This window comes from Paraprevotella xylaniphila YIT 11841 (assembly GCF_000205165.1).
GTDB classification, from domain to species: Bacteria; Bacteroidota; Bacteroidia; order Bacteroidales; family Bacteroidaceae; genus Paraprevotella; species Paraprevotella xylaniphila.
The window spans coordinates 1-50,325 of the sequence record NZ_GL883809.1 but is presented as its reverse complement, the minus strand read 5'-3'; the positions used below and the strand labels follow the sequence as shown (position 1 = coordinate 50,325).

Here is a 50,325-nt window from a genome sequence, read left to right as displayed (position 1 = left end):
GCGTAAAGACGGTGTTACATTGAATTTGGAAGTGACTTTCGCTTGTTTTTTTGCTTAAGAGTTTAAAGTCTCACGAAAAAGTATTACCTTTACGCGCAGAAACCATAAATCTATTTGATATGAAAAGAAAAATACTTAGTTTAAGCTTATTTTTGATGTTGTTCTCCTGTACATTCCAACTTCAGGCACAGGAATACGTGCAGCAGACAGATTTGCCCACTATTTATATCGAGACGGAAGGCGGCCGACCTATAGTGAGCAAAGAAGACTATGTGGATGCCGTGTTGCATTATGTAGACAGTAATGGCGTGAAGACGTACGATGCATTAGGTGTTAGGGGACGTGGAAATTCTACTTGGAATTTGGATAAGAAACCTTATAGGATAAAGTTTGCCGAAAAGCAGGAATTCATGGGGCCGGAACGGGCAAAGGCGAAGAGTTGGACACTGTTGGCTAATTTTGCAGATAAAACTTTGCTTCGTAATGCTGTGGCTGCCTGTATCGGAGATTTTGCCGGACAGCCTTTTACGGCCGGTGCCCAGTTTGTGGATTTGATACTGAACGGTACATATTTGGGTAATTACCAACTATCCGACCAAATGGAAGTAAGAAAGAAGCGTGTGGATATTGATGAACAGGATGAGATTCCTACGGAGGGTGCTAATATAACCGGTGGATACTTTTTGGAGGTTGATGGTTTTGGTGCGGCTGAACCTGTACATTATAAAACGAAACGTAATGTGTTGGTAACGGTAAAATCTCCGGATGAAGAGGTGATTATTCCTAGACAAATAGAGTATATTAAGAACCACATGCAATTGTTCGAAGATGCCTTGTTTTCTTCGGATTTTGCAGATCCGGAAAAGGGATATCGTCCTTATGTGGATTCCTTGACTTTGGCCAGTTTGGTATATTTCAACAGAGTTGACCGGTAATGTGGACGGTTTCTGGAGTACCTATATGTACAAGAAGAAAGATGACCAGAAATTCTATTGGGGACCTTTATGGGATTACGATATTGCTTTCAATAATTGCAACCGCGTGGGAGATGTATCAGAGAGCTTGATGATAAATAAAGGTTTTGGAGGAGACTTGACACAGAAGTGGGTATTACAAATGTGGAAAGATCCTTGGTTCGTACAGTTGATAAATCGGACGTGGAAGGAGTATCTGGCACGTGGGATAGAAGAGCACGTCATGGATTATATCGACAGTATGTCTGTAGTTATAGACCGTTCGCAAGCCATGAATTTCCAGAAGTGGCCTATCGACCGGCGGGACTATAATGAGATTGTGCTTTTTAGTACATATCAGGAGGGGGTAGATTATTTAAAATCATTTCTGCATACGCATTGCGCATATTTGACGAATACTTTTGCCAAAGCAGCGGAAGAGATGGGGAGCATGGAAGAACCTACTCCGGAGTTTACGTTGGATACGGGATTTTATTATCGTCTTTTTAATAAAGGTACAGGCAATGCCATTGATGTTTTAGACAGCGAAGGGGATAAAGTATGTACATGGTCGCCGGCTCGTGAGCGAGAAACCCAACAGTGGGAGATTCTGGCGGTAGGAGAATACTATCAGATCGTCAATCGTGAAAGCGGCTTGGCTTTGTACGACTGTGCCGTGAAAGAAGGAGAAATTTATAAAACAGGAACACAGTTGGAGTTACGTAAACCGCGTAGTTCCCAACACCGTCAACAATGGAGTTTTGTACCGGTAAATACAGGCAACACTTACATATTGGTCAATAGGCTGACCCAATTGGCTATAAATAATGCGGGAGGTTCTGCGGAAAATGGAAATAGTGTGTTAAGTTGGACCAATGATTCGGAGAACAGTTTGAAAGATACCCGGCAATGGCGTATTGAGAAAGATGAAGCAAAAGGGGAGACCTCAGTGGAATCGTCTGGTCGCGAGAGTCAGTATTGGGTATTGTATAATCCGGACACAAAACAGTTGCATTTTGAGTCCAATGACATGAAGCAAATAGACGGGCATGCTTCCATTTATGCGGCAAATGGTGAATGTGTCATGCAGTTTAGAATAAGCCAGACAGCAGATTTGTCTTCTTTTAGAAAGGGTATTTATATTCTTACTTGGATGGAAGAAGAAACAAAACGTACGGTGAAAGTAGCCATTAAATAGCAAGTGTGTTCCATATACGTTGAGGAACGAGATTCTCAGGGATGAGGAAGAAACAATACGCCATTTTGAATACGTACGGTTTCTTCCTCAATCATTTGGTGCAGAAGCTGTGCTGTCTTTTCACGGGGAATGCCCGGGAAAGTCATTTCCGACACACTGTGCTTCTGGCCGTCCTTTAAAGTCTCCAGTATAAGTGCGATGATTTGTTTGTCCGTAGCATCCGTATGCGGATGAGATTTCCGTTTCCGGCAAACGTCACATTGTTCGCAGGGGGGGGCGTCTTTTTCACCGAAATAGTGCAAAAGGACTTTGCTACGGCAAAAGTCAGCCTCTTCTGCATAGTATAACATGGACTCAATCCGCTCTTTAAAATTTTTCTTGCGTTCGTCGTACACGGAAGGAGGGAATACGATACGTTCCTTTTCGATGCGTTTACAAGAGAAGGTGATATAAGGCGTTTTTTTGCGGGGGATGTAATGGAGGATTCTGGCCCTGCCAAGTGCCAACAGTCCATGGTAAACCTGGTCTGTGGTCAGCCCGGATAAAGCCGCAATACGCCGTTCGTCCATAAAGACATAATCGCTGAACACGCCTCCATAGCTGCGTAAAACCCATTGGATGAGTTGTTCCTGTTCTGCCTCGAGTTCATGAATGCGGTATAGCTCGTCGCGGCGGAGCAGAAAGTGTATGCGGGAGGCGTTGTCTTGTTCTTCCGTATATTCGATATAGCCTGCCCGTTCCAATAAATGTAGCGCACTGTCGGTCTGGACCGGAAAGTGTTTGAAGTTACGGCAGAATTCGTCTAAGTCGAATTCGCGGGTTACGTTGTAACCGTCTCCCATGGCCATCTGGTAATAATAACAAATGTGTTCGTACACATCCCGTATGGCATCCTTGTCCGGAAAAGTATCGGGGATACGTTTCATCAAGCGTGTACGGTCGTGTCTTTGGTATAGCAGTACTGCGTAAGCCTGTGCGCCGTCACGTCCGGCCCGCCCCGCCTCCTGGAAGTAAGCCTCTATGGAGTCCGGCAGGTCGAGATGGATGACCAAACGTACATCCGGCTTGTCGATTCCCATGCCAAAAGCATTGGTCGCTACCATAATCCGTATTTTGTCCTCTTGCCATTGATGTTGGCAAAGGTCTTTTTCCGCATCGTTCAGTCCGGCATGGTAAAAGGTGGCGGACATACCGGCTGCTTGTAATTTCTCCGTGGTTTCCCGGGTATTCCGTCGGCTTCTGGTATATACGATGGCCGCTCCCTTCGTACTATTCAGAATATGGATGAGTTCCCCAAACTTGTCTTCTGTATGCCGGACAATGTAAGCCAGATTTTTCCGCTCAAAACTCATACGGAAAGCATTCTCTTCCCTGAAGGCCAACTGGCGTTGGATGTCCTTGACCACTTCAGGCGTAGCCGTGGCCGTCAGGGCAAGAACCGGAATGTCCGGCAGGATTTTACGGATTTCCGCAATCCGGGTGTACGAAGGACGGAAGTCATAGCCCCATTGGGAAATGCAGTGCGCCTCGTCCACCGTAAGGAAACTCACGGGCATGTGGCGTACTTTTGCGAGGAAGATATCCGAGGCTAACCGTTCGGGGGATACATAGAGGAACTTGTAATTGCCGAAAATGCAGTTCTCCAACGTAACGAGGATTTCCTCACGTGACAGTCCGGAATAGACGGCAGCAGCCTTGATGCCTCTTCCGCGCAAGTTACGTACCTGGTCTTTCATCAAAGCGATAAGCGGAGTGACCACGATACAAATGCCTTCACGGCTAAGCGCAGGCACTTGAAATGTAATGGACTTGCCGCCACCGGTTGGCATAAGCCCCAAAGTATCCCGTCCGTTTCCGATACTTTCTATGATTTCCCGCTGTATGCCGCGAAACCCGTCATACCCCCAATACTTTTTCAATATGGACAGATAAACGTCTTCCATGCGAGGATCTTGTGAAGCTTATTCTTTACCGGAGGGGCGGATGTCCTCTATCTGAAGTTGCACTTCGCCCCGTTTATGTGTGTTTTCTTCGATAGTGTAGCAAATATCGAAAGAACGTTTGGTCTTGATGTAACGGGCCTGTGAACTTTGCCCGAAAGCGATGCCGTTCATGACGTTGTTGCTCTTGTTGTCCACCAATTCCAATTTGATATGTTCTTGTTCGCGTCCTACGACCTTGCTCGTCCCGTAGTCATATACATGTTGCGTGCAGAACAGCGGTTTCGTATTGTCCGGTCCGAAAGGGTTGAACTTTTTAAGGTCATGGTGGAATTTGCGCGTGATGTCCTTGAAGTCTATTTGCGCGTCGATGTTCAATATGGCCGAAGTCTGTTCCGGCAGGATATGTGTTTCCACGTAAGCTTCGAAACGCCGGTGGAATTCCGGTACGTTTTCCACTTTCATGGACAAGCCCGCAGCATACGTATGTCCTCCGAAATTCTCCAATAAGTCCCGGCAACTTTCGATAGCCTTGTAGACATCGAATCCCGAGACGGAACGCGCCGAACCCGTGGCCAGATTGTCCGTGCGGGTCAGTACGACCGAAGGCCGGTAATAGATTTCCGTCAGGCGTGAGGCTACGATGCCGATAACCCCCTTGTGCCACTCTTCGTTGTAAATGACGATGGATTTTTGTTCGCTTTGTTTGTCCAGTTTCTCTACGATACCGTTTGCTTCCTCCGTCATAGACTTGTCCAAGCCTTTGCGCATGTCGTTGTAGCGGTTGATTTGTTCCGCCATTTCATGCGCTGTCTGATAGTCTTTTTCCACAAGCAACGCCACGGCCTCTTTTCCGTTTTGTATGCGTCCCGAAGCATTGATACGCGGTCCGATTTTGAAGATGATGTCACTGATGGTCAGCTCCCGTTCCGACAAGCCGCATACGTCGATGATGGCCTTTAGCCCGATGCTCGGGTTGGCATTCAGTTGCCGTAGGCCGTGGTAGGCCAGGATTCGGTTTTCTCCCATAATCGGCACGATGTCCGACGCAATGCTGACGGCACAAAGGTCCAATAACGGGATAAGTTGGCTGAACTCGATGCCGTTGCTTTGTGCGAAAGCTTGCATGAATTTGAAACCTACGCCGCAGCCGGACAAATGGGGATAGGGATAAGTTGAGTCGAATCGTTTGGCATTCAGAATCGCCACAGCCGGCGGAAGGATTTCGTCCGGTACGTGGTGGTCGCAGATAATGAAGTCGATACCCTTTTCCTTGGCGTATGCAATTTCATCTACGGCCTTGATGCCGCAGTCGAGCACGATAATCAGTTTGACCTCGCTTTCGTATGCATAGTCGATTCCTTTGACCGACACGCCATACCCTTCTTCGTAACGGTCGGGGATATAATAGTCGATATTGGAATAATATTGTTGCAGGAACTTGTAGACCAATGCTACGGCCGTGCAACCGTCCACGTCATAATCTCCATAAACCATGATTCTCTCCTTGCGTCCCAAAGCTTTGTTCAGGCGCTCTACGGCCCTGTCCATATCGGTAAACATGAACGGGTCGTACAGCCCTGTGAGCGAGGGACGGAAGAATTTCTTGGCATCCGCCACCGTCGTGATATTGCGTTCTATCAAGAGACGACCGAGAATGGGGCTGATGTTCAGCTCTTTGGCCAATCTCTCAGCCGCTTCCTGTTTTTCCGGTGTAGGAGGTTCTAATTTCCATTTATAGTTCATTATATGTATTTTTTTCCTTTTTATGCTATCTCCGGGCGTGAGGCTTGTCACGTGGCCACACGGTTATTCATGTAAAAGTAGGAAAAAAATATAAGAAAACCGCAGTTTCCCCATCTTTTTTGGAAAACTGCGGTAGCTTTTTACTCTCTTTATGAGAAAGCGGTTGTTCCTCTGTCTTTTTTAATTCAGCCCCAATTTTTTCCGGATTGGTTCGGGGATGGCATTTTTGTTCACTACGATATTCATGGTTTTGTAGGCAACGAATGCTTTCGAAGCGTACCAGATGCCTTTGTAAGTTCCGGCATCGCCCCACGAGTTCTTCACCATGTAGTATTCTTTTCCGTTCTGGTCTTTGGCGATACCGTAAATCTGCATGCCATGGTCATCCGTCGTTTCCCAGTTGTCGTAAGCCGTCTGGCGCATTTCCTGAGTGACTTTAACCTCCGGAAGCGGTTTGGAAGTCAGTTTCTTGACGATTTCCGCACGTTTGCTGTTGTTGCTCAATCCGAGCCAACGGGCTGCGTCTGAACCTACCAAGTCTTCTGCCTGCTTCACGTCCGGCATCACGGCGATACCGTTGCGTGTGAAGCCTGTCTCGCTCACGTCCGAACCCCACGCGATGGTAAACCCGTTGTTAATGGCATAGTCGAATACCTCCATCAATTCGTCGATTGGCAAGTTGTAGGATTGCGACCAACGCCAGTTGTCTTGTACTTCGATGACAAAAGGTTTGTAGAACGGATGATGGGTATAGGAAGTCAGGGACACGTAATCGTCCATGTCCAGGCCCAACGACTGCATGTAGCTTTGCGGAGTGTATTCCTTGCCTTTGTAAGTGAATTTCTCGGGGCATTTGCCCAAGTAGGCATCATAGATACCGCAAAAAGCCTGTTTCCATACGGGAGACAGTTTTTTCAGGTTGCTCGTGGCCAAAGCATCTACGAAGGCTGTGGCTACGAGGTCCACCTCATTGTGGTTGGGCAGTGTGTCGCCGTAAAGCGTGCCCGGCTCCGGCATGGCTTCTTGCGGTACGATACCGTAATTCTGCATGCAGTAGATCACGTCGTAGAAACTTCCTCCTTGCGCGAACGAGACATCGCCGTGCGTGCGGACGGTTTGGGCGGCACGGTCTTCCATCGTTTTGTGTACGACGAACATTTCGCAAAGGTCATGTTCGCCTTTTCCCATGCGGAGCAGTTCGGATTCGAAAAAAGACAGCGTGCTGAAGCACCAGCACGTACCGCTTTGGTTCTGGTTCTTGATGGAAGTGATAGGGTTTTCTTTCACCGTGGTAAAGACGAAACCGGTGTCGGCTTTTTCCACGTGTTTCTTGGCCGATACGCCCAGTGACAGGCAAGCACATGCGATAAATAAAAGTTGTTTTTTCATTTCGGATATTTTAGTGATACATTAATTAGTCCTTTGTGCCATAAACTCTTCCACGTCTTCTATATGGTACGGGATGCGTTCATGTCCCAACATGCGGCAACCGTTTGCTGTAATCAGGATGTCATCTTCTATGCGGATGCCCCCGAAATCCTTGTAGGTTTCCAGAAGGTCGAAATTGATGAAATCCTTGTTGATTCCTTTGCTTTTCCATTCATCAATCAGGGCCGGGATGAAATAAATGCCCGGTTCGTCGGTCATGACCCAACCTTCTTGCAAACGGCGTCCGCAGCGCAGGCAGTTCGTGCCGAATTGCGTGGACGGCTGCACTTCGTCGTCGAAGCCCACATACTGTTGCCCCAATCCTTCCATGTCGTGCACGTCCATGCCCATCATGTGTCCCAGGCCGTGCGGGAAGAACATGGCGTGCGCTCCGTTGCGTACGGCTTCTTCCGTGTCGCCTCTCATCAGGCCGAGTTCTTTCAGGCGGTCGGTCATGAGGCGGGCTACACTCATGTGCACGTCCCACCATTTGATGCCGGGGCGTGCGATGTCCAGTACGTGGTCATGGCAAGCCTCCACGATGCTGTAAATATCCCGTTGGCGGGAGGTAAACCTGCCGTTGATGGGAGTGGTGCGCGTATTGTCCGAGCAATAGTTCTCGTTGGTTTCCGCTCCTGCGTCGCAAAGCATCAGCCGTCCGTCTTCCAAAGGGCGTGTAGAAGGGTAGCCGTGCATGATTTCCCCGTGCATGGAGAGAATGGTGGGGAAACTGGTCATGCAACCTTTGGCCGAGGCAATACCGCTGATGGTGCCCGCGATGTATTGTTCGCTCACTCCGGGGCGGCAAAGGCGCATGGCCGTCGTGTGCATCTCATGGCCGATGGCGCAGGCCCGCTCGATTTCCTCTATTTCGGCCGGTGTTTTCACAGCCCGTTGTTCGATGACCGCCATGATGAGTTCCAAGGATGCCTCCTCGCGTTGCCGTGAAGGATGTATGCCTGTCAGGTCCATGAGTTGGATCATCAGGTCGTGGCGGTAAGGAGGCAGGAAGTGGATTTTCCGTCCTTGGCTTCGGGCTTTTCTTACCAATTCCTCCAGACGGCTCATCGGGGCACTGTGTTCCACGCCGCTTTGTGCGGCAAGGTCGGCCACACTGTCCACGCCACCGAACCATACGATGTCTTCGATGTCAATATCGTTGCCAATCAGGTATTCCTTGTGGTTGTCTATGTCGATTACCCCCACGAGTCCTTCGCGGTGCTGTCCGTAAAAATAAAGAAAACTACTGTCTTGCCGGTATTTGTATGCGTTGGCCGGATAATTGGACGGTGCATCGTTGTTCCCGAAAAGCAATATCAAGCCTTCTTTCACCTGACGTTGCAGCCGGTCGCGTCGGGCCATATATGTTTCTTTGTCAAATAACATAAACGTAGTTTAAAGATGAAACATTTAATAAAGTATGCAAAAATACTGATTTCATTTGGGATTTTCATTAACTTTACTCGTAAATTAGGAATAATTATGGAGATAGGCAAGCATACGGGTTTAGTGTTGGAAGGAGGGGGCATGCGCGGAGTTTTTACCTGCGGGGTGTTGGACTGGCTACTCGACCATCACGTTGATTTTCCCTACACGGTGGCCGTGTCGGCAGGGGCGTGCAATGGCTTGTCTTATATGAGCCGCCAACGCGGGCGGGCGAAGTACAGTAATATCGACATGCTTAAAAAATACAAATATATCGGTATGCGTTTTTTGTGGACGCAACATAGCATACTGAACCAAGAACTGCTGTACAAGGATTTCCCGGAGCGCATCGTGCCTTACGATTTCGAGGCTTACCGGGCCAATCCCGGGGTGTTCGAGATGGTGACCACCAATTGCCTGACGGGGCGTGCCAATTATTTGTCGGAGAAAGAGAATTATAACCGGCTGATACGGATAGCCAAAGCTTCTAGCAGCTTGCCATACGTTTGTCCCGTGGTCATAGTAGACCGGGAGCCGATGTTGGATGGTGGAATCGTGGATTCCATACCGGTGGAGCGGGCGATGTCGCTCGGTTATGAACGCAACGTAGTCGTGCTGACGCGCAACCGAGGCTATCGCAAGACGGGCCGGGACATCCGTATTCCTTCTTTTATTTATCGCCGTTTTCCCCGTCTGCGGGTGGCGCTCAGCCACAGGTGCGAATGTTATAACCGCCAGTTGGAGCTGATAGAGCAACTTGAGGATGAAGGAAAGATTCTGGTGGTGCGTCCGCTTGAAAAACTCGAGGTGGACCGTCTTGAAGACAATATAGGGAAACTGACGGCCTTGTACGAAGAAGGATATGCTTGTGCCGAGACGGTTTTAGGAACGTGTATTTTTAATGAATAACGAAAGATGACAGAAGAGCAAGAACAGAAGCCTGCGGTGGAAAAGAATCCGCATATTTATAAACCGGCATATACGAAACAGGAAGTGGACGAGCTGACGCATTGGTTTGAAGAGCGGATGGACCGCCTTCCCGCGACGTTGCGGTTGAACGAGGCAACCACTACTTCCGACCTTCCCCGTACGGTGAAAGCCCTGTTGGCGGTGTTGAAAGTGCATAAAGAGGATATATCTGTGACTTTCAGCGGATACATGTCCCATTTGGACTTGATTCGTTTGCGGTTGAAAGAACAAGGCCTGGAGTAAAGAGCAAAAGGGGAAGGCAGATGAAAAGACGGATACGTACGATATGGGCGGGCGTTTTGTGCCTCTCTCCGGTGTTGGCATTGCAGGCCGGATGGGGAGATTTGCAGGAACAGTTGCGCCGTATGGTGGCAGACAAGAAAGCGCAAGTCGGAATAGCCGTTATATTGGACGGGAGGGACACGCTGACGGTGAACAATGACGTGCGCTTTCCCATGATGAGCGTATTCAAGTTCCATCAGGCTTTGGCCGTGGCTGACGCTTGCGGGCAGCGTGGCGTTTCTTTCGATACGTTGGTGCATGTCCGGCCGGACGATTTGCACCCGGATACGTACAGTCCGTTACGGGACAAGTATCCGGACGGAAACCTGTCTCTTTCCGTGGGCGAGCTTTTGAAGTATACTTTGCACCTGAGCGACAACAATGCCTGCGACATTCTTTTCCGGGTGTTCGGAGGCCCGGCTGCTACGGATGAGTATTTACGCAGCATGGGCTTGCGGGATTTTGCCATTGAAGTCACGGAGGACGATATGCACCGCAATCTGGCGGATTGTTACCGGAATTGGACGACTCCGTTAGAGGCGGTACGCCTGTTGGAATGGTTGGTTTCGGGTAAGGCGGCTAAGGGAGCATACCGGGATTTCATAGAGCAAACCATGATTTCCTGCCAGACGGGGCGCGACCGTCTGCCGGCACCGCTTGCCGGTACGAAGGCGGTCATCGGGCACAAGACTGGTACGGGCGACCGTAACGGAAAGGGACAGGTTATCGGGACAAACGATATCGGTTTTGTTTTCCTTCCGGACGGGCATCGTTACAGTATTGCCGTGTTGGTCCGCGATTCGGAAGAAAGCGAACAGGCCACAGCCCGGATTATAGCTGATGTTTCGGAGGCTGTATACCGGTATGTAAGCGGGGAGCGTTAAGATCAGGAGGGCGGGATGCAGCTTACAAGAGTTTGCTTCATCCCTTTTGTAAAGAATAAGTTTCGATTGCCATATCGCAAATAAAGAAGTGGTAAGTTGTTGTAAAATAGTATATTGCAAGTTCTGAATCATTCTGCGCCAGATGAAAAATCGTTTGGCTTAGATTGATTTTTCATTTGCCTGAGATTGATTTTCCGTTCTGCTCTTATCGGTTCGACGTTCTCTACCGAACGGAAAGATGTAAATAAAAAAACAGGGGACGAATCACTTCGGCCCCTGTTCCATACATTAACTTAATTTCAATAAAACCTAATTTCGATAAAAACTAATTAACCTATGAAAAACATTCATTGCATGAGTATTTTCTGCACCTTTTTCGTGCCGTCGCTCATCCTGTCCTCGCGGATGTAAATGCCGCGTTGTGTCGGACGGGATATGCGCATGCCGTTCAGGTTGTACCATGCGGTACCGACCACGGTGCTCTTTTCATCGGCCACGTTGTCGCTGATGCCGTCGCTGATGTCTACGTCGTCCAAGCCTTCGGGTCGGTTTGCCTCTCCATCGCCAAGGTAATACAAGTGGAAGTCGTCGATGAGCACCCAGTCATTGACGAGCGTGTCGGTTTTCTGTATGCCGAGACGAACCGTTTCACCTTCTTTGACATGGAAATACGATTCCATTTCATAATATCCCTGGTTCATGGCCGTACGGGCACCTTTCCGGTCGTTGATGACGCAATTGTACACCCGTCCTGAGTTGGGGAAGAGACTGTCGGGCAGCACGATGTCGGCTTCTGTGAATTTACCGTTCTGCACGCATTCGAAGAACGAAGGCAGGGGGTTCGAATAGTTGGCACTTTCCGTTTCGGCATACACCTTGGCGTTCTGTTGTTCTTCGCCTTCCCGACGTGCGAGTGCAGCCGCTTCGGCACTTCCGGCACGGTAGAAGCCGTAGAGCGTCACTTTGTAATATCCCGGGTGGAGACGGTACATCTTTTGGTAGATGTGGCACGTGTCGGTGTTGTAGAATTCAAATACGGAGTCGTTTGCTTCCTTTTTGCCGTTTATGAATTCTGTGGTCCAACCGGCATCGGTGAAGGCCACGGAGTCCTTTTCCTCAAATACTTGTTGGAAATCGGGGTTGACGAGCATGTCCGTCACATCGGTCGGGGTGTCTTTGGTTGCTGTTCCCACGTCGATGCCTTCATACACCATTTGGCTGTATGCCTCGTTCATGTCGCTGATATATTGTTCGGTCTGTGGGATGTCTTTGAACTTCCCGTTTTGGCTGAAGACATCCATGACTTTGTAAACCACATCGGCCAATATGCCTTCGTCATAATCGGCAAATGCTCCGCTGTTGATTTGTTCGTCATACATGAGGGCTGTTTTATGCAATGCCTCGACCTTTTCCACTGAATTCCGGTTCAAAGTGATGGCCTCGTCCAAAGCCTTAATCTGTGCGGTGTAGATTTCCTCGGTCAGTTCGCTTTCCAAGGTCTTCTCGGCATCTTGAATGGCTTGGCTCAGTGCGTTATACGCTTCTTCTGTCGTAATGGCTTTGTCATCCAGTACGGTGTTGGCTTCTGTTATTTTGGCATTGAGTGCGCTCACGGCTCCTGTCATGACGGTTGCCCCAAGGTATTGGATGTGGAAATTGTCGAACAGGGTCCAGTTGTTGGAGTTCGGTCCCGTGGGCATGGAGATTCCGAAACGTAGTTTGCCGTCTTCGCCCACATAGCATGTGATAGTGGTAGTATAGTCGGTACGGTCGTTGAAGGCAAAGGCGGCTTCTCCTCCGGCAACCCCGTCGGGTATCCATTGTCCGTCAAGTTCCGTGCCGGTGCCGGATATTTGCACGGCATTGTTGGCCAGCTCTTCCTTTGAAGCGTAATGATATTCGTATAGATGATGCAGTTTTTCTTTTGCTTCGTTCCCGAAAAGATAAGAAAGGACATCTTTTTTGGGGTCTGCGGCGTTATACGAAGGCGCGATGTCGGCATTGGCCCCCTGACGGTTGTAAGCCTGTACGGAAATTGAATAAGAGCCTTTGGGCAAACCGGTGAGTTCTTGATAGACTTCGTAGGAGGAGCCTTGCCATACCTCTGCCACGTTGTTGCCGTATTTAAATTCTCCGTCACCGGTTTTGGTCCATCCCGAATTGTTTCCGGTGAAGTCCAAATTGGTGGCCATCCCGTCGGCATTCTGGGTGTCGCCTGCGATGAGGGCTTCGCATACGCAGGCTTTGAACATCCGGTCGGCGCGTGGCCGGATGCTGTCGATTTCCAAGGGATTGAAAGTCCGGCCGTCATGGATTTCTTCCAGTTTATACAAGAAATCCTCGTATGGAATCAGGCCTTCTTCGGAATAAGGGCTGGCATCGTAGGTGTCACTCAGTTCTTTGGTCAGTTCTTCCAATTTCTCGTATGCGGCCACGTCGAGGTTCAGGGTGTCCATGGCAAGCATCAGGTTGTTGAGTGCTTTTCCCAAAGCCTCGTCATCTACATTTGGTGTTTCGGCTGTTTGTTGTGCCAAGCTGAGTGCCTGGTTGAACCTTTCTTCGTTGGTTGTCGAGTATTTGATTTGGTTTTCATCATATCCTTTTTTCAAATTTTGGGCTTCGGTGATGGTTTGGGATAGCTGCCTTGCCAACCCGCCTTCTTCCATTCCTAAGTATTCCAAATTGAAATTATCGACACAAGCCCAGTTGCAATTCGTGTTTTCGGTTTTGAAACCGACGGTGAGGTCCCCGCCCGCCAGGAAGAATTCCAAAGTAGCCAACCGTGGGGTCGGTGCGTCGGTAACGTAACCGTCGTTTCCCCTGATGGCACCGAATTCAAGTGTATGCGCTTCGCCTTTGTATTCTGCCCCTTGTATTCGGGCATAAATGTAGATGCCTTCCGGCGTAAGTGCCATGTCGCCTTGTTGGTAGCCGATGGTATGGGCTGAGAGACGGTATTTTCCGGAAGGGAGGTCGGACAAGGTTTGCGATATGTCCATCGAATTCCCCAGGTTGCCGCCTCCTCTTACCCATTTTTCCACGAAGTTCTTCATTTCGTATTGGTGGTCTTGGGTGGCGTAGAGGGTGGCTTGCCAACCTACGCTTTCACCATTTATGTCCCAATGCTCGGTATTGGATTCGAATGCATTGTTTTGGATTTTTCCGGTGAAATCGGCCGGATGTTCTTCGTCCACGATGGACAATTGGTGGTCTGTGATGGCTTGTTGCAGTTGTTCGGCAGCTTCTCGCGCTTGCGCTGCCGTCGCATGGTCATCGTTGTATATGGTCTCGTAAGTCGAGATGTCGGTGTAACCCGCTTCATTGGCTTTTTCCAGTTGGGCCAGAAGGGTTTTCTTGGCTTGGTAGATTTCGTAAGCTTCCGGTTCTGCGAATTGCCAGTCTGTTTCTGCGTTTTGGTATCCCTCCTGCAATGGGTCGATGAAAGGATGAACGATGGTTGATTCCACACCGTCGATGCCCCACATGCCGTTCATCGTCACGGCGTTGGCGGAACTTAGTCCGTATAGGGCATCTTGGTCTACAATCTTGATGCGGTAGTAGCCGTTGTCTTGCGGCAGGATTTGCCATAGGGTGTGCCCTTGGGTGCCGCAGTCTACCCATGCGCTCGTTTCGTTGCTTGCATAGACTTCATGGAAACCGGAGTTGCTTGGTGCCTTTAGCATGTTGAACGTCCATCCTTTTCCGGGTACAACTGGGGGTTGGCCCATCAGGGGAGCGCGTTCTTCACCGTAGGTCAATGTGATTTCTTGCCCCGTTTCGTCCACGCTGAGCCTCGTGTTGTAATCATTGCCGTTCGTGAGGAACTTTTTTGTAGCTACATGGTATACGTAGTACACTCCTCCGCCGGTATCGTCGGTAGCCAAGTTTGGTTCGATGGTTTTTAATTGGGGTTCTTCATACTCGGAAGCCCACAAAGGCATGGTGGAAGATGTGGCACAGCAAAGAGCCATGGCCGACAATAAATAGTTTTTCATAATGTTTATTTTTTTAATGAATAAAATTTTGTTTTTATATCGGCAGGGGAAAGGTTTCCCCTGCGCGAATGGAGGTTAATAATCTATGCTGATTTTCTCGGTAGCAGTTGAGTTGCCTTGAATGATTTTCACCATGTAGGTGCCCGGAGCCGCTCCGCTTTGTTTCAATGTGCAGCGGATGTCCTTGCGTGTGCAGGTGAAACTGCCTACATGTGCGCCTCCGATGGTGAAGGCTTCGCAAGCGACCTCCTCGTCGGCATGGATGTCGTTGACGGAAGTGCTTAGCTTCACACGGACGATGCCGTCTTCAATGTCGGTAGTGTCCCATTCCAGACCTTCGCCCGGGCTGTCCAGTTCAAAAGCCGTAGTGGGGCGGATACGCGTGCGGCTAGCCTCCCATAAGCGGAACTCGTCGCCGGCTTCCAATGCAAGGCTTTCGCGGACATGTAGTCTGAGTATGCCATACAGATTCAGTATTTTGATACCGGTCAGATTGGTGCAGCGTGTCTTGCTGGCGATGTTCATCGAAAGGATGCCACCCTTGTCGATGGTGACGGAGTTTTCCGAAAAGTCTATCGAACCGGTGGTTGCCGTTTCCGATATGCCAGGGTATAGCAAGCCGTCTTTTTCCACTGTGAACGTGCTGTTGTCCAGTTTACCACGACCGCAGAAGGTACTGTTGGCTTTGACTGTGACGCTGCCTGCACCTAACATGCCTTCGGAGGCAGATGCGTTGTTAATGAGGAGCGTACCTTCCTGCACCGTGCAACTTCCGGTAAAGGTGTGGATGCCCGTAAGGGTCATCTTGCCTGTGCCGGTTTTCACTAACTGTGTCCCTTCGCCTTCTATTTTGCCCGGAAAAGAGAAGTCTTCGTTCAACGATCCGATGCGCCACGTGTTGTTGTCTCCGCTCAAAGTTCCTCTTCCTGTCACTTTTCCGATAGAATAAGGTTTGGCCGTATTGTTTACTGTGGTACGTTCCGGGATGTTCAGCGTCCCCTTGGGCATGCCATAGCTGTTGTCTAAGGTGAACCAGTTATCGGGGTTGGAAGGCTCTACTGTTCCTTCGAAAGCCGACCAGTCGCCCGTGAAGTTCGAGCGTATCCATGGCACGTAGATTTTCAATGTGCCTTTTCCGAAAAGTTTGATGCGGTTTTCGCAGCGGCTGTCACACCGCATCGTACCCGTCACGCCTTCTTCTATCTTGATATTGTTAAGGTTCAGGCTGTAAGTGTTGCCATCGTCAAAGTCCTGGTAGGTGGCATTCCCGGTGAAAATCAGTGTGTCACCAAAGAGCACGCCTTCTCCTTTGGCCTGTAGTGTGCCTTCTTTTAGATAGGTCTTTTTCAGGTTGTCGGCAGCAAACAGTATCAGGTTGGATGGGCCGGTTTTGGTCAAAGTGTTGCCATTGCCGTATAAGGGCTTGTTTAAAGTCAGTTCGCCGTCGGTTTGGAAGACGGCTCCGCCTTCGCCGATGGTGATGGGTACTCCGTTTTTGATTGAGGTCGTGTTACGCAGAGTGGCACCGTTTCTTATTTCAAAGTTCCCTATCTCTCGGGTATAGCCACCCAAAGCGCCTTCACGGACAATGGAGTCGGCCAAAGCCGAGACCGTTGTGGTACCGCCTTCTAATACGGTTTTGCCCGAATAAGTGTTCGTGTTGCTGATGATTAGCGTACCGTTTCCTTTTTTGGCCAGTCCCGTTTCCCCGCTGATGCCGCCGTTGCCGCTTAGGCTGTAGGTTTTCGTGTCGTTTTCGAATGTCACCGTTTTGGGGTAGAGTTTCTCGTCGATGCGGACGGAGGCGTTGGTGGCCGCATCGTCGAATACCACGTCATCGCCGGAAACGAAGATGTCGGCTTCTCCCGCATTGTTGAAGTTCTCGTTTTCATTCAGGTTCCATTCGTTGAGCGTGTGGGTTCCGTCCCAATACACTTGTGCGGCATCTCTCGTTTCCTTTATGACGAGGAATATTTGGCCGTTTTCGTATTCCAAGTGGCATTTTTGAGTTTCCAGTCCCTGAAGGAGGATGTCATCTACGTTGCCGTCGATCTTTTTCACTTCGGCGATGAGGTATCTTCCGGCTGCCATTACGCTTTTCCCGTTTTGATAGTGAGGAGTAAAGCGGAATATCGGTGCTTGGAACTCAGGGCCGTCGCTTCGGTTGAGGGTTTCCAGTAAAAGTCCTTTGGCTAACACGATGCGGTCGGCCTGGGTGTTTTCGGAATAGAGGTCGAATTCCATGACGGCACCGTACCGCATGGTCACACTGTCAGCGTGGATGGTGGCGGCTTCTCCCGTTCCTCCTACGCGGAGCACGGAAGCATATTCCATTTTGATATCCTTTCCGAAGTCAGCCTTGGCGTTTAATTCGGCAAAGCGGTTCATCCATACGCGGCTGTTGGGGAGTTTTCCTGTGAAGTTCACGATGCCGCTCCAAAGGTCCGTCGGGCCGGAATAGGTCTGTTCGCCGCTTAGGTTCAGGATGCCTTCGCCTTGTTTCACCAAACGCATGTCTCCGCCAAACGTACCGCCTTTGAGCGTATAGGTGGAGTAGGAAGTGGTGATGTTGTCGTTGTTGTCATGTCCTTCCGTATGGGAGAAGGCGTTGACGGTGAGGATGTAAGGCGATGCGCCTTCGGCGACTGTCACTTCTCCGCCCTCGGGAGCGGCCAATAGCACGTGCTGTCCGTTTTGGGCGGTTGTAATGGCGTCTTTCACTTCCGTGCGCCCGTTGGTCATCAAAGGGGGAGGGGTGGTGGTATATCTTTCCGTCTCTCCCATGAAGTAACTGACGTGGGGAGGTTGGTTGTAACCGCACATCTGCCAACAGATGGCCTGCCGGTATTGCATGTCGTGCAGCAGGGTATAGTTGCGCCAAGGTGTCGGGATGGTTGTGGTATAGATGATTAACGACTGGTCGTCAGTGGACGGGTTGATGACTTCCTCGCGCCAGTCTCCGAAGATGTCGGCTTGGAGGGAAGGTGTGCCTTTGCTTCCGTTGTTTGAATGGGTACCCTCAAGAGGGAATGTCATCCAATCGTAATATGTGATGGTTGTTCCATCCAAAGATTCGCTGCATAAGTCTCCGTCCCAATATAGGCGGAAACTGGAACCGATTGCGCCATTAGTACCGTTGGTGACAGGTTTTCCGGTGACACAGCTAATGATACCGGAATGTCCGGCACTGCATTGGCCTCCCAAGTGTTCTTCAGTAAATTTACCGGCCAGGCAACGTCCGCAGTCCTGTGAATGTTGGTACCAATAATAGACCTTGCTTGTGGTGGCATCGCGGTAGTTGGCTCCTGCACGGTTTTCATTACATGCAAAAATTTCCAATCCTTTGCTGTATGGGTCGAGGTCAGAACAATGTTGTGCGTCCCCATGTCCGTATCCTGTGGTAGACAAGCCTTTGCCCGTATCGTCTATAACCATGGAGCCGTATACTATTTCATCCCTTCCGTCCAAGTCGACATCTGCGATGCCGAAATTATGGTAACCTTGTCCGAACCATGGACTGCTTCCGTCATTACAAATCCATTGCCACCGTTCTGTTAACTCGTGGGTTTGTGGATTTACGTCATAGGCAATCATTTTATGGCGTGTATATATGCCGCGTGCCATGAAAATGCTCGGTGTACGTCCATTTAAGAACGGTGCCCCGAAAAAGAACTTGTTGGCTCTATGTCCATATCCGTCTCCCCATGCTGCTTCGAGGTTCGTTTCTTCTTTTTCCAAACGTTTTAATGGAAATTCTTTGGTTTCCCAATAGAGTTCTGCGGTTTCTCCATTCATGTAGACTAAAAACTCGTCTCCGGCCATCGAATAAGTGAAATTGGCATTATGAAGGATTGTGTCGCGATAATTTTTGGTCGGGTCACCGATGGTTTGTGCCTTGCCGTCCGATGTGTATACGATAGTGCCGTCCATCGCACGCATAAGGATTTCAGCTTTGCCGTCACCGTCCCAATCGAAAGCCGTGATATTGGTTTCCACATCACCTGCGCTAATCATGTTTGGCCCGATGTCTATGGACCATAGTTTCTTCCCGTTTAATTTATAGGCTTCGAAGAAAGTAAATGCGCTGTCGTTGGAAGAGAAAAACAGTCCGGTTTCGTTGTACATGCGTTTTACTATGATTTCCATTTCACCGTCGCCGTCCAAATCTGCGGCTGTAGCGTCGTTTAAGACATAGTCCTGGGTGATGTCCGTCCCTCTGCGAGAGTAAACTTTGCCCATGGGAATCCGTAAGTATTGGTTTTGCCACACCTCGACAGGTTCGCAGGCATCTTGTTCTTCGCCCCGTACTACGGCTTTTACCGTGTAGGTGGATGAGGCCGTGCCTTCGAGGTCGGTGAAGTTGGATACGTCTAACGGTTCCGGATTTACTAACTTGCCGTCACGGTAAAGGTTGTACTGCGTGTCGTAATACTCCGTGCCATGGATGCGCCAACTGGTGAACACGCCTTTGTCCGTTTGCACGGCCACGAGTCCCCGGTTGAGTTCTTCCATCATACGTTGGGCTTGTGCCGTGAGGCAGCAGGCTGCCAACATGGATAATAGTAATCTCTTTTTCATGATGTTAAATTTGATAAATGGTTTATTTTTATGATTTACTTTTTAATCTGACGATTGTCAGTGAGTAGGCAGGCAGTTCATCCCGGTATTGAGGTCCTATGGCGACGGGCGAAGTTTCAGGGCGAGCCTTCCAATCATCCGGCATACCGCTCAATACGGTTTTCGTGGCATCCTGTTTTCCGGTGATGCCCAAAACGGCAAGGTCTATGGTAGCTTGTACTTTGACCGGGAGGAGGCTGACGATTTTCAGTATGAGGTCTTGGCTCAGACTGTCTTTTACTACTGATATGCCGATGCGTTTGCGTACATCGTCACGGTTATCCGACAGAGTGAGTACGGAAGGAATATATTCATTCCCTGAGTTTTGTCCGAAGAGGAGTTGAGTGTAATAACTCGTACCGGGCTTGACTTCCGTGTTGTTGAAATAAATCAGGTCGGGACGCCATCTTGTCCGTCGGTCTTTGGCCAACAACGGGGCGTATGATGTCATGCTGACGATATCGCCGTTTCGTTCGCAACCTATCAGGTGGTAAGCCTCCAATAAGGCGGTCTCGATGTTATTGCCTTTGCCGGGGATATGTGTGGCATATTCTCCGAGGTAAACCTTGGGTTTGGAACGGTCGTAGCGGTCGTAATAATCGTGGTTGTTGAGGAACCATCCTGCGGGTTGGTAGTAATGCTCATCCACGAGGGGGACATCGAGCTTGCTGGCTATCTTCCATCCCTCCACGTAGTCCGGACCTTCGCTGAAGGGGCCGGAGGTGCCTACGACCTGTATTTCCGGATATTTCTCTTTGATAGCATTGAATATCATGGTAAAACGTTCTTCAAACACAGGCGTGATGAGGTCTTCGTTACCCACACCGAGGTATTTCAGGTTGAAGGGCTTCGGGTGTCCGGCTTCCGCACGCATCTTGGCCCATGGGCTTTCGGACGGGTCGCCGTTGGCCCATTCGATGAGGTTCAGTACGCTTTTTATATATTCCGGCATTTCTTCCATGGGGATGCCCATTTGACCTGCGCCTCCGATGGAAGAGTTCTGGCAACACACACCGGCTGCAACGACGGGCAGCGGTTCCGCCCCGATGTCCTCGCAGAATTGGAAATATTCATAATAGCCGAGTCCCATGGTTTGATGGTAGCCCCACAGGTTGCGCAAGGGTTTGCGGCCTTCCAATGGGCCGATGGTGTTTTCCCAACGGTATATATTGTCCAACCCGTTGCCATGGGCCACACATCCTCCCGGAAAGCGGACGAATCGGGGGTGGATGTCGGCGATGGCTTGGGCCAAATCGGCACGCATGCCGTTCTTCCGGTTCTTGAATGTCTTTTGAGGAAAGAGTGAAACCATATCCAAATCCACTTTACCTTCCATGTTCGGGATAACCTCGATGCGCCCGTTTACGGTGGAGGCGGTGGCCTTTACCACAGCCGAGAGCTTGTTCCATGTTTTGGAAATCTTGCCGGTGCGGGCTTCGCCGATGACTTTCCCGCTTTCATCAAGCAGTCTTATGGTGATTTTTCCCCGTTTGCTGTTACTGCTGCGGGCAAAAATCGAAAAGTCGTATTTCTCTCCGGCCTTGACGGGAACACCGTCGAAACCGTCGTTGACCAGCCCATGTCCTTTTTCTTTGATGTCCAAGACGGCATAATGGGGATTGTGGGCATGCAGCGGAGCCACAGTATCTATGTCAAACGAAAGGCTCTCTCCGCCCGTAGTCCACGAATTGGTGGCCGTCCAGTTTTCTTCACGGCCGATGTCATTCGGAGAATATTCGAAATCGCGGTTTTGCACGAGTTCGGCATAAAGTCCTCCGTCCGCTCCATAATTGATGTCTTCAAAGAATACTCCGATGAGCATATCGCTGATTTTTTTGCTTTCTTCGGGACGTAGCGTTACGTTCAGTGTGATGGTGTCTTTGAAAAGTTCCGGGTTGATGGCCAGTCGTTCCGCATTTTGGTTGGCTTTGTACTTTGCCATTTTGTCGGCTTGTATGAGTACTTCCACTTCGTTCCAAGCCACACGGTGGAGGGTTCCGCTTTCTGTGGTTCCATTGATTGTGGCCTGTTGTCGGTTGGGGATGGCGACATTCTCTGCTTGTGGAATGCTGTAAGTACGGAAATCTTTTGTGCGGCAACTGTAGGTTTTCGTGTTTCCCGCCTGTAGGCTTTTCCATGTGATAAGATAGTCTTGGCCGGTGGGCGAGAATGCAACCGAAGGATTCATGCAATTTCCGATGTTTCCTGTAGTCGGAAATGCCTGTTGTCCCCACGAGATTAAATCTTTTGATGAGCAATGGGCAAATACGGCATATCCTTCGTGTACGCTCCATAGGCAGTGCCACATCCCGTCGTTTCCCTTTATTAAATAAGGTGATAACATCCGTTTACCGTGCCGTCCGCTGGCATATTCGCTTCGTAAGAACGTGCGTTCCGGACCGATGGAGTGCCATGTGTTCCGGTCTGTGCTCCAAGCGAAGTGCAAGCCGTTGCGTCCGGCGTTCTTCTCGGTTGCGTATGCGAAAATATAGGCAGAGTCCGGTTCGTTCGCCATAAGGTGGTTGGGTAGGGAGAATCCAATGGTAACGAATAGAAAGAAGAATGCTTTTTTCATCGTGCGCTTGTTGTTGAACTTTAGAGTTTATGAAAATTTATTTTTGTCGCTGTAAAGTTCTATATTTTTTGCGCGGATGAATGGTTTTTACGTTGCAAAGAATGGAACGTAGGTTGCATTCCGGCTTTTTTGATATATCTTGAAAGCCCATGCAACCTACGTTCTATGAAAAAGGGGGCTGTTCCTTTAGGTTTTGTGGTATTGGGTAGGAAGTACGCCGAATTCTTTTTTGAATGATTTGGTGAAATGGCCGGGACTGCTGTATCCTACTGAATATGCGATTTCCGCGACGGACAATCGTCCCTCCGTAATCAGTTGGGCGGCGTGTTTCAGTCTGGTATTTCTTATGAAGTCAGTGGGAGACATACCGATAACAGAACGCATCTTGCGGAATAAGGTTGCCCGGCTCATGGCCATGTCGTCACTAAGTTCATCTACGGAATATTCGGAGTTGTCCATGTTCTTTTCTACGAACCGTAATGCCTTGTTCAGGAAATCTTCATCGGCCGGTGATATGGTAACGTCCTTGGCCTCGGCTGCGGTGTTTTGTTTAAACTCGTTTTGTTGTTGCCGCCTTTGCGCAAGAAGATTATGGATGCGGGCAGTCAGGATTTCCCATTTGAACGGTTTGGTCATATATGCGTCCGCACCTTCTTTGTAACCCCGCTCTTCATTCTCCACACTGGCACTGGCCGTGAGTAATATGACGGGAATATGGGATACCTCGATGTTGTGTTTGATTCGTTTGCAAAGTTCAATGCCGTCCATTTTAGGCATCATCAAATCGGTGATGATGATGTCTGGTTTTTGTTGCAAGGCCACGGTCTCGCCTTCTTCTCCGTCCGAAGCCTCTAATACGGTAAAGTGGCGGCTTAGTTCCTCTTGCAAATAATGACGGAATTCATCGTTGTCCTCTACCAATAATATTGTAGGAAGGACGATGGAACCGACGGGCAAAGGGGAATTGTCCACCGGATTCTCCTGTTGCGGAACTTTGGGGAGAAGCTCGGAGGGTACATGGCTAATTTTTCCTACGGGAATACGGACGGTAAAACAGCTTCCTTTTCCGGGAACGCTTGATACTTCGATTTTTCCGTTGTGCAGTTGTACATACTCTTTGGCGACATTCAGTCCTATGCCGCTTCCTGTATTGTCCTTATGGGAGTTCGCCTGATAGAATCGTTCGAATATATGTTCCTGCTCTTCTGCCGGTATGCCGATACCGTCATCCTCAACTTGTATGACGGCCATCTCTCTCCCGTCTGAGGGTTCCGGATAGGCTTTTAAGGTTACGTGTCCTCCCTGAGGGGTGAATTTGAATGCGTTGGACAACAAGTTATTCACCACCTTTTCTATTTTGGGGCTGTCCGCAGTGATAAGAAAGGTTTCTGGATGGCAATGAAAGTCAAAACGGATATTCTTTTCTTCAGACATGGGAAGGAAACTTTCATAAATACGCGATAGCATATCCTTCAGGTTGAAAGTTTCTAAAGCCAATGTTTCACCTTTCATCTCGATTCTCCTGAAATCAAGTAGTTGGTTGACTAACGAAAGAAGGTTGTGGGCATTCCGGTCGATGGTTTTCAGTTGCTTTCTGGTGTCGGGATTCTCTTCCTTTTTCAATAGGCTTTCCAATGGCGCGATGATAAGCGTCAGTGGTGTGCGCAGTTCGTGGCTGATATTGGTGAAGAACCTGTATTTCATCTCTTCCAGTTGTTTCTGGGCTGCCAGTTGGTTTTGGGCTTGTTGGCGTTTCAGCACATGGCGGATCAAAATGAAAAGCACGGCCACGACTCCCAGAACGTACAGGAAATACGCAGCATAAGTTTCGTACCACCACGGTGCACGGTAGATATGTAAGGTTTGGACTTGTGCCTCATTCCAATGCCCGTTGGCATCTGTAGATTTGATTTCGAGACTGTTGTCTCCCTTGGAGAGTTGCGACAGATGGATACTGTTTTGCCCTTGCGGCAGGATGTTCCACTCTTCGTGGCGACCGGTGTGCCGGAACGCAAAGCGGATATTCTGGCTGTGCAGGGGCGTGAACGTGGAAAGGTATAACGTGAGGTCTTGTGCGGAAGACGGGAGTTCCAAAGTCGTTGTAGCCGAGGAAACCGGTCTTGTCTTGGAGTTGACCGTGACGGTTGTAAGACAGGGAAGAAACTCTTTTTCTTTTTGTTGGTCTAAGAAGGCATCCGCTCGGACTGTCAAATAACCGTTTGTGCCTCCGATATGGAAACAATCGTTGCTATCTTTGTACATGCAAAGGAAGTTTTCCATATTGATGTGGGGAGAGGATGCCCGTAAGGTGCTGAAAGTCTGTTCGCCCGGAGTGAATATCGTGACGGTTTGCCGGGTGAGAATCCATAGTTTCCCTTCACGGTCGGTCGTGATGCCATAGATGCTGTTGCCGTCCAGGCCGCATGCCTGATCCATGGGATGCAGGGTATTGCGTTGCAGGTCGTAATGGAGTATGTTGCCTTTGGCCGTGCTGATCCAAAGGATTTTTCCCGGTAGCAGGGCTAATCCAAGGCAATTTCCGGCTATTTTTATTCTTTTTTTTGTTCCTTGGCCATCTATGACGAGCAGCCCGTTGTTTTCGGTGGCGATGAATACGGTGCGTCCGTCCGTGATGATGTCATTTACCATAGGTGCGGAAGCCCACATTTTTTCCAATTTGTGGTTTGACAGGGAGTAGCGGTATAAATTCCGGGAAGTACCGATCCAGAGTTGTCCGTATGCGTCTTCGTGAAGTGTGCGGATGTGTTCATCCGCTTCGGCAAAGGGAATCATATTCACGATTTCGGTTTCTTGTATGCCATTGTGTTCAAATGTAAGACGGATTATGATGTTGTCTTTGAGGATGCAATAGATTCCTTTTCTGTTGCGTACTTTCGTAAGTAGAGGGGTGGTTCGTCTGTGGGACAGTTTGCTGATGAACACTTTACCGCTATTTGGAAAGTAGGCGAAAAGCTGTTTTTGCTTATTCAGGCACCAGATGAGGCTGTCTTCGTGTATCAGCAAATCCATGTTGGTGGGGATTCCGTGCCTTTGGAGAAGTTGCGTGCTATAACGTTGGATGGTGGAATCCAAAGAAGAAAGGATGAAGGAATTATGGTTGCTTCCTGCAATCCATAGGTTGTTTTCATGGTCAAATATAGCAGACGCAAAGACTTTGTTTTCCAGTTGTAAGGATGGTGGCGTGCTTGATCGTTCCAAGCTTCCGTCAGGATAAGTCTTGTAGCGGCACAAGCCGTCGCCGCTTCCTGCCCACAGGTCACCCGATGTTGGGTCTTGCAACAAGTTATAGATGATTTTTGCGGAAGGGCTTCCTAAGGCTCCTTCCCGTATGGGGATATAAATGCTGCTGCTGTTCCGGGCATCGGGGCGGAAGCGGAAGAGCCCGTTGCCGTATGTAGCGAGCCAAATGAAATGGTTGTTCTTGTCCCGTACCAATGCGGTGGGAGGAGTATCGAACGGCCAATAAAAGGGGACGAAACGTTGTTGTTGCCTGTCGAACCGGCATAGTCCGCCTTTTTGTAATGTAATCCATAGATTGTGCGTTTGAGGGTCTTCGAAGAAAGACGATACTTTATTTGGTACGCCTTGCCATTCTATGTCGTAGCTGTGGATGAGCCGGGCGGAACGGGCATCGAAACGGTACACTTTATTGTTGGTGGCAATGTAGACCGAACCGTCGGAAGTTGCTTTGATTTCATCAATGCTCCATAAGTCGAAGCCGTGGCCTTCTATGGGCGTGATGAGGTAGTCGTTTTTGTCCAGGATATAAGCTCCCCGCAAGGTGCCGAACCAGATTTTTCCGGAAAGGTCTTCGGTGATACAAGTGATATGGTTATGTTTGATTACGTCCGGTGTCTTGAAGTCGGAACGGAAGATTTGAATGTTGTAACCATCGTCACGGCATAAACCGTCTTCCGTGCAATACCATATAAAACCTTCCGAATCTTGGAATATCTTTTTGATTTGCTTGTTGGGGAGTTGGTCGTAGTGGGGCAGCTCGAATCGGCCTATGTTTTGCGATTGGAGCTTGCATGTTCCCGTGATGAAGGTGATGATGAGGAACATGTAGGTTGTGCAGTGATAAAGTGCTTTGTTCATCATTCATTGAAATTAAGGTTAAATCGACCGATGAAATTAAGGCGGTATTCTGATTGGTATTAATAAAGGGAGTGCCGGAATGTGCCGACACTCCCTTTGTCATCTATGAATTGATTGGAGAAGCTTATTCGCTCCAATCCATCTTGGTCATGCGCACGTAGCTCTGGTAACGCTTCTTGGCCATATCCTCGCAAGCGTTGAAGAGGTCGGCGGCTTCAGCTGGGTATTGCTTCATGACGGAAGCAAAGCGGACTTCGCCTTTCAGGTAATCCTGGAAAGCATCCCAGTCAGGCTCTTTGGAGTCGAGCGAGAACGGGTTCTTGCCTTCGGCTTCCAAAGCCGGGTTGAAACGCCACAAGTGCCAGTAACCGCACTTCACGGCTGCTTCTTCCTCTGCCTGCGATTTGCCCATGCCCTTCTTCAAACCGTGGTTGATACAAGGAGCGTAAGCGATGATGATGGACGGGCCGGGATAAGCCTCGGCTTCGCGGATGGCCTTCAGACACTGTGCCTGGTCGGCTCCCATGGCAATCTGTGCCACGTACACGTAACCGTAAGTAGTGGCAATCATGCCCAAGTCTTTCTTGCGTACGCGCTTGCCGGAAGCGGCAAACTTGGCAATGGCACCGAGCGGGGTTGCCTTGGAAGACTGGCCACCGGTGTTGGAATATACTTCAGTATCCAATACGAGGATATTGACATCTTCACCCGAAGCGATGACGTGGTCCAGACCACCGTAGCCGATATCGTAAGAGGCACCGTCGCCACCGATAATCCACTGGCTGCGTTTTACCAAATAGTGTGCCAGTTCGGACAGTTTGGCGCAAGCCGGGCAACCGGCAGCCTTGCCTACTTCAATCATCGGGACGAGTTTTTCGGCAGCGGCCTTGCTGGCATCTGCGTCGTCCTTGCCTTCGAGCCATTCCTGAGCGGCAGCCTTGAAGTCGGCCGGAGTCTCATCGGCAGCGATGGCACCCTTGAGCAGCTCTTCGATACGTGCACGCATCTTCTTGTTGGCCAATGCCATACCGAGCCCGAATTCGCAGAAGTCCTCGAACAAAGAGTTGGCCCATGCCGGACCTTGACCTTTGGCGTTTGTCGTATAAGGCGTAGAAGGAATGGAACCGGAGTAGATGGAAGAACAACCGGTGGCGTTGGCTACGATTTCACGGTCGCCGAACAGTTGTGAAATCAACTTCACGTACGGAGTTTCACCGCAACCAGAACATGCACCGGAGAACTCGAACAACGGCTGTGCGAACTGCGAGTTCTTCACGTTGCTCTTGATGTCTACCAAGTCTTGTTTGCTCTTCACGTTCTTCACGCAGTATTCCCAATTCGGAGCTTCATCGAGTTCCTGTTCCAACGGAACCATTGTAAGCGCCTTGCCCAATTTCGGGTTGCCCGGACATACGTCGGCACAGTTGCCACAACCCAAGCAGTCCATCACGCTCACCTGGATGCGGAAATTCATGCCTTTCATGGCTGCCGGAGCCTTCATTTCGATGACCGGAGCGTTGAAGCCCTTCATTTCCTCAGCATCAAGGACGAACGGACGGATGGCAGCGTGGGGACAAACGTATGCGCACTTGTTGCACTGGATACAGTTGTCGGGGTTCCATGTCGGGACGAAGGCTGCCACACCGCGTTTCTCGTATGCGGCCGTACCTTGCGGCCAAGTACCGTCCTCGATGCCCTTGAATGCGGAAACTTTCAGCAAGTCGCCGTCCTGTGCATTGATAGGACGAACCACTTCGTTGATGAATGCAGGGTCGTTGTTGGCCGGAGCAGCATCGGCTTCGAGTGTGGCCCATGCCGGGTCTACGGCCAGTTCCTTGTATTCACCGCCACGGTCTACGGCAGCATAGTTCTTGTTCACCACGTCTTCACCCTTCTTGCCGTAGGACTTCACGATGAACTTCTTCATTTGTTCAACAGCGAGGTCTACCGGGATTACGCCGGTGATACGGAAGAATGCAGACTGGAGGATGGTGTTGGTACGGTTGCCCAACCCGATTTCCTGTGCAATCTTGGTGGCGTTGATGTAATATACCTTAATATTGTTCTTGGCAAAGTAAGCCTTTACCTTGTTCGGCAGGTTCTTGGCCAGTTCCTCGCCTTCCCAGATGGTGTTGAGCAAGAACGTACCGTTCTTCTTCAATCCACGGGTCACATCGTACATGTGGAGATAAGCCTGAACGTGGCAAGCCACGAAGTTAGGCGTGTTCACCAAGTAAGTGGAGCGGATGGGAGAATCTCCGAAACGCAAGTGAGAGCACGTGAAACCACCGGACTTCTTAGAGTCGTAAGAGAAGTAAGCCTGGCAGTGCTTGTTGGTGTTGTCGCCGATAATCTTCACGGAGTTCTTGTTGGCACCCACCGTACCGTCGGCACCCAAGCCGTAGAACTTGGCTTCGAACATGCCTTCGCCGCCCATGGCCACCTCTTCTTTCTGAGGAAGCGAAGTGAACGTCACGTCGTCCACGATGCCGAGGGTGAACTGGTTTTTCGGTTCCGGAAGAGCCAGATTCTCGTACACGGACAAGATTTGTGCCGGAGTCGTGTCGTTAGACCCGAGGCCATAACGTCCGCCTACGATAACCGGGGCGTTTTCCTTGCCGTAGAAGCATTCTTTCACATCCAGATACAGCGGTTCGCCGTTGGCACCCGGTTCTTTCGTGCGGTCCAGTACGGCAATAGTCTTGGCTGTGGCCGGAACGGCAGCCAAGAAATGTTTGGCCGAGAACGGACGGTACAGGTGAACGGCTACCAAGCCCACCTTTTCGCCCTGTGCGGTCAGGTAGTCGATGGTTTCGCGGATGGCTTCGGTTACGGAACCCATGGCGATGATGACGCGTTCAGCGTCTGCGGCACCGTAGTAAGAGAACAAGCCGTACTTGCGGCCGGTGATTTCAGACACCTTGTTCATGTAGTCCTCTACGATGGCGGGAACTGCATCGTAGTAATTATTGCAAGATTCACGGTGAGTGAAGAACGTGTCGGGGTTTTCGGCCATACCGCGTGCCACCGGATGTTCGGGCGACAAGGCACGGCTGCGGAATTCCTTCAAAGCCTCCTGGTCTACCAAGGGAGCGAGGTCGTCGTTTTCCAGCATTTCAATCTTCTGGATTTCGTGAGACGTACGGAAACCGTCGAAGAAGTTCAGGAACGGCACGCGGCTCTTGATGGTAGACAAGTGTGCCACGCCGGCCAAATCCATCACTTCCTGTACGGAACCTTCGCACAACATGGCGAAACCGGTCTGGCGGCAAGACATGACGTCCTGATGGTCGCCGAAGATACACAGTGAATGAGAAGCCAAGGTACGGGCCGACACGTGGAACACGCAAGGCAGCAGTTCGCCTGCAATCTTGTACATGTTCGGAATCATCAGCAACAAACCTTGGGATGCCGTGTAAGTCGTGGTCAGCGCACCGGCCTGCAACGAACCGTGGACGGCTCCGGCGGCACCGCCTTCCGACTGCATTTCTTGTACCAACACTGTTTCGCCGAAGATGTTCTTACGGCCCTGTGCTGCCCATTCGTCCACGTATTCTGCCATGGTCGACGACGGGGTGATGGGGTAGATGGCTGCAACTTCCGAGAACATATACGAGATATGCGCTGCGGCCTGGTTACCATCACAAGTGATAAACTTTTTTTCTTTTGCCATAATAATGATTAATATTACGAGATTAAACTACAATTTCTTTATATTCAACTTAATATAGGAATCCGAACAACCATATCGGTATTTCGTTCCCGTGCCCTATTTCTATCTTATGCCGGGCATATATCGTTTCGGCGTTCCGCCGTCGTTCTTCGTTGGGGCAGATTTTGAACTTCAGGTTTTCGTCCACCAGGAACGAAGTACCCTTTTCCCCCTTGTTCAGTTTATGGTCTTTCCACATCGTGTTTTGGAAGAAAGTCTCCAGGATGTCCTGCTCTTCCAAGCGGCACGGGTAGATGACGTACATCAAGTTGCTGTTGTGCATCATGATCCGGGCCGGTTTTTTGGGAAAGGTTTCCCCTTTCGGATAAATCATGTTGATGAGCCGTGCGTCGGCCAGATACTTGATGTAGTTCATTACCGTGGCCCGCGACGTGTGGATGTCCTCTGCCAACTGGCTGACGTTGGGAGCCACCGGGCTGTCTATCGCGAGCAAATATAGTAATTTTTTGATTTTCGCCAAATATTTCAGCTCTATTTGTTTGATGAGCAAGATGTCCACTTCGAGCATCATGTTCATGGTCTTGAGCAGGTTTTCGGAGAAATTCCGCTTTTCTAAGAAGAACGGGTAGAAACCGTGGTGCAGATAGTCTTGGAAGAACTTCAGCGGACTGGCTTTAGGCAGGATGCTGCGTACGATTTGTTCATGACGGTTCAGGATTTCGTCGAGCGTATAAGACGGGAAGTCGTTGCCCGTCTGCAAGTTGAGAAACTCGCGGAAAGAGAAACCTCTCAGGTTGTATGATTTCACCAGGCCGTTCAGTTCCGGGTTTTCCGTCTTCAGCCGCATGACGGACGAACCGGTGAATACGATTTTCAGCCCCGGCAGCGTGTCGTAGCATTTGCGCAGGTCCGTGCTCCAGTCCGGTTGTTTGAACACCTGGTCGATCAGCAATACTTTTCCCCCGCCTTCGTAGAACTCTGTGGCGAATTCGGCAATGCCCTTGCCCTGAAAATAGAAATTGTTCAGATTGATGTAGAGGCATTTCCGGTCTTCCACGTGGAAGTGTTCTTTGGCATATTGCAGGAGGAAAGTGGTCTTTCCTACTCCGCGTGTACCTTTAATGCCAATCAGACGGTCGTTCCAGTCTATCTCGTCCATGAGGGCGCGACGGACAGGAGCGTGGGTGTGCTCCACAAGGTACGCATGTGTTCTGAAAAAAGACTCCATCCTTTGGTGCTTGATACAATATGCAAAGATAGTGCAAAACCGCAAAAGTGCAAAGTCGGGTTGGCAAAATCTTTGTTTTTTCTTCATTTTCTTATTCGAAGCATGCAGATTGTCAAATTGTCAATTTCGGCCTTGTAGGAATGCGTCATTTGGGGCTGAAGGCGGGGAAGTGCGGAAATACGCGATTCTCGCGCGCCGGGGAGATGACATTTTGAACTCCCTTCGGCCTGTCGGGCTTTCAAGATGCACGGCATGCAGGCACGACGTGCGTACGGGGGCGGGATTCGTGGAAGCATGAAACGGACTCCGTAGGGCATCCTGTCATTCGTTTTTTGCAGTCCGGCGCGTCTCGTTTAGGAGAAAAATGAGCCGTATGGGCATATTTTTTTTCTGTTTTCAGGGCTTTTCTCCACTCGCATGCGGAGAAGGATGCCCCATCACGAGGACAAAAAAAATGTTTTCTCAGCCGAACGAAAAATCATTCGGCTGTGATTGAAATGCGTTTAAGCTGAAAAAAGTCTAAAAACAAGGTTGAAATGTGAATTTATGTATCTGAAAAAGGGGTGAAAACAACATGGAACGTAGCCGGAACATGGAGCGTCTCATTCGGAGAAAATCCGTGGGACTTACGTTTTGTCGGTAAAAAGGGGGTATGTCCTTTCATTTGTTTATTAGGAAAGTTTCCTGTGCTTCTTATTCCGCTTGTCGGAAGGACTTTTTAAGCGGCAAACGGGTACGTCCTAAAGGGAAAGGATTTTGCCGTTTGCCGCATCTGAAATGGAGATTAGGTAATGGATTTGGTTTTTTACTGTTTGGCTTCTTCTGGAACTCCTCCCCATCTTTGGTCCAGACGGGTGGCCTCTTCGCGGGTGATGCCGATGACGGAACCATGGCGCGGATGGAAGTCTTTGACGAAGGTTTCCGGTTTGGAACTGAAATGGATGAGGTCCTTGCTGCGTTGGAATTCATAGCGTCCGCTGCTGTAAAGGTCGTACATCAGGATGTATTCGTCCGAATCGTTCAGTTTGAATATGCTGGAGCCTTCCACGTGCGTGCGGGTTCCGGCATACGCGTCGAGATATGCGAAATGTTCTTTCCACGGGCCGCGCAATGACGGGGCCGTGGCTTGCTGTATGCCGCTTTTCAGTTCTTTGCCGTTCCGGTCTTTGGTGTTTCCTTTATAGAAGAAATGATAGGTGCCGTCTTTATGGATGATGTCGCCGTCTATGGCACCGTATTTGGGGGCGAACATCAGTTGGGGCTCGTTTTCAAATGCCGTGAAATCTTCGTTGGCGTATGCGCAATAGAAATTGAGGGCGGTGTCGTATTCGAAGCGTACGGTGAAGTAGACTAAGTATTTCCGTGCTTCGGGGTCGTAAATGGTTTGGGGTGCCCACACCCATTTGATGTGGGCGAACTTCTCGGGATAGGATTTTTCCAAGTCGACGATGCCGTGTGTCCAATCGGTCAGGTTGCCGGATTTGAGCAGGACGATGCCGGGATTGTATTCCCAACCGTTCTTTCGGGTGAACATGTCTGTGGCCGTGATATAAAAGGTATGCCCGTCTTCTCCGCGCAGGATGTGCGGGTCGCGTATGCCCCCCGTTTGGGATATTTCGTCCGATGGGATGACGGGGCGGTTCCCGTTCAGGGCTTTCCAGTGTACGGCATCCGCACTCACAGCAAATCTCAGTTGTTCTTGTGCCATCAGTTCGCCCGAACCTTCAAAGTAAGCAAACAGATAGGCGGTGTAGTCCTGCGTTTTTTGTGAAGTGCAACTTGTGAAAGACAAGATGGAGATGCAAGCTAAGATAAGAACGTTTTTTCTCATGTTTCTTTGATTGATGTTTGATATTTGACAGGGCAAAAGTAGGCTCTTTTTTCAGGAAGGACTGTTTCTCTTGTTGCATGTAATGGAAGATTGGTTTCAAAAAGGCGGATTTTGCGATAATGGGGGCGGGGAAGTGTTTGTGGGGTGAAATGTAGGGCAGATTATAGGTGGAGTGGAAGTAAAGCGTTATATTTGTCGGATAAATTTAAATGTGGAATTAAAAAACAATTCGAAAAATGAGACTTATTTCTGTATTTTTGGCATCCTTTTGGCTGCTTTCAGCCGTACGGGCGCAAGTATATGAATGGAAAGCGGAAGGAAATCCCGTGGTGCGGCATAAATATACAGCCGACCCGGCAACCCTGGTTTATAAGGATACGCTTTGGATTTTTGCGGGCGAAGATTTTGAGGGCAACCAGCAACGTACGCACATGGAGAATTGGTGCGTGTTCGCTACGACGGATTTAGAACACTATCGGGAATATCCCGTACCGTTGCGCGCGGACGAGTTCAAGTGGTCTTCGGGAATTGCATACGCTTCGCAGGTGGTGGAAAGGAACGGGAAGTTTTACTGGTATGTCAGTACCGACCATACGGGCATCGGGGTGGCTGTGTCCGACCGTCCGGAAGGCCCTTATAAAGATGCGTTGGGCAAACCCTTGTTGACCGTGGCCGATTGTTTCGCGTCTCAGAAACAGTGGGCTTGCATCGACCCGACAGTTTTGATTGACGATGACGGGCAGGCTTGGATATTCTGGGGCAACGGGGAATGCTATTATGCACGGCTGAAAGAAAACATGATTGAAATCGAGGGGGAAATCCGCCAAGTGAACTTCGAGGGGTTTGTGTTTGAAGAAGCTCCTTGGATTCACAAGCGCGGTGATAAGTATTACCTATCTTATGCCAGCGGTTTTCCCGAGCGTATCGCTTACGCCATGGCCGACGATATAGAGGGGCCTTGGGTTTATCAGGGCATTCTGAACGAATGGGCCGGGAATAGCAGCTCAAACCATCAGGCTATTCAGGAATATAAAGGCAGGTGGTACTTTTTTTATCACAACGGTGCCTTGAAGGGTGGGACATCGTGCAGCCGGAGCGTATGTGCCGATTATTTATATTATAATGCCGACGGCACGATGCGGCGCGTGCTGATGACCTCGGAGGGCGTTTTGCCGGCCGGGAAGTAAAAGTCCGGGTCTTGTTCTTCATTCTCCTCCATGACCTTGCATATATTCAATCCCGAGAACGACCTGGCGTTGGCCTGCCCCAGTCCGTATTTCATCCCCCCGGCTTCGGCACGGAAGATGGCCGACGACCTTTCGGCATTGCCCGTATGGTGGGCGCAGACGGGGGATGCCGTGTGCGTGGACTCGGTGGAGGTTGCCCGGTGTTGGGCGGAAGGAACCGGCGGGATTTGTCCGGAAGTGAGATGGGTCGGGCGCGACGGCTTGCCTTCGGATGCCGACGTCGCCCCTTGGGGATGGAGCCCATTGATGGTGCAACGTCTGTTGACGGGCGGTGCGGACAGAAGCCGTTTGCCCGATGAAGCGCGTTTGGCGCGTTACCGTGAGCTGTCGAACCGCCGTCATGCCGTGGACATGTTGGCTTATTTATGCAGCCCCGATTCGGATTTGGGGCAGGAGTGGAGGGATAGGCTTTGTGGCGTTTCTTATTACTGTACCGGCGAACAGGACATCATCCGAAGGATGCGGCAATATCCCGAAACCCTATTGAAGGCACCGTGGTCGGGCAGCGGAAAGGGCTTGCGTTTGGGGCGGGGAGGTTATGCGCCGCAGCTTTCGGGTTGGTGTCTGCGTCAGCTTCGTGAACAAGGCGGGGTAATCGTAGAGCCTGTATATGATAAGGTGTCGGATTTTGCCATGGAATTTTATGCCGACGGTACCGGAATCGTGAGGTATACGGGGCTTTCGGTTTTCCTGACCACCGCACGCGGCACGTATGCCGGGAATTGGGTGGCTTCCGAAGAGGATAAGGTGCGTTGGTTGACCGATAGGGTTCCTTTGCCTTTATGGCAGACGTTGAAAAGGGCCGTTACGCAATATTTGGCAGGTTGGTTGGGCAACGGCTACAGCGGCCACCTGGGTGTGGATATGATGTTGTGCCGTGTACCGGGGGCCGAATACCTGTGTGTGCATCCTTGTGTGGAAATCAACTTGCGCCGCACGATGGGACAAGTTTCTGTCGATTTGGCTTCTTTCCTGGCTCCCTCTTCGGAAGCGCGTTTTGTGATAGACTATGAGAAGGAAGCGGGGCGGTTGTGGTCGGAGCACTGCCGATGTGAAGAAACGCACTCGTTACGCTTGTCCGGAGGAAAGTTGCTTAGGGGATATCTGCCGTTGGCTCCGGTGTCCCCGTCCGTACATTACCGGGCGGCGTTGTGGGTGTTTCCCAAAGGAGGGAGGGACGGGGGTAAAACATGAATTTATCGTGGACAAAAAGATTTTTATTTTCGTGGGAATACGGTGAACCATTCTTTCTTCAATAATTTTTATAGATAGTGTGTATATAATGACAAAATGATATGAAAACTCTTTTTTATGCAATATGTTGTGTTGGGCTTTTATGGCCTTCAGGGCTGCGTGCGGCAGAGGATGATGAGAGTATGAACCGTTTTGTATCTTCCCTTTTGAAGAAGATGACGTTGGAAGAGAAGATTGGACAGTTGAGCCAGTGTGCAGGAGGTTTTGCCACGGGGCCGGATAATACACAGTTGAGCCGTACGACGGATATCAGTAGAGGTTTGTTGGGTTCCATGCTGAACGTGTCCGGTGCGGCAGAGACCCGTAAATATCAGGAAGCGGCGATGAAATCCCGTTTGAAGATTCCTTTGCTTTTCGGATTGGATGTGATACATGGTTTTCGCACCGGCTTCCCGTTGCCATTGGCTGAGGCGGCAAGTTTCGATTTGGAGGCTATCAAGATGGGGGCGCGGTGTTCCGCACGGGAGGCTGCGGCAGCCGGGCTGCATTGGACGTTTGCCCCGATGGTGGATATCAGTTGGGATGCCCGTTGGGGACGTGTCATGGAGGGGGCGGGCGAAGATCCGTATTATGGTGCCAAAGTGGCCGCTGCCCGTGTACGTGGTTTGCAAGGTGACGACTTGTCGGCCGACAGTACGATTTTGGCTTGTATCAAGCATTTTGTGGGTTACGGTGCGGCGGTGGCCGGAAAGGATTATAACAGTGTGGACATGTCTTGGGGGCATTTTGCCAATTTCTATATGCCGCCCTACAAGGCTGGTGTAGAAGCCGGAGCGGGCACGGTCATGAGTGCGTTCAATGATTTCGAGAATCGCCCGTGTACCGGTAACGAAGATTTGCTGCGTGGTCTCTTGAAAGAAAAGTGGGGTTTCCAAGGATTTGTTGTGTCCGATTGGGGTTCTGTGGGAGAGATGGTGAACCATCGTTATGCCAAGGATCAGAAGGAAGCCGCCAACAAGGCCATCACGGCAGGTTTGGATATGGAGATGGTGTCGGAATGTTATGCCCGGAACTTGGCGGATTTGGTTCGAGAAAAGAAAGTGCCGGAGGCTTTGCTGGACGATGCTGTCCGCCGTATTTTGGAACAGAAATATAAGTTGGGTTTGTTTGACGACCCTTTCCGTTATTGCAATGAAGAACGGGAGCGTACCGTCATCGGGTCGGAACGGTCGCGCCGGGAGGCACGCTATATGGCAGAGCGCTCTGTGGTGTTGCTCAAGAACGAGGGGGCAGTGTTGCCTTTGGCTTCATCGGTGAGGCGCGTGGCGTTGATTGGTGGTTTGTCAAAGTCGCAGAAAGACATGTGCGGCTCATGGACGTGTGCCGACGAGAGTAAGGTGGTAACACTTTACGAAGCCATGCAAAAGCGTGGTGTGGAAGTAGACTTTCACGAGGGCTATGATTTGGAAAGTAATGAAATTAAGGATTTAAAAGGAACGCTAAAGGCTGCCCGACGTGCTGATGTTGTTGTCGTGGCCATGGGCGAGCGTGCTTGGGAAAGTGGAGAGATGACTTCTAAAGGAAACATATCCATTCCGGAACAGCAGCAGCGGTTGGTGACGGAATTGGTAAAGGCGGGTAAGCCGGTGATTGTATTGATGATGTGCGGTCGCCCCGTGATTTTCAACGAGGTGCGTCAGCAGGCTCCGGCTATTTTGTGTACGTGGTGGTTGGGTAGCGAGGCCGGACCGGCCATTTGCAACGTGTTGTGGGGAGATTATAATCCTTCCGGTAAATTGCCGATGACCTTTCCTACGCATCAGGGACAGCTTCCTTTGTATTACCAATATAAGAGTACGGGACGTCCTTATGCGAGCAGCGGGTGGTGTGCCAAGTACATTGACATACCTTCCGAACCGGCCTTCCCTTTTGCGTTCGGCCTGTCTTATACCACTTTTGAGTATTCGGCCCTAAAGGTGCTTCCGGGCGATGGCGGGAAGGTGCACGCCCGTGTGAGAGTGGAAGTGAAGAACACTGGACGTTATGAGGGAGAGGAGGTCGTACAATTGTATGTGAGGGATGAGTCTGCCTCTATAACCCGTCCGGTCAAAGAACTGAAGGGCTTTGAGAAAATAGCCTTGAAGCCGGGAGAGGGCAAGGAGGTCGTGTTTGATATTACCGATGAGCAATTAGGCTTTTACGACAATCGGATGAATTTTGTGGTGGAGAAAGGCGACTTCACCTTCATGGTGGGAACGAACAGCAGGGACGTGGATGCTGTATCGTACACTTTATTGTGAGAGTGAAACATCAGATAATATCAGATAACAGTTGCAGATGGCATGGTAGATGCTTCCCTTTTTTATCAGGATGTGTATGGCATCGTGAAAGAGATTCCGGTCGGTCGGGTGGCAACCTATAAGCAAATTGCCGTTTTGGTCGGCTTTCCCCAACATGCCCGTTGGGTCGGTAGGGCTTTGCGTAACGTACCGGATGCGCTCGGCCTTCCCTGCCACCGGGTGGTGAATGGCTGTGGACGGCTTGTCCCGTCCTGGCCGGAACAGAAGGCATTGTTGGAAGCCGAAGGTGTGGCTTTCAGAAGAAACGGAAACGTGGATATGCGGCGTTATGCTTGGAGTCCGGATGGAGCGGCATCCGTGACCTTTTGATAAGCGATGCGCGGCGACTCGCGGGTGTAGATGATGCCGCATTCATGGAATCCGTTGGCCTTCAGTAGCTTTTGCATGATGAGGTTGTCGGCGTGGGTGTCTGCGCGTAAATTGTGGTGCTGGGCAAAACACCATGCGATGCATTGCCGGGCGACGCCTTTGGCCTTTCCGTTGGATGCCAGGCGGTGAATCACACCGTATGGCGCCTCGTTCAGCCATTTCCCTTCGATATGGGAATAGGTAGGGTCGTTTCCCACCGAAAAGCAAAATGTGGCTACCATGCCGTCCGTTTCGTTTTCGCAGACGAAGCAGTGTCCGTGGCGGATTTCCGTTTCTATGAGCTCTTCCGAAGGATAACCGTCTGTCCATTGGTGAGGGTTGCCGTTAGCTCTCATAAATTTTCGGGCGTGGTCGAATATGCCCATGATGCCGGGCATATCGGAGGATTGTGCAGGTCTGATGTTCATTTTGTGTCGGGTGTGGTGGTGTCTTGTGTCTCTTTCCTTTGTCGTGCTGTGGGCGTTTCAAAATGCGCCCCACAGTCTTTGCATACATATTCCCAATGCGTCGTGCCCGGAGGTGCGCCGGCCAGGATACTGAATATGGCGGCCATGAACGCCCTGAAACTATGAGACTTTTTCAATACGAACTTGATGTAGGGCGAATGGCAGCAGGGACAGTATTTTAATTGTTCCGGTATCATCTGGTTGCGTTCGAGCAGGGCCATGGCACGTTCATAGTCGTCTTCATACACGAAAATATCCACTCCGGAAATCGTGGGAGTGAATCCGCGCAGGATGTTGGACGTGTTTTCGTTGTGCAGGACGGAGGCGATGCCTTCGTTTTCCAACGCCCCCTGAATCAAACGGGCTTGAAAGGCTCCGTCACAGGTGATAAGTCTGACTGTTTTCATAAGACGGTCGAATTTATTTGATAAAATATCCGATGTGTTTTGAGCGTCCTTTCTTGGCCAAGGTCCTGATTTCATACAGCCCTTTGGCTAAATGCCCGATACGGACACGGCGGCTGTAAGGTGCCGTACTGACGATGCGCCCGTACGCATCTACAACCGCTACGTAAGGGCTGTCCTGTTCAGGGATGTCCAAGGTCTGCGAGTCGTGGGGAAGGAATCGCCTTGGGAAGTCCGGTCTGCCGGACCATCCGGACGGGAGCTGTGCCGGTTCGCTTTCATTTCCGAAACGGTCTATGGCCGTTACTGCGAAACTGATGCCGTTGAGGGTGCAGAATTCCCCGTTGACGGGAAGGCTGCAAGAATCCACATTCACGGCGATAAGGTTCCGTGCGGAAGCGATGTCCACGGGAGAGGTCCGTGAAGCGTACACGTTGTATCTCACATCTTTTCCGCATCGGTTATCGACAGACGGCGACCATCGGAGCACATACGTTTGCGCTTCCCGGCTTTTGTGCAAATTTTCCGGACGTTCCGGCGGGATACTGTCCAGGCTGTTACAAGCCGATGGCAGGGCCGGGAAGGGGTAATATACGTCTTTCAGGAAATCAAACAAGCCTTTGTGGTTGTCGTTCAGATACGCGTAACGGAAGAATGCCTGCCCCCCGAGGTCTAAAGAGCGTGTGAAATACAACTCGCGGGTAATATCCTCCAACGGCCAGTCCTTTTCTTGTGGACTGAGGAAGTAGATGCCCAATCCCGGGACGACCGGCCGGCCGTAGTCGTTTTCCTTCCAGTCGATGGCGAAAGGGTAGAAATGATTGCCCCGGAAGTACATCATCGGGAACAGCATGTCTTGTATTCCTTCACGCAACCAACCCTGTGCATCCTGATACACGGCAGCGTAGGCATTCCAGTTATAGGACGGATAGCGGCTCAGGTCGCTGAACTTGCCCACGGGCGAAGAGCTGACCTTGACCCAGGGCTTGGCTGCTTTCACGGCCCGGTACATCACCCGTACACAACGGGTCATGTTGTCGCGGCGCCAGTCGGCCTTGTTTTGCCTCTTGCCGTATTTGCGGTAAGAAGCCGCGTCGTTGAATTTTGCCGCGTTTTCCGGATAACGGATATAGTCGAAATGGATGCCGTCCACGTCATAGTTTGTAGCTATTTCACGGCAGAGGGAAGCCAGATAGTCGGCGGTCTCCGGTTGTCCCGGGTCGAGATACCAACTGTCTCCGTGGCGTACGCAAAGTTTGGGATGGGTTTTCAGTACGGAACGGTTTCCCGTGCGTGTGGCAGCGGATGCCTTGAAACAAGGTATGGCTACAAGCCACGCATGCAGCTCCATCCCCCGTTTGTGGCATTCCCGGACGGCAAAGGCCAAGGGGTCGTATCCCGGCGCATGTCCCGGGGTGCCGGTCAGGCAGCCATCCCACGGCTCTATGGCCGAAGGGTAGATGACACTTCCCCTCACCCGGGTCTGGAGCAGCACGGTGTTGATGTTCACTTCTTTGAGCCGGTCGAGTATATGGCACAGTTCATCCTGTTGTGCCTTGATGCCGGCCGGGGAGTCCGCTTTGTTTTTCGGCCAGTCCAAACTGCTGAACGTGGTCAACCACACGGCCCGGGTTTCCCGTTTTGGGGAGGAGAGTGAATCGAAACGTTGCGTGGCCATTGCTGCCAGGCAGCCGGTGACACATATATATAAGGAGAAGATATATCTTTTCATGTAGGTGTATGCAGCTTTATCAGGTGCAAAGTTAAGCTTTTCGGGGTATAAAATGAAAGTTTCGGGGACAAATGCCATGGTTTACGATACAATTTATTATTTTTGCGTGATTTAATTGATAACCTGATATGATAACATTCACTACGGCATTGGTGCTACTGGTGTTGGGCTATGTGGTCTACGGTGCCTTTGTCGAAAGAGTATTCGGGGTGGATACCTCCCGAAAGACACCTTGTTATACGATGGCCGACGGTGTGGATTATACACCGATGCCTACGTGGAAAGTCTATCTCATCCAGTTTCTGAACATTGCCGGGACGGGACCTATATTCGGTGCGATTCTGGGTATCCTTTACGGGCCGGCGGCTTATTTGTGGATTGTGTTCGGATGCATATTCGGCGGGGCGGTGCACGACTACCTGTCCGGCATGATTTCCCTGCGGAAGAACGGAGCCAGTCTGCCCGAAGTGGTGGGCGACGAACTGGGGGCGGGCATCCGCCTGGTGATGCGAGTCTTTTCCCTGATTCTGATGGTCTTGGTCGGCACGGTATTTGTCACCACGCCCGCCGGGTTGTTGGCTTCCATGACCGGGGACTGGGGTGCATGGGGTTCCGCTTTGTTTTGGAGCGTTGTGATTTTCGTGTATTACGTGTTGGCTACTTTGTTGCCCATCGATACCCTTATCGGACGTATCTACCCCCTTTTCGGTGTGGCCTTGTTGTTTATGGCTGTCGGTGTGTTGGTCGGCATTTTCACCCACGACGGTTGGATGCCCGAGATTACGTCGGCTTTCGAGAGCCATCATCCCGATAAGAACCTTTCCATATTTCCCATGCTTTTCATTACGATAGCCTGCGGGGCTATCAGCGGTTTTCATGCCACCCAAAGCCCGATGATGGCGCGTTGCATGAAGAACGAGAAATTGGGGCGGCGCGTGTTCTACGGTGCTATGATAACCGAGGGTGTGGTGGCTTTGATATGGGCGGCTGCGGCCATTAAGTTTGCAGGCAGTTATGAGGCGTTGGCCGAACTGATGTCACCGTCGGGAAAATCCAATCCCGCCATTGTGGTCAATGCCATTTGCCAGGATTGGATGGGGACGGCCGGTGCCGTGTTGGCGATACTCGGTGTGGTGGCGGCTCCCATAACTTCGGGCGACACGGCCTTCCGGTGCGCACGCCTGATAGCCTCCGATTTCCTGCATTACAGGCAAGACACCATTTTGCGCCGCTTGATGATTTCATTGCCTTTGTTTGTCATCGCCGCAGTGTTAATGAATATCAACTTTGATATATTGTGGCGCTATTTTGCGTGGTTTAATCAAACTTTGTCTATCTTTACGTCATGGGCGGTTACCGTATGGCTTGCGCGGAAAGGAAAGACGTTTTATGTGACCCTGTTTCCGGCATTGTTCATGACGGCTGTCTGTACGACCTATATACTGGTGGCTCCCGAAGGATTCGGGTTGTCCTACGTGTTGGGTTGCGCAGTCGGGGGAGGGGTGGCCGCACTCTTATTAGGAATGTTCATGAAATGGTATTTACAATTTAAAAAGACAAGGGTATGAAAAGAAGACGGTTCCGGAAATCCACCGTTATCTTGTTGGGATTTACTTTATATTCCGTAGCGGTGTATGCCTATTTCATCCCCCGTACGGATATGGGCAGCCGGCATATTTGGGCTACGATGGCCTTAAATGCCGTGATACTGGTGGCGTTGTGGTATCTTTACCGGCGGCGTGAAAAATTGGCGGATAAACAAGAACATGATATGAATATTAATCAAGAAAAAAGATAATATGAGAAAGTTAATGCTGTCCTTGCTGCTGATGATGGCGGCAATGGGTGCGAAGGCACAATTTGAGAAAGGGACTACGTATGTGTCGGCTTCCACCACCAGTTTGGGGTTATCCTATAGTTCCAACGAGAAGTTGAATTTCGGTTTGGAGCTGAATGGAGGTTATTTTATACAGAAGGCGTGGATGCTTTATGGAAAGTTGGGGTACGACCATACGCGTTGGACCGACCATTTCCAGATGGGAGTAGGCGGGCGTTATTATTTCACGCAAAACGGCATTTATATGGGCCTTGGTTTGCAGTATGAGCATGCCACCAAGAGCGTGAACAACGTGCAGCTATGCCCCGAGGTGGGGTATGCCTTTTTCGTGAACCGTTTCATCACGATAGAGCCGGCGGTATATTACCACATGAGCCTGAATGACTTCTCGGACGGAAGCAAGGTCGGCTTGAAGTTAGGATTAGGTTTTTATTTCTGATAAGAAATATCCGATAGGGCTGTGCCGGAAGGCTTGTATGGGTTTTCCGGCACAGTCCGTTTGGGCTTTCGGGGATGTCCGGTTTGTTCCGAGGAAAACAAGACCTGGCAAATTGTCGCGTTTGTTTCTTGTTTTATTGCAGGATGATAGCTTTTTCCTTTTTTCTGTGAAGTGAAAACCGGATATAATGGGGTGGAAAAACGCGAGTTTTGAATAAATATAAGTTTTAGGCTGCATATATGCGGCCTTTTTCTGTATATATGTATTTCAATCTCAAGAGATTGGTTTTTCGGTCTCTTGAAGAAACACTTTTTTTCTCCTCTTGTCAGTGCGGCGGTGTGTTGAAACGGAGGTGGAAAGGTCTTGTTGCGGTGGAAAAAACGAGGTTCTCTCTTCGTTTTTTCTCTTATTGTGGCTTGTTTACGGGGCAGAAACGGAAATCAGGATGTCGGCAGATACGGGGATGAAGCTTACGTGCCGTCGGCCGACGTGCGGTTCAATGACTTGTTCGTCTGTCTGCGTGTACACGAAATGCCTGTGTAAGATGTCATTGGGATAAAAGTCCGGCGTGCGAGATTTCGTTTTTTTCGTGACTGTCGGCGGCAGAAGGGATATGGATGATTCTCGCAGTGGTTGGCTTGGCATTTTGACAATTTGTAAAATGTGTAGGGAGAATTATGAAATCGCTTCCAATAATATGGGGACGTACAGGGCTTGGGAGCATGGGGCGTTTTTGGCAAATAAGTTTTCAACGGTTTTTATTTTGGTGAAAGAACACGAGTATTTTGGTCTTTATAGTTATAATCAGAAAGGTTTTGTTGTATAAGTGCTAATAAATCGCAATCTATTCAAATATTCTTTGTAAAAAGGAAATCGAATCTGTCTATTGAGTTGTCAAAAAGACATAACTTTGTATTAAACAAAAGCATATTGATTGATATTTGTTGTTATAGTTATACAAAAAGAAAATTTCTACGCGCAGAATGGAGTTGGTATGTTATGTTTTATATAAAAAGGTAAGAAGTATGATGGAGAAGATTCAGAAAGCAATGGCCTTAGGGATGGCGGCAACGCTTGTTCCGGTGGCAGCAGGAGCGCAAGACAAGGTGGAAGCCTCAGTCGGGGCAGACTTGGTGAGCAGTTATATTTGGCGTGGCCAGGAATTAGGCGATGTCAGCATACAGCCTTCCGTTTCGCTTTCGTGGAAAGGCCTTTCGCTTACGGCATGGGGTTCAGCCTCTTGGGGCAGCGAATATGCCAAAGAGTTCGATTTGACTTTGGGCTATGCCATAAAAGGTTTCAGCGTGTCGGTTACCGATTACAGTTTCAGCAAGGGGACGAATTTCAAGACGGGAGCGGATATTGACGGGAAGTACTTCCATTTCGGCAGCAATTCCACGTTGCATGTCTACGAAGCGCAGGTTGGGTATGACTTCGGCTTCCTGGCCGTGGACTGGTACACGAACATCGGTGGCAACGACGGGTTGAAAGAGGATGGCAAGCGGGCTTACTCTTCTTATTTTGCACTTTCCGCTCCTTTCCGTTTAGGCGGTTTGGATTGGAATGCCACGGTGGCGGCCGTGCCTTGGGAGACATCTTTCTATAATGGCGGTTGTTCGGGCTTTGAAGTGTCCGAGGTAGCCTTGCGGGCGGCCAAGGAGATTCGGGTAACCCAATCGTTTGCCTTGCCCTTGTTTGCCAAGGTGACATGGAACCCGGCTACGGAGAACGCCTATTTTACGGCAGGACTCAGTTTCTAAGCATAATAAAAATGTGATAATTCCTAAAGGTTGGTTTTGGACAAGGTAAGTAAGGTTGTTTGAAGGGATAACATAAAAAGAAAGAATAGGATCAGTAATATAAATGGGTTAATTATGAAAAAGATTGAAGCGATTATTCGGCGGACCAAGTTCGATGATGTGAAGGACGCCTTGTTGGCGGCAGACATCGAGTGGTTCTCGTATTATGAAGTGAGGGGCGTGGGCAAGATGCGCGAGGCGCGTATTTACCGTGGCGTGGCCTACGACACCAGTTCTATCGAGCGCATGTTGGTGTCCATCGTCGTGCGCGACAAGAACGTGGAGAAGACCGTGCAAGCCGTGATGAAGGCTGCCTATACGGGCGAAATCGGCGACGGGCGCATTTTCATCATCCCGGTGGAGGATTCCGTCCGGATCCGTACGGGGGAGCGCGGTGACATCGCGCTTTATAACGCGGAACAGGAAAAGTGAGGCGGGACGGTTTCCGCCAAGGTTAAAAACTTAGTTGAATGATAAAAAAGTAAGATTATGGATACATCAGTGATATTGGATTCAGGCCACACGGCTTGGATGATAGTGGCAACCCTTTTGGTGTTTATGATGACGATTCCCGGAATCGCCTTGTTCTACGGTGGCCTTGTGCGTCAGAAAAACATGCTGAGCCTGGTGATGCAGAGCCTGGCCATAGCCGGGGTGGTCAGCATCTTGTGGGTGGCTTTCGGCTATAGCCTTGCCTTCGGCACCGGATATGAAGGCAGCGGTTTCTTTAAATACGGTATCGGGGGATTCGACAAGGTGATGTTGAACGGCATAGGTTTGGACACGCTGACAGCGACCGGCATTCCCGAAATGCTGTTCGTAATGTTCCAGTGCATGTTCGCCCTGATTACACCGGCTTTGATTCTCGGTGCGTTCGCCGAACGTGTGAGGTTTGCCGGCTTCTTGTGCTTCACGGTGTTGTGGAGCATACTGGTCTACATGCCTATGGCCCATTGGGTATGGGGCGGCGGTTTCCTGATGGAAATGGGTGCCGTGGACTTTGCCGGAGGCACGGTGGTACATATCAACGCAGGTGTGGCCGCATTGGTGATGGCACTTATGGTGGGGCGGCGTAAGGATTATAGGGCAGGCCGTCCCATCACTCCGCACAACATTCCTTTTGTCTTTTTAGGCACGGCATTGCTTTGGTTGGGTTGGTTCGGATTCAATGCCGGAAGCGGCCTGGCAGCCGACGGTCTGGCGGCCAATGCGTTTCTGGTGACGCATATCGCCACGTGCATGGCAGCCGTCACTTGGGCGGCCATTGATTGGGCCGTCAACAAGAAATGCACTACGGTGGGGGCTTGTACGGGTGCCGTGGCGGGCTTGGTGGCCATTACTCCGGCGGCAGGTTCGGTAGACTTGTTCGGAGCGTTGTGTATCGGTTTGATAACGTCGGCAGTTTGTTTCTGGATGGTGGCTGTAGTGAAGCCCAAGTTCGGTTATGACGATGCCCTCGATGCCTTTGGCGTGCATGGGGTGGGCGGTATCATCGGCTCCATACTCACTGGCGTGTTTGCCACTCGTTTTGTCACCGGAGAAGGTGGCGTGCAGGGTGCGCTTTACGGGGATTGGAACCAGTTGTGGATTCAGGTTGCGGCCACGGTCATTTCGATGGCGTTCAGCGCGGTAATGACTTTCGTGCTGTTCAAGGTGGTGGACAAGTTGGTCGGCATCCGTGTGGACAAGAGAGTGGAAGAAGAAGGGCTTGACATTTACGAACACGGCGAATCTGCCTACGATTTGTAAGGCAGGCCGTAACCGGCAAGAATAATATGGAAATCAAAATACTTAGGTGATTATGTCAGAATTAAGATTCAGGGTTGTAGAGAGTGCCTTCCATGTGAAGGCGAAAGAAGTGGCTGTTCCGACGGAACGCCCCAGTGAATATTTCGGCAAGTATGTGTTCAACCGCGAGAAGATGTTCAAGTATTTGTCCAGTACTGTATATGCGAAGTTGGTGGATGCCATGGACCATGGTGCCGCTTTGGATCGCAACATTGCCGACGAGGTGGCTTCGGGCATGAAGCGTTGGGCTACGGAATTGGGGGTGACGCATTACACCCACTGGTTCCAACCGTTGACGGAAGGCACGGCAGAGAAGCATGACGCTTTCGTGGAGCACGACGGCAAAGGCGGGATGATGGAAGAATTTTCGGGAAAGTTGCTCGTGCAGCAGGAACCCGATGCCTCGTCCTTCCCCAACGGGGGCATACGGAACACGTTCGAGGCGCGCGGCTACAGTGCTTGGGATCCCTCTTCGCCCGTATTCGTGGTAGACGACACGCTGTGCATCCCCACCGTGTTCATCGCTTATACCGGTGAGTCGCTTGATTACAAGGCTCCTTTGCTGAAGGCTTTGCGTGCGGTGGACAAGGCGGCGGTAGAGGTGTGCCATTACTTCGACCCCTCTGTGAAGAAGGTGGTTTCTTATTTGGGATGGGAGCAGGAATACTTTTTGGTGGACGAAGGCTTGTATGCCGCCCGTCCGGACTTGTTGCTGACCGGGCGTACGCTGATGGGGCATGAAGCTTCGAAGAACCAACAGTTGGAAGACCATTATTTCGGGGCCATCCCGACCCGTGTGGCCGCTTTCATGAAGGATTTGGAGATACAGGCATTGGAACTGGGCATTCCGGTGAAGACACGCCATAACGAGGTAGCGCCAAACCAGTTCGAGCTTGCTCCGATCTTCGAGGAATGCAACTTGGCTGTAGACCACAACATGCTGATTATGTCGCTGATGCGCAAGGTGGCCCGCACGCACGGATTCCGCGTGTTGCTGCATGAGAAGCCTTTCAAGGGCGTGAACGGTTCCGGTAAGCATAACAACTGGTCGTTGGGTACCGATACCGGCGTGCTGCTGATGGCTCCGGGCAAGACGGCGGAGGAGAACTTGCGTTTCATCACATTTATCGTGAACACCCTGATGGCCGTGTACCGGCACAACGGTTTGCTGAAAGCCTCCATCATGAGTGCCACCAACGCTCATCGTTTGGGAGCCAACGAGGCCCCCCCGGCTATCATTTCCTCTTTCCTCGGCACGCAGTTGAGCCGTGTGCTTGACCACCTGGAGGAGAGCACTGACGAGGAACTGGTCCTTTTGGAGGGCAAGCATGGGATGAAGTTGGACATTCCGCAGATTCCTGAGTTGTTGATAGACAACACAGACCGTAACCGTACGTCGCCTTTCGCCTTTACCGGAAACCGTTTCGAGTTCCGGGCTGTGGGTTCAGAGGCCAACTGCGCGAGCGCGATGATAGCTCTCAACACCGCTGTGGCCGAACAGCTGACGGAATTCAAGGCTGAAGTGGATGCCTTGATGGATAAAGGCGAGACCAAAGAGGCTGCCCTTATCCAGGTGATACGGAAATATATCAAAATCTGCAAGCCCATCCGTTTCGACGGGAACGGTTACAGCGATGAGTGGAAGGCCGAAGCAGAGCGGCGCGGTCTGGATTGCGAGACGAGCTGCCCCGTTATTTTCGACAACTACTTGTCGGCAGAGAGCATTGCCATGTTCGGGTCTACAGGAGTGATGACCCAAGTGGAGTTGGAAGCCCGCAATGAAGTGAAATGGGAAACCTATACCAAGAAAATCCAGATAGAAGCACGTGTGCTCGGCGATTTGGCCATGAACCATATCGTGCCTGTGGCCATCGGGTACCAAAGCAAGTTGATAGACAATGTGTACAAGATGAAGGGATTGTTCAGTGCGGAAGAAGCCGGCAAATTGTCGGCCGAGAACCTGGCCATCATCAGGGAGATTTCCGAACGCACGGCCTATATCAAGGATCACGTGGATGCGATGGTCGAGGCTCGCAAGGTGGCCAACAAGATTGAAGGCGAACGGGCAAAGGCCGTGGCCTACCATGACACCATTGCACCGATGTTGGAACAAATCCGTTACCATATCGACAAGTTGGAGTTGATTGTGGACGACCAGATGTGGCCGTTACCTAAGTATCGCGAATTGCTGTTCATTCGTTGACGGCAAGATTCTTTATTTTTTTGGAATTTAGATGGTGTAGCCGGGGTGTCGTGAGACAGTCCGGCTTTTAGGACTTAAAATAATGGAGTATGTAGAAAAGAAGACCTATTGTGGGCTGTATGCTCTTGTGGAATGAAGAATGGGGCTGTAGTGGCATTCGGAGTCTTTACATCCCACAGATGGAGACGGTCGTGAGATAGTCAAGGCGTTTGTCGATACCATTGGGTTTGGATGATTTTTTTTCGCATTTACAAGGGAAATGCAAAAAAAACAAAATAGAATAAGTAAAATGGGCCGGAAAAACGTATTATGGAATAGATGGTGGATGATAAAATGGCAAAGGTATGAAGAAAATTGAAGTTTGGATATGGGGATGCCTGTTAGGGGGCATGGTGGCCGCTTGCGGCGGCGGGAACGGAACGCACGGGGAGAAGCCGGACTTTACGGGGCTTGACTCGTTGATTCAAGGTTGGGTGGACAAGGGATATTATCCCGGTGCGTCCATTTGTGTAAAACAGGATACGGCGGTTTTGTTCCGCAAGTCATACGGTGCCGTATCGCCGGACACTCCCGTTTATGTGGCCTCTGCCGGAAAGTGGGTGGCCGCTGCGGTGGTGGCCGCCGTGGTAGACCGGACGGAACTGTCATGGGACGACCCTGTGGAGAAATGGCTGCCGGAGTTCAAGGGAGACCCGAAAGGCGTGATTCCCTTACGCCGGTTGTTGTCTCATACATCGGGTATCCGGCCTTATTTGCCCGAACCTCGGGTCGATAATTACAACCATTTGGATTCGGCCGTAGCGGAAATCTTGCCTTTAGATACAGTATTCACGCCCGGAGCGCGGTTCGAGTATGGCGGTCTGGCCATGCAGGTGGCCGGGCGCATGGCCGAGGCGGCTGCGGGGAAGGAATTTGAAACCTTGTTTCAGGAGCTTTTGGCCGGGCCTTTACGCATGACTTGTTCCCATTTCACTCCTGTCAATACGGACGGAGGACACGCACCCATGTTGGGCGGCGGGCTGTGTACGACGTTGAATGATTATATGAACTTTTTAGACATGATTATACATGGTGGCGTTTTTGAGGGACAGCGTATTCTTGGGGAAGCCACCGTGAAAGAAATGCAGGCAGACCAAGTGGGAACAGCTAAAGTCGCTTCTGGAGAATATGTGGAGCGTGCGCTCGGACATCATCATCAGGGCATTTACGGACTGGGCGAATGGCGTGAAATGGTGGACGAGGAGACCGGAGAGGCCTATCGTATCAGTTCGCCGGGATGGGCCGGAGCTTACCCTTGGATTAACTTGCGCGAGGGTGTCTATGGTTTCTTCATTGCCCATGTGACGGGCAGCAGTAGCAAGCCCGACGGTTTTTCCTCTTTCTACGGCAGTCTGGTGATAGCAAACATGGTTTCTGAAGAAATTTCGAAAAAAAATGGGAGGACGGTTAAGTAGTTTGCCGTTCTCAAGCGTATAAGATAATGAAAGCAGTTGGTTAATATTGAAATTAGGTTAATGTGGTTTCAGGGTATTAGGTTTGTCTGAGGTGGAAGGTTGTTTTCAGGATATTTTATTTTCTCGCTCTTTTTAGCCTGGATCCGGTGTTAATCATATTAGAGCCTGTTTAAATTTTATTCAATAACAT

At 50.4% G+C, this 50,325-nt stretch carries 32 protein-coding genes; 17 read left to right on the top strand and 15 right to left on the bottom strand.

From position 1 onward, the window contains the following. The first annotated feature begins 119 nt into the window (after positions 1 to 119). Together HMPREF9442_RS00845 and HMPREF9442_RS00840 are read left to right on the top strand one after the other, a co-directional pair. Positions 120 to 935: a CotH kinase family protein gene (locus HMPREF9442_RS00845; RefSeq protein ID WP_008624231.1), complete on the top strand. Its 816-nt coding sequence runs from the start codon at positions 120 to 122 to the stop codon at positions 933 to 935. Positions 936 to 960: 25 nt separating this feature from the next. Beyond that, entirely contained in the window at positions 961 to 2,151 is a 1,191-nt protein-coding gene (locus HMPREF9442_RS00840) for an RICIN domain-containing protein (RefSeq protein ID WP_008624229.1), read from the top strand. 35 nt (positions 2,152 to 2,186) lie between these two features. Here the strand turns inward: HMPREF9442_RS00840 and HMPREF9442_RS00835 are convergent, their stop codons facing one another. From HMPREF9442_RS00835 to HMPREF9442_RS00820, 4 genes are all read right to left on the bottom strand, one after another. After that, entirely contained in the window at positions 2,187 to 4,094 is a 1,908-nt protein-coding gene (locus HMPREF9442_RS00835) for a RecQ family ATP-dependent DNA helicase (RefSeq protein ID WP_008624227.1), read from the bottom strand. 18 nt (positions 4,095 to 4,112) lie between these two features. Beyond that, positions 4,113 to 5,837, bottom strand: coding sequence for a single-stranded-DNA-specific exonuclease RecJ (gene recJ, locus HMPREF9442_RS00830; protein WP_008624225.1), 1,725 nt, complete (start codon positions 5,835 to 5,837; stop codon positions 4,113 to 4,115). 180 nt (positions 5,838 to 6,017) lie between these two features. Next, positions 6,018 to 7,226, bottom strand: coding sequence for a C1 family peptidase (locus HMPREF9442_RS00825; protein WP_008624224.1), 1,209 nt, complete (start codon positions 7,224 to 7,226; stop codon positions 6,018 to 6,020). 21 nt (positions 7,227 to 7,247) lie between these two features. Next, entirely contained in the window at positions 7,248 to 8,651 is a 1,404-nt protein-coding gene (locus HMPREF9442_RS00820) for an aminopeptidase P family protein (RefSeq protein WP_008624223.1), read from the bottom strand. Between the two features lie 96 nt (positions 8,652 to 8,747). Between HMPREF9442_RS00820 and HMPREF9442_RS00815 the strand changes: the two genes are divergently transcribed. From HMPREF9442_RS00815 to bla, 3 genes are read left to right on the top strand one after another with little or no spacing between them, the layout of a single operon-like run. Further along, a complete protein-coding gene (locus tag HMPREF9442_RS00815; RefSeq protein ID WP_040602422.1) occupies positions 8,748 to 9,599 on the top strand; it encodes a patatin-like phospholipase family protein in 852 nt (283 codons plus the stop codon). Between the two features lie 6 nt (positions 9,600 to 9,605). Beyond that, a complete protein-coding gene (locus tag HMPREF9442_RS00810; RefSeq protein WP_008624221.1) occupies positions 9,606 to 9,902 on the top strand; it encodes a DUF6965 family protein in 297 nt (98 codons plus the stop codon). 20 nt (positions 9,903 to 9,922) lie between these two features. Next, entirely contained in the window at positions 9,923 to 10,825 is a 903-nt protein-coding gene (bla, locus tag HMPREF9442_RS00805) for a class A beta-lactamase, subclass A2 (RefSeq protein WP_008624220.1), read from the top strand. Between the two features lie 347 nt (positions 10,826 to 11,172). On the opposite strand, the gene HMPREF9442_RS00800 is transcribed toward bla, so the two are convergent. The 7 genes from HMPREF9442_RS00800 to HMPREF9442_RS00770 form a co-directional block, all read right to left on the bottom strand. After that, on the bottom strand, positions 11,173 to 14,820 hold the full coding sequence (locus tag HMPREF9442_RS00800) for a hypothetical protein (protein ID WP_253270970.1): 3,648 nt from the start codon (positions 14,818 to 14,820) through the stop codon (positions 11,173 to 11,175). 75 nt (positions 14,821 to 14,895) lie between these two features. Then, on the bottom strand, positions 14,896 to 19,398 hold the full coding sequence (locus HMPREF9442_RS00795; RefSeq protein ID WP_008624215.1) for a rhamnogalacturonan lyase family protein: 4,503 nt from the start codon (positions 19,396 to 19,398) through the stop codon (positions 14,896 to 14,898). A gap of 28 nt (positions 19,399 to 19,426) precedes the next feature. Further along, positions 19,427 to 22,012 (bottom strand): alpha-L-arabinofuranosidase family protein, encoded by a 2,586-nt coding sequence (locus HMPREF9442_RS00790; protein ID WP_008624213.1) that lies wholly within the window; start codon positions 22,010 to 22,012, stop codon positions 19,427 to 19,429. A gap of 186 nt (positions 22,013 to 22,198) precedes the next feature. After that, positions 22,199 to 26,134, bottom strand: coding sequence for a hybrid sensor histidine kinase/response regulator transcription factor (locus HMPREF9442_RS00785; RefSeq protein ID WP_008624212.1), 3,936 nt, complete (start codon positions 26,132 to 26,134; stop codon positions 22,199 to 22,201). A 121-nt stretch (positions 26,135 to 26,255) separates the two neighbouring features. Continuing rightward, positions 26,256 to 29,804, bottom strand: a complete 3,549-nt coding sequence (gene nifJ / locus HMPREF9442_RS00780) for a pyruvate:ferredoxin (flavodoxin) oxidoreductase (protein ID WP_008624210.1) — start codon at positions 29,802 to 29,804, stop codon at positions 26,256 to 26,258. Between the two features lie 49 nt (positions 29,805 to 29,853). Next, complete coding sequence (locus HMPREF9442_RS00775; RefSeq protein ID WP_040602426.1) at positions 29,854 to 31,032, bottom strand: ATP-binding protein; 1,179 nt, start codon at positions 31,030 to 31,032, stop codon at positions 29,854 to 29,856. Positions 31,033 to 31,837: 805 nt separating this feature from the next. Continuing rightward, on the bottom strand, positions 31,838 to 32,863 hold the full coding sequence (locus tag HMPREF9442_RS00770) for a glycoside hydrolase family 43 protein (RefSeq protein ID WP_008624185.1): 1,026 nt from the start codon (positions 32,861 to 32,863) through the stop codon (positions 31,838 to 31,840). Positions 32,864 to 33,099: 236 nt separating this feature from the next. On the opposite strand from HMPREF9442_RS00770, the gene HMPREF9442_RS00765 reads away from it, so the two are divergent. The 4 genes from HMPREF9442_RS00765 (at position 33,100) to HMPREF9442_RS00750 (ending at position 37,973) form a co-directional block, all read left to right on the top strand. After that, positions 33,100 to 34,050: a glycoside hydrolase family 43 protein gene (locus tag HMPREF9442_RS00765; RefSeq protein ID WP_008624184.1), complete on the top strand. Its 951-nt coding sequence runs from the start codon at positions 33,100 to 33,102 to the stop codon at positions 34,048 to 34,050. Positions 34,051 to 34,080: 30 nt separating this feature from the next. Then, positions 34,081 to 35,304: a hypothetical protein gene (locus HMPREF9442_RS00760; protein WP_008624183.1), complete on the top strand. Its 1,224-nt coding sequence runs from the start codon at positions 34,081 to 34,083 to the stop codon at positions 35,302 to 35,304. A gap of 101 nt (positions 35,305 to 35,405) precedes the next feature. Further along, positions 35,406 to 37,604, top strand: coding sequence for a glycoside hydrolase family 3 N-terminal domain-containing protein (locus HMPREF9442_RS00755; RefSeq protein ID WP_008624182.1), 2,199 nt, complete (start codon positions 35,406 to 35,408; stop codon positions 37,602 to 37,604). Between the two features lie 42 nt (positions 37,605 to 37,646). Next, positions 37,647 to 37,973 (top strand): MGMT family protein, encoded by a 327-nt coding sequence (locus HMPREF9442_RS00750; protein ID WP_008624181.1) that lies wholly within the window; start codon positions 37,647 to 37,649, stop codon positions 37,971 to 37,973. On the opposite strand, the gene HMPREF9442_RS00745 is transcribed toward HMPREF9442_RS00750, so the two are convergent. From HMPREF9442_RS00745 to HMPREF9442_RS00735, 3 genes are read right to left on the bottom strand one after another with little or no spacing between them, the layout of a single operon-like run. Further along, positions 37,931 to 38,440 (bottom strand): GNAT family N-acetyltransferase, encoded by a 510-nt coding sequence (locus HMPREF9442_RS00745; protein WP_008624180.1) that lies wholly within the window; start codon positions 38,438 to 38,440, stop codon positions 37,931 to 37,933. The genes HMPREF9442_RS00750 and HMPREF9442_RS00745 overlap by 43 nt on opposite strands. Next, positions 38,437 to 38,886 carry a putative signal transducing protein gene (locus HMPREF9442_RS00740; protein ID WP_008624179.1) on the bottom strand — a complete coding sequence of 150 codons (450 nt, stop codon included), beginning with the start codon at positions 38,884 to 38,886 and terminating at the stop codon, positions 38,437 to 38,439. The genes HMPREF9442_RS00745 and HMPREF9442_RS00740 overlap by 4 nt, the downstream gene beginning before the upstream one ends. Positions 38,887 to 38,899: 13 nt before the next feature. After that, positions 38,900 to 40,693 carry a glycoside hydrolase family 10-like protein gene (locus HMPREF9442_RS00735; protein WP_008624178.1) on the bottom strand — a complete coding sequence of 598 codons (1,794 nt, stop codon included), beginning with the start codon at positions 40,691 to 40,693 and terminating at the stop codon, positions 38,900 to 38,902. A gap of 50 nt (positions 40,694 to 40,743) precedes the next feature. Between HMPREF9442_RS00735 and HMPREF9442_RS00730 the strand changes: the two genes are divergently transcribed. From HMPREF9442_RS00730 to HMPREF9442_RS00720, 3 genes are read left to right on the top strand one after another with little or no spacing between them, the layout of a single operon-like run. Continuing rightward, positions 40,744 to 42,183, top strand: a complete 1,440-nt coding sequence (locus HMPREF9442_RS00730) for a carbon starvation CstA family protein (RefSeq protein WP_008624177.1) — start codon at positions 40,744 to 40,746, stop codon at positions 42,181 to 42,183. Next, positions 42,180 to 42,413 carry a hypothetical protein gene (locus HMPREF9442_RS00725; protein ID WP_008624176.1) on the top strand — a complete coding sequence of 78 codons (234 nt, stop codon included), beginning with the start codon at positions 42,180 to 42,182 and terminating at the stop codon, positions 42,411 to 42,413. The genes HMPREF9442_RS00730 and HMPREF9442_RS00725 overlap by 4 nt, the downstream gene beginning before the upstream one ends. Before the next feature lies 1 nt (position 42,414). Next, entirely contained in the window at positions 42,415 to 42,891 is a 477-nt protein-coding gene (locus HMPREF9442_RS00720; protein ID WP_008624175.1) for an outer membrane beta-barrel protein, read from the top strand. 420 nt (positions 42,892 to 43,311) lie between these two features. Here HMPREF9442_RS00720 and HMPREF9442_RS16100 read toward each other — a convergent pair whose 3' ends face one another. After that, a complete protein-coding gene (locus HMPREF9442_RS16100) occupies positions 43,312 to 43,536 on the bottom strand; it encodes a hypothetical protein (protein ID WP_147639870.1) in 225 nt (74 codons plus the stop codon). Positions 43,537 to 43,916: 380 nt separating this feature from the next. Between HMPREF9442_RS16100 and HMPREF9442_RS00705 the strand changes: the two genes are divergently transcribed. The 5 genes from HMPREF9442_RS00705 to HMPREF9442_RS00685 all read left to right on the top strand — a co-directional run bounded on the left by HMPREF9442_RS00705 (position 43,917) and on the right by HMPREF9442_RS00685 (position 50,135). Next, entirely contained in the window at positions 43,917 to 44,651 is a 735-nt protein-coding gene (locus HMPREF9442_RS00705) for a hypothetical protein (RefSeq protein ID WP_040602420.1), read from the top strand. 114 nt (positions 44,652 to 44,765) lie between these two features. Next, positions 44,766 to 45,122, top strand: coding sequence for a P-II family nitrogen regulator (locus HMPREF9442_RS00700; RefSeq protein ID WP_008624169.1), 357 nt, complete (start codon positions 44,766 to 44,768; stop codon positions 45,120 to 45,122). Between the two features lie 57 nt (positions 45,123 to 45,179). Further along, on the top strand, positions 45,180 to 46,439 hold the full coding sequence (locus tag HMPREF9442_RS00695) for an ammonium transporter (protein ID WP_008624168.1): 1,260 nt from the start codon (positions 45,180 to 45,182) through the stop codon (positions 46,437 to 46,439). Between the two features lie 52 nt (positions 46,440 to 46,491). Further along, positions 46,492 to 48,681, top strand: coding sequence for a glutamine synthetase III family protein (locus tag HMPREF9442_RS00690; RefSeq protein ID WP_008624167.1), 2,190 nt, complete (start codon positions 46,492 to 46,494; stop codon positions 48,679 to 48,681). A gap of 344 nt (positions 48,682 to 49,025) precedes the next feature. Continuing rightward, complete coding sequence (locus HMPREF9442_RS00685) at positions 49,026 to 50,135, top strand: serine hydrolase domain-containing protein (RefSeq protein WP_008624166.1); 1,110 nt, start codon at positions 49,026 to 49,028, stop codon at positions 50,133 to 50,135. Positions 50,136 to 50,325 lie beyond the last annotated feature (190 nt).

Bases quoted from the DNA above. Each gene is read 5' to 3' on its own strand.
- HMPREF9442_RS00735 (WP_008624178.1), bottom strand. From the start codon at position 40,693: ATGGCATTTGTCCCCGAAACTTTCATTTTATACCCCGAAAAGCTTAAC.
- HMPREF9442_RS00795 (WP_008624215.1), bottom strand. From the start codon at position 19,398: ATGAAAAAGAGATTACTATTATCCATGTTGGCAGCCTGCTGCCTCACG.
- HMPREF9442_RS00685 (WP_008624166.1), top strand. From the start codon at position 49,026: ATGAAGAAAATTGAAGTTTGGATATGGGGATGCCTGTTAGGGGGCATG.
- HMPREF9442_RS00770 (WP_008624185.1), bottom strand. From the start codon at position 32,863: ATGAGAAAAAACGTTCTTATCTTAGCTTGCATCTCCATCTTGTCTTTC.
- HMPREF9442_RS00725 (WP_008624176.1), top strand. From the start codon at position 42,180: ATGAAAAGAAGACGGTTCCGGAAATCCACCGTTATCTTGTTGGGATTT.
- HMPREF9442_RS00810 (WP_008624221.1), top strand. From the start codon at position 9,606: ATGACAGAAGAGCAAGAACAGAAGCCTGCGGTGGAAAAGAATCCGCAT.
- HMPREF9442_RS00785 (WP_008624212.1), bottom strand. From the start codon at position 26,134: ATGATGAACAAAGCACTTTATCACTGCACAACCTACATGTTCCTCATC.
- HMPREF9442_RS00845 (WP_008624231.1), top strand. From the start codon at position 120: ATGAAAAGAAAAATACTTAGTTTAAGCTTATTTTTGATGTTGTTCTCC.
- HMPREF9442_RS00755 (WP_008624182.1), top strand. From the start codon at position 35,406: ATGAAAACTCTTTTTTATGCAATATGTTGTGTTGGGCTTTTATGGCCT.
- bla (WP_008624220.1), top strand. From the start codon at position 9,923: ATGAAAAGACGGATACGTACGATATGGGCGGGCGTTTTGTGCCTCTCT.
- HMPREF9442_RS00760 (WP_008624183.1), top strand. From the start codon at position 34,081: ATGACCTTGCATATATTCAATCCCGAGAACGACCTGGCGTTGGCCTGC.
- HMPREF9442_RS00745 (WP_008624180.1), bottom strand. From the start codon at position 38,440: ATGAACATCAGACCTGCACAATCCTCCGATATGCCCGGCATCATGGGC.
- HMPREF9442_RS00820 (WP_008624223.1), bottom strand. From the start codon at position 8,651: ATGTTATTTGACAAAGAAACATATATGGCCCGACGCGACCGGCTGCAA.
- HMPREF9442_RS16100 (WP_147639870.1), bottom strand. From the start codon at position 43,536: ATGCCAAGCCAACCACTGCGAGAATCATCCATATCCCTTCTGCCGCCG.
- HMPREF9442_RS00775 (WP_040602426.1), bottom strand. From the start codon at position 31,032: ATGGAGTCTTTTTTCAGAACACATGCGTACCTTGTGGAGCACACCCAC.
- HMPREF9442_RS00750 (WP_008624181.1), top strand. From the start codon at position 37,647: ATGGTAGATGCTTCCCTTTTTTATCAGGATGTGTATGGCATCGTGAAA.
- HMPREF9442_RS00700 (WP_008624169.1), top strand. From the start codon at position 44,766: ATGAAAAAGATTGAAGCGATTATTCGGCGGACCAAGTTCGATGATGTG.
- HMPREF9442_RS00720 (WP_008624175.1), top strand. From the start codon at position 42,415: ATGAGAAAGTTAATGCTGTCCTTGCTGCTGATGATGGCGGCAATGGGT.
- HMPREF9442_RS00705 (WP_040602420.1), top strand. From the start codon at position 43,917: ATGATGGAGAAGATTCAGAAAGCAATGGCCTTAGGGATGGCGGCAACG.
- HMPREF9442_RS00765 (WP_008624184.1), top strand. From the start codon at position 33,100: ATGAGACTTATTTCTGTATTTTTGGCATCCTTTTGGCTGCTTTCAGCC.
- HMPREF9442_RS00800 (WP_253270970.1), bottom strand. From the start codon at position 14,820: ATGAAAAACTATTTATTGTCGGCCATGGCTCTTTGCTGTGCCACATCT.
- HMPREF9442_RS00825 (WP_008624224.1), bottom strand. From the start codon at position 7,226: ATGAAAAAACAACTTTTATTTATCGCATGTGCTTGCCTGTCACTGGGC.
- HMPREF9442_RS00840 (WP_008624229.1), top strand. From the start codon at position 961: ATGTACAAGAAGAAAGATGACCAGAAATTCTATTGGGGACCTTTATGG.
- recJ (WP_008624225.1), bottom strand. From the start codon at position 5,837: ATGAACTATAAATGGAAATTAGAACCTCCTACACCGGAAAAACAGGAA.
- HMPREF9442_RS00740 (WP_008624179.1), bottom strand. From the start codon at position 38,886: ATGAAAACAGTCAGACTTATCACCTGTGACGGAGCCTTTCAAGCCCGT.
- HMPREF9442_RS00790 (WP_008624213.1), bottom strand. From the start codon at position 22,012: ATGAAAAAAGCATTCTTCTTTCTATTCGTTACCATTGGATTCTCCCTA.
- HMPREF9442_RS00835 (WP_008624227.1), bottom strand. From the start codon at position 4,094: ATGGAAGACGTTTATCTGTCCATATTGAAAAAGTATTGGGGGTATGAC.
- HMPREF9442_RS00695 (WP_008624168.1), top strand. From the start codon at position 45,180: ATGGATACATCAGTGATATTGGATTCAGGCCACACGGCTTGGATGATA.
- HMPREF9442_RS00815 (WP_040602422.1), top strand. From the start codon at position 8,748: ATGGAGATAGGCAAGCATACGGGTTTAGTGTTGGAAGGAGGGGGCATG.
- HMPREF9442_RS00690 (WP_008624167.1), top strand. From the start codon at position 46,492: ATGTCAGAATTAAGATTCAGGGTTGTAGAGAGTGCCTTCCATGTGAAG.
- HMPREF9442_RS00730 (WP_008624177.1), top strand. From the start codon at position 40,744: ATGATAACATTCACTACGGCATTGGTGCTACTGGTGTTGGGCTATGTG.
- nifJ (WP_008624210.1), bottom strand. From the start codon at position 29,804: ATGGCAAAAGAAAAAAAGTTTATCACTTGTGATGGTAACCAGGCCGCA.